At 71.8% G+C, this 56,098-nt stretch carries 50 protein-coding genes and 3 pseudogenes (2 of these 53 only partly in view); 24 read left to right on the forward strand and 29 right to left on the reverse strand.

Translation table 11 applies throughout. The features are described 5' to 3' along the window. Both MQE23_RS31610 and MQE23_RS31615 read left to right on the forward strand, forming a co-directional pair. Positions 1-339, forward strand: the end of a protein-coding gene (locus MQE23_RS31610) for an aldo/keto reductase (RefSeq protein WP_243380903.1). Its footprint begins 648 nt before the window's first position; only the last 339 of its 987 coding nucleotides appear in the window; its start codon lies beyond the left edge, outside the window; the stop codon is at positions 337-339. Positions 340-413: 74 nt separating this feature from the next. Beyond that, positions 414-1,556 carry a serine hydrolase gene (locus tag MQE23_RS31615; protein WP_243380904.1) on the forward strand — a complete coding sequence of 381 codons (1,143 nt, stop codon included), beginning with the start codon at positions 414-416 and terminating at the stop codon, positions 1,554-1,556. A 279-nt stretch (positions 1,557-1,835) separates the two neighbouring features. On the opposite strand, the gene MQE23_RS31620 is transcribed toward MQE23_RS31615, so the two are convergent. Then, positions 1,836-2,624 carry an SDR family oxidoreductase gene (locus MQE23_RS31620; protein WP_243380905.1) on the reverse strand — a complete coding sequence of 263 codons (789 nt, stop codon included), beginning with the start codon at positions 2,622-2,624 and terminating at the stop codon, positions 1,836-1,838. 79 nt (positions 2,625-2,703) lie between these two features. Then, entirely contained in the window at positions 2,704-3,738 is a 1,035-nt protein-coding gene (locus MQE23_RS31625) for a Gfo/Idh/MocA family oxidoreductase (RefSeq protein ID WP_020269666.1), read from the reverse strand. An 85-nt stretch (positions 3,739-3,823) separates the two neighbouring features. On the opposite strand from MQE23_RS31625, the gene MQE23_RS31630 reads away from it, so the two are divergent. Together MQE23_RS31630 and MQE23_RS31635 are read left to right on the forward strand one after the other, a co-directional pair. Beyond that, positions 3,824-5,215, forward strand: coding sequence for a multidrug effflux MFS transporter (locus MQE23_RS31630; RefSeq protein WP_243380906.1), 1,392 nt, complete (start codon positions 3,824-3,826; stop codon positions 5,213-5,215). A gap of 11 nt (positions 5,216-5,226) precedes the next feature. Further along, the gene (locus tag MQE23_RS31635; protein WP_051185457.1) at positions 5,227-6,342 is read left to right on the forward strand and encodes a serine hydrolase domain-containing protein; all 1,116 of its coding nucleotides are present in this window, start codon (positions 5,227-5,229) and stop codon (positions 6,340-6,342) included. A 38-nt stretch (positions 6,343-6,380) separates the two neighbouring features. Here the strand turns inward: MQE23_RS31635 and MQE23_RS31640 are convergent, their stop codons facing one another. Together MQE23_RS31640 and MQE23_RS31645 are read right to left on the reverse strand one after the other, a co-directional pair. Beyond that, entirely contained in the window at positions 6,381-7,619 is a 1,239-nt protein-coding gene (locus tag MQE23_RS31640; RefSeq protein ID WP_243380907.1) for a sugar ABC transporter substrate-binding protein, read from the reverse strand. 40 nt (positions 7,620-7,659) lie between these two features. Next, complete coding sequence (locus MQE23_RS31645; RefSeq protein WP_243380908.1) at positions 7,660-8,142, reverse strand: SRPBCC family protein; 483 nt, start codon at positions 8,140-8,142, stop codon at positions 7,660-7,662. 134 nt (positions 8,143-8,276) lie between these two features. On the opposite strand from MQE23_RS31645, the gene MQE23_RS31650 reads away from it, so the two are divergent. After that, the gene (locus tag MQE23_RS31650; RefSeq protein WP_243380909.1) at positions 8,277-9,263 is read left to right on the forward strand and encodes a small ribosomal subunit Rsm22 family protein; all 987 of its coding nucleotides are present in this window, start codon (positions 8,277-8,279) and stop codon (positions 9,261-9,263) included. 10 nt (positions 9,264-9,273) lie between these two features. Here the strand turns inward: MQE23_RS31650 and MQE23_RS31655 are convergent, their stop codons facing one another. Both MQE23_RS31655 and MQE23_RS31660 read right to left on the reverse strand, forming a co-directional pair. Beyond that, positions 9,274-10,620 (reverse strand): S28 family serine protease, encoded by a 1,347-nt coding sequence (locus MQE23_RS31655; protein ID WP_243380910.1) that lies wholly within the window; start codon positions 10,618-10,620, stop codon positions 9,274-9,276. Between the two features lie 117 nt (positions 10,621-10,737). Further along, on the reverse strand, positions 10,738-10,947 hold the full coding sequence (locus MQE23_RS31660; protein WP_020269673.1) for a DUF6243 family protein: 210 nt from the start codon (positions 10,945-10,947) through the stop codon (positions 10,738-10,740). A gap of 107 nt (positions 10,948-11,054) precedes the next feature. Between MQE23_RS31660 and MQE23_RS31665 the strand changes: the two genes are divergently transcribed. Then, the gene (locus MQE23_RS31665; RefSeq protein WP_020269674.1) at positions 11,055-11,681 is read left to right on the forward strand and encodes a TetR/AcrR family transcriptional regulator; all 627 of its coding nucleotides are present in this window, start codon (positions 11,055-11,057) and stop codon (positions 11,679-11,681) included. Here MQE23_RS31665 and MQE23_RS31670 read toward each other — a convergent pair. Next, entirely contained in the window at positions 11,660-12,556 is an 897-nt protein-coding gene (locus MQE23_RS31670; RefSeq protein ID WP_037666810.1) for a glycerophosphodiester phosphodiesterase, read from the reverse strand. The genes MQE23_RS31665 and MQE23_RS31670 overlap by 22 nt on opposite strands. Positions 12,557-12,766: 210 nt before the next feature. Here MQE23_RS31670 and MQE23_RS31675 point away from each other — a divergent pair, with 210 nt between their 5' ends. Beyond that, entirely contained in the window at positions 12,767-13,501 is a 735-nt protein-coding gene (locus tag MQE23_RS31675) for a bifunctional DNA primase/polymerase (RefSeq protein WP_020269676.1), read from the forward strand. A 24-nt stretch (positions 13,502-13,525) separates the two neighbouring features. On the opposite strand, the gene MQE23_RS31680 is transcribed toward MQE23_RS31675, so the two are convergent. The 4 genes from MQE23_RS31680 to efeO form a co-directional block, all read right to left on the reverse strand. Continuing rightward, positions 13,526-14,527 (reverse strand): hypothetical protein, encoded by a 1,002-nt coding sequence (locus tag MQE23_RS31680; RefSeq protein ID WP_243380911.1) that lies wholly within the window; start codon positions 14,525-14,527, stop codon positions 13,526-13,528. 355 nt (positions 14,528-14,882) lie between these two features. After that, on the reverse strand, positions 14,883-15,728 hold the full coding sequence (efeU, locus tag MQE23_RS31685; RefSeq protein ID WP_020269678.1) for an iron uptake transporter permease EfeU: 846 nt from the start codon (positions 15,726-15,728) through the stop codon (positions 14,883-14,885). A gap of 5 nt (positions 15,729-15,733) precedes the next feature. Next, the gene (gene efeB / locus MQE23_RS31690; protein WP_020269679.1) at positions 15,734-16,972 is read right to left on the reverse strand and encodes an iron uptake transporter deferrochelatase/peroxidase subunit; all 1,239 of its coding nucleotides are present in this window, start codon (positions 16,970-16,972) and stop codon (positions 15,734-15,736) included. Between the two features lie 14 nt (positions 16,973-16,986). Then, positions 16,987-18,135, reverse strand: a complete 1,149-nt coding sequence (gene efeO / locus MQE23_RS31695) for an iron uptake system protein EfeO (RefSeq protein WP_243380912.1) — start codon at positions 18,133-18,135, stop codon at positions 16,987-16,989. A gap of 179 nt (positions 18,136-18,314) precedes the next feature. Between efeO and MQE23_RS31700 the strand changes: the two genes are divergently transcribed. Further along, the gene (locus MQE23_RS31700) at positions 18,315-18,959 is read left to right on the forward strand and encodes a PhzF family phenazine biosynthesis protein (protein WP_020269681.1); all 645 of its coding nucleotides are present in this window, start codon (positions 18,315-18,317) and stop codon (positions 18,957-18,959) included. Between the two features lie 3 nt (positions 18,960-18,962). On the opposite strand, the gene MQE23_RS31705 is transcribed toward MQE23_RS31700, so the two are convergent. Together MQE23_RS31705 and map are read right to left on the reverse strand one after the other, a co-directional pair. Continuing rightward, on the reverse strand, positions 18,963-19,610 hold the full coding sequence (locus MQE23_RS31705) for a biliverdin-producing heme oxygenase (protein ID WP_020269682.1): 648 nt from the start codon (positions 19,608-19,610) through the stop codon (positions 18,963-18,965). A gap of 110 nt (positions 19,611-19,720) precedes the next feature. Continuing rightward, a complete protein-coding gene (gene map / locus MQE23_RS31710) occupies positions 19,721-20,578 on the reverse strand; it encodes a type I methionyl aminopeptidase (RefSeq protein ID WP_243380913.1) in 858 nt (285 codons plus the stop codon). Between the two features lie 58 nt (positions 20,579-20,636). On the opposite strand from map, the gene MQE23_RS31715 reads away from it, so the two are divergent. Next, positions 20,637-20,867, forward strand: a complete 231-nt coding sequence (locus MQE23_RS31715) for a hypothetical protein (protein WP_020269684.1) — start codon at positions 20,637-20,639, stop codon at positions 20,865-20,867. Between the two features lie 78 nt (positions 20,868-20,945). Here MQE23_RS31715 and MQE23_RS31720 read toward each other — a convergent pair whose 3' ends face one another. Further along, the gene (locus MQE23_RS31720; RefSeq protein ID WP_243380914.1) at positions 20,946-21,548 is read right to left on the reverse strand and encodes a hypothetical protein; all 603 of its coding nucleotides are present in this window, start codon (positions 21,546-21,548) and stop codon (positions 20,946-20,948) included. 118 nt (positions 21,549-21,666) lie between these two features. Here MQE23_RS31720 and MQE23_RS31725 point away from each other — a divergent pair, with 118 nt between their 5' ends. The 3 genes and pseudogenes from MQE23_RS31725 to MQE23_RS31735 all read left to right on the forward strand — a co-directional run bounded on the left by MQE23_RS31725 (position 21,667) and on the right by MQE23_RS31735 (position 23,783). Then, on the forward strand, positions 21,667-22,776 hold the full coding sequence (locus tag MQE23_RS31725; RefSeq protein WP_020269686.1) for a sialidase family protein: 1,110 nt from the start codon (positions 21,667-21,669) through the stop codon (positions 22,774-22,776). A 33-nt stretch (positions 22,777-22,809) separates the two neighbouring features. Continuing rightward, positions 22,810-23,529: an NADPH-dependent F420 reductase gene (npdG, locus tag MQE23_RS31730; RefSeq protein WP_020269687.1), complete on the forward strand. Its 720-nt coding sequence runs from the start codon at positions 22,810-22,812 to the stop codon at positions 23,527-23,529. A 13-nt stretch (positions 23,530-23,542) separates the two neighbouring features. Continuing rightward, positions 23,543-23,783, forward strand: a pseudogene (locus MQE23_RS31735) (hypothetical protein). A 4-nt stretch (positions 23,784-23,787) separates the two neighbouring features. On the opposite strand, the gene MQE23_RS31740 reads toward MQE23_RS31735, so the two are convergent. After that, positions 23,788-24,588, reverse strand: a complete 801-nt coding sequence (locus MQE23_RS31740; protein WP_243380915.1) for a site-2 protease family protein — start codon at positions 24,586-24,588, stop codon at positions 23,788-23,790. A 102-nt stretch (positions 24,589-24,690) separates the two neighbouring features. Here MQE23_RS31740 and MQE23_RS31745 point away from each other — a divergent pair, with 102 nt between their 5' ends. Both MQE23_RS31745 and MQE23_RS31750 read left to right on the forward strand, forming a co-directional pair. Beyond that, complete coding sequence (locus MQE23_RS31745; protein ID WP_243380916.1) at positions 24,691-25,425, forward strand: DUF6578 domain-containing protein; 735 nt, start codon at positions 24,691-24,693, stop codon at positions 25,423-25,425. Between the two features lie 286 nt (positions 25,426-25,711). Beyond that, the gene (locus tag MQE23_RS31750) at positions 25,712-28,996 is read left to right on the forward strand and encodes a BTAD domain-containing putative transcriptional regulator (protein WP_243380917.1); all 3,285 of its coding nucleotides are present in this window, start codon (positions 25,712-25,714) and stop codon (positions 28,994-28,996) included. A gap of 21 nt (positions 28,997-29,017) precedes the next feature. Here MQE23_RS31750 and MQE23_RS31755 read toward each other — a convergent pair whose 3' ends face one another. The 3 genes from MQE23_RS31755 to panB all read right to left on the reverse strand — a co-directional run bounded on the left by MQE23_RS31755 (position 29,018) and on the right by panB (position 31,857). Beyond that, complete coding sequence (locus MQE23_RS31755) at positions 29,018-29,833, reverse strand: ABC transporter permease (protein WP_020277850.1); 816 nt, start codon at positions 29,831-29,833, stop codon at positions 29,018-29,020. Further along, a complete protein-coding gene (locus MQE23_RS31760) occupies positions 29,830-30,849 on the reverse strand; it encodes an ATP-binding cassette domain-containing protein (protein ID WP_020277849.1) in 1,020 nt (339 codons plus the stop codon). The genes MQE23_RS31755 and MQE23_RS31760 overlap by 4 nt, the downstream gene beginning before the upstream one ends. Before the next feature lie 132 nt (positions 30,850-30,981). Further along, a complete protein-coding gene (panB, locus tag MQE23_RS31765) occupies positions 30,982-31,857 on the reverse strand; it encodes a 3-methyl-2-oxobutanoate hydroxymethyltransferase (protein ID WP_020277848.1) in 876 nt (291 codons plus the stop codon). A gap of 200 nt (positions 31,858-32,057) precedes the next feature. On the opposite strand from panB, the gene MQE23_RS31770 reads away from it, so the two are divergent. The 5 genes from MQE23_RS31770 to MQE23_RS31790 all read left to right on the forward strand — a co-directional run bounded on the left by MQE23_RS31770 (position 32,058) and on the right by MQE23_RS31790 (position 38,108). After that, complete coding sequence (locus tag MQE23_RS31770) at positions 32,058-33,659, forward strand: MFS transporter (RefSeq protein WP_082320124.1); 1,602 nt, start codon at positions 32,058-32,060, stop codon at positions 33,657-33,659. Between the two features lie 47 nt (positions 33,660-33,706). Continuing rightward, positions 33,707-34,342: a TetR/AcrR family transcriptional regulator gene (locus MQE23_RS31775; protein ID WP_020277845.1), complete on the forward strand. Its 636-nt coding sequence runs from the start codon at positions 33,707-33,709 to the stop codon at positions 34,340-34,342. 176 nt (positions 34,343-34,518) lie between these two features. Then, on the forward strand, positions 34,519-35,580 hold the full coding sequence (locus tag MQE23_RS31780; protein WP_020277844.1) for an endonuclease/exonuclease/phosphatase family protein: 1,062 nt from the start codon (positions 34,519-34,521) through the stop codon (positions 35,578-35,580). 156 nt (positions 35,581-35,736) lie between these two features. After that, positions 35,737-36,954, forward strand: coding sequence for an MFS transporter (locus tag MQE23_RS31785; protein WP_020277843.1), 1,218 nt, complete (start codon positions 35,737-35,739; stop codon positions 36,952-36,954). Positions 36,955-37,184: 230 nt separating this feature from the next. Continuing rightward, entirely contained in the window at positions 37,185-38,108 is a 924-nt protein-coding gene (locus MQE23_RS31790; protein WP_243380918.1) for an NADP-dependent oxidoreductase, read from the forward strand. 17 nt (positions 38,109-38,125) lie between these two features. Here the strand turns inward: MQE23_RS31790 and MQE23_RS31795 are convergent, their stop codons facing one another. From MQE23_RS31795 to MQE23_RS31820, 6 genes are all read right to left on the reverse strand, one after another. Beyond that, on the reverse strand, positions 38,126-38,698 hold the full coding sequence (locus MQE23_RS31795; RefSeq protein ID WP_243382830.1) for a class I SAM-dependent methyltransferase: 573 nt from the start codon (positions 38,696-38,698) through the stop codon (positions 38,126-38,128). A gap of 13 nt (positions 38,699-38,711) precedes the next feature. Then, positions 38,712-39,419, reverse strand: coding sequence for a haloacid dehalogenase type II (locus MQE23_RS31800; protein ID WP_243380919.1), 708 nt, complete (start codon positions 39,417-39,419; stop codon positions 38,712-38,714). A 127-nt stretch (positions 39,420-39,546) separates the two neighbouring features. Continuing rightward, positions 39,547-41,301, reverse strand: coding sequence for an NAD+ synthase (locus MQE23_RS31805; protein ID WP_020277838.1), 1,755 nt, complete (start codon positions 41,299-41,301; stop codon positions 39,547-39,549). A 90-nt stretch (positions 41,302-41,391) separates the two neighbouring features. After that, positions 41,392-43,335 (reverse strand): S53 family peptidase, encoded by a 1,944-nt coding sequence (locus MQE23_RS31810; RefSeq protein WP_243380920.1) that lies wholly within the window; start codon positions 43,333-43,335, stop codon positions 41,392-41,394. Between the two features lie 174 nt (positions 43,336-43,509). Continuing rightward, the gene (locus tag MQE23_RS31815) at positions 43,510-44,130 is read right to left on the reverse strand and encodes a DUF305 domain-containing protein (RefSeq protein ID WP_020277836.1); all 621 of its coding nucleotides are present in this window, start codon (positions 44,128-44,130) and stop codon (positions 43,510-43,512) included. Then, on the reverse strand, positions 44,127-44,792 hold the full coding sequence (locus MQE23_RS31820; RefSeq protein ID WP_243380921.1) for a DUF3105 domain-containing protein: 666 nt from the start codon (positions 44,790-44,792) through the stop codon (positions 44,127-44,129). The genes MQE23_RS31815 and MQE23_RS31820 overlap by 4 nt, the downstream gene beginning before the upstream one ends. A 172-nt stretch (positions 44,793-44,964) precedes the next feature. Between MQE23_RS31820 and MQE23_RS31825 the strand changes: the two genes are divergently transcribed. Then, positions 44,965-45,414, forward strand: a complete 450-nt coding sequence (locus MQE23_RS31825; protein WP_037674665.1) for an Rrf2 family transcriptional regulator — start codon at positions 44,965-44,967, stop codon at positions 45,412-45,414. On the opposite strand, the pseudogene MQE23_RS31830 reads toward MQE23_RS31825, so the two are convergent. Further along, positions 45,411-45,968, reverse strand: a pseudogene (locus MQE23_RS31830) (hemin transporter); the annotation flags it as partial. The gene MQE23_RS31825 and the pseudogene MQE23_RS31830 overlap by 4 nt on opposite strands. Before the next feature lie 185 nt (positions 45,969-46,153). Between MQE23_RS31830 and MQE23_RS31835 the strand changes: the two are divergent. Next, positions 46,154-48,136, forward strand: a complete 1,983-nt coding sequence (locus tag MQE23_RS31835) for a transposase (protein WP_243380922.1) — start codon at positions 46,154-46,156, stop codon at positions 48,134-48,136. A gap of 37 nt (positions 48,137-48,173) precedes the next feature. Here MQE23_RS31835 and MQE23_RS31840 read toward each other — a convergent pair. Continuing rightward, positions 48,174-48,452, reverse strand: a pseudogene (locus MQE23_RS31840) (hemin transporter); the annotation flags it as partial. Between the two features lie 295 nt (positions 48,453-48,747). On the opposite strand from MQE23_RS31840, the gene glnA reads away from it, so the two are divergent. Beyond that, complete coding sequence (gene glnA, locus MQE23_RS31845) at positions 48,748-50,109, forward strand: type I glutamate--ammonia ligase (RefSeq protein WP_010037011.1); 1,362 nt, start codon at positions 48,748-48,750, stop codon at positions 50,107-50,109. Positions 50,110-50,193: 84 nt separating this feature from the next. On the opposite strand, the gene MQE23_RS31850 is transcribed toward glnA, so the two are convergent. Beyond that, positions 50,194-50,640, reverse strand: coding sequence for a VOC family protein (locus tag MQE23_RS31850; RefSeq protein ID WP_059420767.1), 447 nt, complete (start codon positions 50,638-50,640; stop codon positions 50,194-50,196). 22 nt (positions 50,641-50,662) lie between these two features. Beyond that, positions 50,663-51,178, reverse strand: coding sequence for a pyridoxamine 5'-phosphate oxidase family protein (locus MQE23_RS31855; RefSeq protein WP_020277831.1), 516 nt, complete (start codon positions 51,176-51,178; stop codon positions 50,663-50,665). Between the two features lie 147 nt (positions 51,179-51,325). Here MQE23_RS31855 and MQE23_RS31860 point away from each other — a divergent pair, with 147 nt between their 5' ends. After that, the gene (locus tag MQE23_RS31860; protein WP_020277830.1) at positions 51,326-54,334 is read left to right on the forward strand and encodes a bifunctional [glutamine synthetase] adenylyltransferase/[glutamine synthetase]-adenylyl-L-tyrosine phosphorylase; all 3,009 of its coding nucleotides are present in this window, start codon (positions 51,326-51,328) and stop codon (positions 54,332-54,334) included. 18 nt (positions 54,335-54,352) lie between these two features. Here MQE23_RS31860 and MQE23_RS31865 read toward each other — a convergent pair whose 3' ends face one another. Further along, entirely contained in the window at positions 54,353-54,973 is a 621-nt protein-coding gene (locus MQE23_RS31865) for a TetR/AcrR family transcriptional regulator C-terminal domain-containing protein (RefSeq protein WP_243380923.1), read from the reverse strand. Positions 54,974-55,126: 153 nt separating this feature from the next. Between MQE23_RS31865 and MQE23_RS31870 the strand changes: the two genes are divergently transcribed. Next, positions 55,127-56,098: the 5' portion of an APC family permease gene (locus MQE23_RS31870; RefSeq protein WP_243380924.1), read on the forward strand. 480 nt of this gene lie beyond the right edge of the window; 972 of the gene's 1,452 nt are visible here — the first part of the coding sequence; the start codon lies at positions 55,127-55,129; its stop codon lies beyond the right edge, outside the window.

Below are 56,098 nucleotides of genomic sequence, written 5' to 3' on the forward strand. Positions count from 1 at the left end.
GCCATGGGGCTGCTCACCGGGAAACGCCGGGCCCGGCAGCCGCTGGAGGCCGGTGACATCCGCAGCAGGCCCCCGGCGTGGCTCCAGGGTTTCGGCGACGGATCCGGCGCCGACCCTGAGTGGCTCGCCCGCATCGACGCCCTCAGGGACGTCCTCACCAGCGAGGGCCGCACGCTCGGCCAGGGCGCCCTGGCCTGGTTGTGGGCGCGCAGCCCGCGCACGATTCCGATCCCGGGCTTCCGTTCGGTCGCCCAGGCGGAGGAGAACGCGGGAGCGCTGGAGAAGGGGGCACTGACCGGCGAGCAGCTGGCCGAGGTCGACCGGCTGCTCGGGCGGTGAGCATTGCGGGACCTTGGGCGAGTCTTTGAACGTTCCGGGCACGCCGAGGTGGCTCCGCTTCGTAACGTCGCGGGATGTGCGACTCCGCCCGGCTGTCCAGACGTTCCGTGCTCGCCCTGGCCGCGGCCGCCCCGGTGGCCGCCGCGGCACCGGCCCGGGCTTCCCGGCCCGTGCTCGGCGGTGACCGCCTCGGCGACGACGCGGTGCAGGTGGGCAGCACCACCGGACTGCCCGGCAGGCTCACCGCCCGTTCCTGGCTGGTCGCCGACCAGGACAGCGGCGAGGTGCTGGCCGCCTACCGGGCGCACCGGCGGCTGCCGCCCGCGTCCACGCTGAAGATGCTGTTCGCCGACACGGTGCTCGACCGGTTCCCGCCCGGCAGCCGGCACACCGTCACCGCCGCCGACCTCGCCGGAATCCCGGCGGGCTCCAGCCTCGTCGGCATCCAGGCCGGGACCACGTACACCGTCGGCCGGCTCTGGCAGGGCGTCTTCCTGCGCTCGGGGAACGACGCCGTGCACGTCCTCGCCCACATGAACGGCGGTGTGGCGAAGACCGTCGCCGAGATGCGGGCCAAGGCGCGGGAACTCCAGGCCCTGGACACGCACGTGGTCAGCCCGGACGGCTTCGACCACCCGGGGCAGCTGTCCTCGGCGTACGACCTGACGCTCTTCGCCCGGTACGGGCTGCGCGACCCCGGCTTCCGCGCCTACTGCCGTACGAGAACGGCCGACTTCCCGGCCGGGGGCGGGAAGACGTTCCAGATCCAGAACACCGACCGGCTGCTGGACGGGGCGTGGGGCCTGCGGGCGTATCCGGGGCTGATCGGGGTGAAGAACGGCTACACGACCCACGCCGGCAACACCTTCACCGGCGCCGCCAAGCGTGCCGGGCGCACCCTGCTCGTCACCGTCATGCATCCCGCCGACAGCGCCGACGCCGTCTACGAGGAGGCCGCCGCCCTGCTCGACTGGGGTTTCGCGCACGGTGCGTCGGCACGGGCGGTGGGCACGCTGGTCGAGCCGGTGAGCGCGGGGCAGGGAGCGGAGCCGGCGCCCGGGCGCGGGGGAGCCGCCGCCGGTACCGTCGTGCACGGACCCTCGGCGGGGCGGCTGGTGGAAGGCGCCGGTACGGCGGTAGCGCTCCTGGCGGGCGGGGCCTGGGCGCTGCGCTGGCGCGTGGCGCGCCGGCCCGCGAAGGGACGGCACCGCGAATGACGCCCAACGGCCCTACGGCACACCGCCCTTGACGTCAGCGGCAGCCGTTCCACGCATACCGGTGCGTACCCCGCGGTCCCACGCGGGGTCCACCCCCACCCGGTGTCGTGGAACGACTGCCGCCCACCCCCCCTGGATGTGGCCGACGGAAGCCCTCTGCTCCAACTGTGAAGCTTTCGTGTAGGAGATTTGAGCATAAGTGCCCGACCGGCCGCAATGGTGCGGACGTTCATATTCCGTTTGTGCAAGTTGACGAGTTGACGAATGCCCGCCCCGGGGTCAGCCGCGCCCGACGTACGGCATCGCCGTGGCCAGTACGGTCGCGAACTGCACATTCGCCTCCAGCGGCAGCTCCGCCATGTGCCGCACCGTGCGGGCCACGTCGGCGACGTCCATCACCGGTTCCGGGGCGACCTCGCCGTTCGCCTGGAGCGCTCCCGTCTGCATACGGGCCGTCATGTCCGTCGCTGCGTTGCCGATGTCGATCTGCCCGACGGCGATGCGGTACGGCCGCCCGTCCAGCGACAGCGACTTGGTCAGACCGGTCAGCGCGTGCTTGGTCGCGGTGTAGGCCGCCGAGTGCGGACGCGGCGTGTGCGCGGAGATCGAGCCGTTGTTGATGATCCGCCCGCCCTGCGGCTCCTGCTCCTTCATCTGCCGGTATGCCGCCTGCGCGCACAGGAACGCCCCGTTGAGGTTGGTGTCCACCACGTGCCGCCACGCGTCGTAGGGCAGCTCCTCGACCGGCACGCCGCCCGGCCCGAACGTGCCCGCGTTGTTGAACAGCAGGTCGACCCGCCCGAAGTGCTCGACGGTGGTGCTGAACAGGGTGCTCACGTGCTCGGGCCGGGCGACGTCCGTCCGGACGGCGAGCGCGGCGCCCTCGGGCACCAGGGCCGCCGTCTCCTCCAAGGTCTCGACGCGCCGTCCCGCCAGCGCCACCGACCAGCCGGCGCGGAGCAGTTCCACGGCGACCGCGCGGCCGATACCGGAGCCCGCCCCGGTCACCACCGCGATACCCGTTTGCTTGGCACCGGTTTGCTTCGCACCAGTTTGCTTCGCATTCATGGGCCCGCAGCGTACGGGAGGGCCTGCCCTGCGGAATGGGTCCGTCCGTCGGCGAGTGCCGGGTACGGGCCGGTCGGGCTCAGGCCGGCGTGAGCTCGGCCGTGAGGTCCTCGTCCGGGGTCTCGCCCGGGTAGCGGACGCCGACGCGGTCCCGGATGGCGTCGAGCGTCCGCATCACGGCGAGCGTGCCGTCGAGCGGGACGAGCGGGGACTCGGTCTCGCCGGCGCGCACGGCGCGCATCACCTCGGCCGCCTCGTGACGGAGGCTGTTGCGGGGCCCGTCCGCCGGGTCGGCCGTGAACTCCTCGGGGTCGCGGCCGTCCCGGTGCAGCACGAAGCGGTCCGGGAAGAAGAAGCCGTGCGGGATGTCGATACGGCCCTGCGAGCCGGTGACCGAGGCGGAGGTCGCCGTGCCGCCCACGATGGAGCAGTGCACCGAGCCGAGAGCGCCGCTCTCCCAGGAGAGCAGTGCTCCCGTCTGGAGATCGACGCCCTCCTCGGAGAGCACCGCTCTCGCCGCGATGTCCGACGGCTCCCCGAGCAGCAGCTGCGCGAACGACACCGGATACACGCCCAGATCGAGCAGCGCGCCCCCGCCCAGCTCCGGGTTGCGCAGCCGGTGCGAGGGCGGGAACGGCCCGGCCAGCCCGAAATCGGCCTGGACCGTGCGCACTTCGCCGATCGCGCCGTCGTCGACCAGCGACTTCAGCCGCCGCACCAGCGGATTGCAGTACATCCACATCGCCTCCATCAGGAAGCGCCCGTGCTCCCGCGCCAGCGCGACGAGTTCCGCCGCCTCGCGCACGTTCAGCGTGAACGGCTTCTCGCACAGCACGTTCCGCCCGGCCGCCAGACACAGACCGGCGGCGGTCCGGTGCGCCGTGTGCGGGGTGGCGACGTAGACGACATCGATGTCCTCGTCCCGGGCGAGCGCGTCCCAGTCGCCGTAAGCCCGCGGAATCCCGAACCGCTCCGCGAACGTCTTCGCCGACGCCTCCGACCGGGACGCCACCGCCACGACCTCCGCGTCCGGCAGGTCGATCAGGTCCGCGGTGAACGCGCCCGCGATCCCCCCGGTCGCCAGGATCCCCCACCGCACCGTGTCCGCCGTCATTCCCGCCCCGCCTTCACCACGTAACCCGAGCAGTACGTACGAGCTGAGAGCATAGGTGGCGATCGACTCGAAAAGGGAGGGACTCATGCCCGAGGGTGGGGCGTCCATATCGAACACCGCGCAGGGGGCCGCGACCGGGACGGAACCCCCCGACCTCACAGCGCACCGCCGCACCGGGCTCCTGGTCACCTTCCTCCTCGGGAGCCTGACCGCCGTACCCCCGCTGGCGATGGACATGTACCTCCCGGCGCTGCCGGAGGTCACCCGCGCCCTGCACGCGCCCGCCGCGACCGTCCAGCTCACCCTCACCACCTGCCTGGCCGGCATGGCGCTCGGCCAGCTCGTCGTGGGCCCGATGAGCGACCGCTGGGGACGCCGCCGCCCTCTCCTCGCCGGACTCGGCGTCTTCGTCGTCGCCACCGTCCTGTGCGCCCTCGCGCCCACCGTCGAACTCCTCGTCGCCTTCCGGCTGGCGCAGGGCCTGGCGGGCGCCGCCGCGATCGTCATCGCCCGGGCCGTCGTCCGCGACCTGTACGACGGCATGGCCATGGCCCGGTTCTTCTCCACCCTCATGCTGATCTCCGGCGTCGCCCCGATCGTGGCGCCGCTGATCGGCGGGCAGGTCCTGCGCGTGACGGACTGGCGGGGCGTGTTCGTCGTCCTCACGGCCATCGGCGTCCTGATCGGAGTCCTGGTCTGGACGAGGCTGCCCGAGACCCTGCCGCCCGCCCAGCGCCACAGCGGCGGCGTCGGCGAGGCCCTGCGCGCGATGCGCGGCCTGCTCGCCGACCGCTCCTTCGCCGGCTACACCCTCACCGGCGGCTTCGCCTTCGCCGCCCTGTTCGCCTACATCTCGGCGTCCCCGTTCGTCATCCAGGAGATCTACGGCGCCTCCCCGCAGACGTTCAGCCTGCTGTTCGGCGTCAACTCGGTCGGGCTGGTCCTCGTCGGCCAGATCAACGGCAAGGTGCTCGTCGGCCGGGTCAGCCTCGACCGCGTCCTGGGGATCGGCCTGACCGTCGTCATCACCGCTGCGACCGCGCTGCTGCTGATGTCCCTGGGCGTGTTCGGCGAGGTCGGTCTAGCGCCCGTCGCCGCCGCGCTCTTCGTTCTGATGTCCGCGATGGGCATCACCCTGCCCAACACCCAGGCCCTCGCCCTGATGCGCACCAAGCACGCCGCCGGCTCCGCCTCCGCCCTGCTCGGCACCTCGTCGTTCCTCATCGGCGCGGTCGCCTCCCCGCTCGTCGGTGTCGCCGGGGAGGACACGGCCGTCCCGATGGCCGTCGTCCAACTGGCCGCCGCGCTGGTGGCACTGGCCTGCTTCGTGGGAATGTGCCGCCCCTGGAAGACGGACGGAGAGACGGTCCGGAATACGGACGGAGAGACGGACCGGAATACGGACGGGAAGACCGACCGGAACACGGACGGGGATACGGACGGCAGGCGCGCGAGCGTGGAGGGAGCAGGGAGCTGAGCGCACCACGACTGCGCAACGGCACGCCGGAACGGGCCGGGCTCGACCCCGGGGAACTGCGTCACCTGGTCCGGGAGGTCCACGTCCTGACCACCGGGCAGCGCCCCTGGGCGCCGGGCGCGGTCGTGGTCGTCGGACGCGGTCCGGTGATCGCCGTGGAGGAGGCGGCGGGCTGGGCCGTGCGGTACTCGGCCTACGACGAGGACACCGACACCGGTGTGGAACTGCCCGTCGAGGACCGGGTCCCGATGACCGTCGGCACGCCCTTCGACCTCGCGTCCCTGACCAAACTGTTCACAGCCGTGGCCACCGTGCAGCAGATCGAGCGCGGCACCCTGGGCATCGACGCCAGGGTGGGCGCGTACCTGCCCGACTTCACGGCAGCCGCCCGGCACGGCATCACCGTACGGCAGCTGCTCACCCACACCTCCGGTCTGCGGCCCGACCTCCCGCTGTACGACTGCGCCGACGACGCCGGGCGGCTGGCCGCGCTGCGGACGGAGGCACCGGTCGGGGCACCGGGCGCGTACCGCTACTCCGACCTGAACATGCTGCTCCTCCAGCACCTCCTGGAACGCATCACCGGCCGCACGCTCGACGTCCTCTTCCGCGACGGCATCACCCGGCCGCTGGGCATGACGGCGACGGAGTTCGGGCCGTGCCCCGGGGCGGCGGCGACGGAGGACCAGCGGCGGCCGTGGGCCAAGGCGGACCGGGGGATGCTGCGGGGCGAGGTGCACGACGAGAACGCCTGGGCGCTGGGCGGCGTGGCGGGCCACGCGGGTCTGTTCTCCACCGGCCGCGACCTCGCGGTGTTCTGCCGCACCCTCCTCGCCGGCGGCTCCTACGGCCCCGCCCGCATCCTCGGCCCCGACTTCGTCGACCTCCTCTTCACACCCCCCGGCCTGGGCTTCTCCCTCGACCAGCCGTGGTTCATGGGGGACCTGGCGGGCCGCGGCGCGGCGGGCCACACGGGCTTCACGGGCACGTCCCTCGTCCTCGACCCGGCGACGGACACGTTCCTGATCCTCCTCACCAACGCGGTCCATCCCCGACGCCGCCGCCCGGACAGCGCGCCCAGGGCGGCGGCGGGGTCGCGGGTGGCGCGGGCGTTGCGGGGGATGTGAGATCTGTCCGCTCGCCCGTCAGCCCGCTCAGGCACCGATCAACCCTGCCCGGCCTGTCTTTGCACCTGCTCCAGGACCTGTTTCGCGGAGCTCGCCCCGTTGAAGAGTTGGGCCCCGTACTGGTTGAGCAGGTGGTTGACCTGCTCCCAGTGTTTCGTCGTACGCAGCGGAATCGACGTGGCGTTGGCGGCTTCGAGAACTTCTCGGGCGCCGGCGAGGCGGGCGCCCTCGTACCACGCGTGCTGTGCGGACTCACGTGACGGATAGGCACGTCCCACCCCGCCGAGCCACTCCAGTTGCTTCTTGGCCGTCATCAGCGTGATCGCCTTGAACGCCAGCTCCGGGTCCGGGCAGGACTTGGAGATGCCGAATCCGGAACCGGCCGAGTACGTCCTGCTGCCGTCCGGGCCGGCGGGAATCGTGGTCAGGCCCACCTGGAAGCCGGCCTGGTTCTTCAGGTTCAGCAGCGCCCATGGCCCGCTGGCACTCATGGCCACGTCACCGCTGAGGAACATCCTCTCGGCGAAAAATGCGGGATCGGACCCGGGTACGCGGGGGGCGACCTTCTTCCTGCCGGCCAGGTCGGCGTACCACTGCACGCCACTGGTCATGGCCGGGGTGGTCAGTCGCAGTCTGCCCGCCTCGTCGGTGGGTTGCGCACCGGTCTTGGTCAGCACCATGGGAAACATCCACAGATCCTGAGGCGCCGCCACGAACCCGTACTTCCGGTCTCCGGTCAGCTTGCGGGCGGCCGACTCGAACTCGGCCAGAGTCCATCCCGGCTTGGGCTCCGGCACCCCCGCGTTCCGGAAGATGCCCTTGTTGTACGTGAGGATCACCGGGCCGAAGTCGTACGGCAGCGCGTACTGCTTCCCGTCGGCACTCAGCCCCTCCATGATGGACTTGTCGAAATCCGTCACGTCGAAGTCGTTCTTGGCGATCAGCTCGTCGAGCGGCAGCATGCCCTGGGTGTAGCCCGCGGTGCGGAGCGACTGCATCGAGACGATGCAGGGCGCGTCGCCGCTGCCGAAACGGGTGCCGAGCTTGGCGAAGTAGTCGTTGAAGGACGAGGTCTCAAGCTTGATCGCGATCTGCGGGTCTTCGCGGGACACACGTTCCGCGAGTGCGCGCCAGACCTGATGTTCCTCACCACCGTCGGCCCACATCGACCAGGTCAACGTCTTCGAGTCGCCACCGCCGGCGCCGCACGCCGTGACCAGCGTCCCGGCCAGCGCCAGGGCGACGGCTGCCCGCACTGCGATGCGCGGCCCTTTCATAACACGTCCGCATTTCCCTTTTTTGTGGCATTTATGCGCACTATGGTATGTCCCACACTTGTACGCCTGTCTTCTGAGCCGTGCCCACGGCGTGCTCACGTACAGCGATCCGGGCCAGCTTCGTCAGCATCATCCCGTTGCGGACCGCGACGACGTAATCCACGGGGAGTCCGTGCATCCGGGTGCCGGGGCCCCGCAGGGGGTGCCAATCGAGGGTGAAGAGGGTGTGCTCGCCCCAGGGGAGCAACCTCATGGCGATGCGGGCCGCGCCGAAGGGATCCGCCTTCGCCTCCAGTTCCAGGCGGTGGGGCGGTTCGCAGGCGCGGACGACGCAGGTGTCGTCGAGGGTGAGAGGGCCGGCGCCGACGCGGACCTTCAGTCGGGCGCCCACCTCCGGCCAGTGCGGGTCCGCGGCGAGGACCTGCTGGGTTCCTGTCACCCACTCCCCGTAGCGGTGGCCGTCGCACAGCAGGCGCCAGACTTCGGAGGGCGAGCTCAGGATCAGACGGCGGTTCCGGGCCATGATCACGCTCCTGGACAGCTGTGAGCTCGACGCGAGAACTCGGCTTCCAGCGTCATGCCGACCGCACCACGTGCACAGTCCGACCGGTCCGGACGGGTGAGTCCCCGGGCTCGGGTCCCTCGTAGAATCGCCGGGTGAACGCCCCCGCACCCCCGGCCGAAACCCTCCGCGCCGCCCTCGCCGGTCTGCTCGACGGGCTGCCGCCCCGGCAGGCCGCGCAGGCGGTCGAGCGGCTGATCGCCAGTTACCGCGGGGCCACCCCGACCGACGCGCCGATCCTGCGGGACCGGGCGGATGTGGCCGCCTACGCGGCTTACCGGATGCCCGCGACCTTCGAGGCGGTCCGCTCCGCGCTGGAGGCGTTCGCGCAGGCCGTGCCCGGGTGGGCGCCCGGATCGCACACCGACGTCGGCGGCGGCACGGGTGCCGCGGCCTGGGCCGTGAGCGCGACCTGGGGCGGGGAGCGGCCCGTCACCGTGCTGGACTGGGCCGAGCCCGCGCTCGCCCTGGGGCGGGAGATCGCCGCGGCCGACCCGGCCCTGCGGGACGTACGGTGGCAGCGCTCTCGGATCGGAGCGGCGCTCACCCTTGAGAGCACTGATCTCGTCACGGTCTCCTACGTCCTCAACGAGCTGACCGTCCCCGACCGCACGGCCCTCGTCGACGCCGCCGCGGCCGCCGCCCAGGCCGTCGTGATCGTCGAGCCCGGCACCCCCGACGGCTACGCCCGCGTCATCGAGGCCCGCGACCGGCTGGTCGGCGCCGGCTTCCACGTCGCCGCGCCCTGCCCGCACAGCGCCGCCTGCCCCATCGCCCCGGGCACGGACTGGTGCCACTTCTCCGCCCGGGTCAGCCGGTCCTCCCTGCACCGCCAGATCAAGGGCGGCTCCCTCGCCTACGAGGACGAGAAGTTCAGCTACGTCGCCGCCGCCCGGTTCCCCGTCGCCCCGGCACCCTCCCGTGTCGTGCGGCGCCCGCAGATCCGCAAGGGCCAGGTCCTCCTCGACCTGTGCGAGACCGAACCGTCCCTGCACCGCACCACCGTCACCAAGCGCCACGGCGACCTCTACAAGGCGGCCCGGGACGCGGACTGGGGCGACGCCTGGCCTCCGGCACCTTGACCGGAGCCGGTCAACCCTGACCGGCCCAGCGAGACAGCGCTTCCTCCGCCGACGCCCGGTCGGCGGGGGACAGGTCGGCGATGTCGGCGCCGTGATTGCCGCCCCGTACCCACAGGACCCGTGAGCCGGCCCCGCCCGGCTGGAAGTGCTCGGCCACCGAGGGGTCCTGGGTGCCGTAGACGAACAGCAGCCGGCTGCCGCGGCGGCGGACCCAGCGGTCGATGTCCGGCATGGCCTCCGGGTCGAAGCGCATCGGGATGTCCCGGGGGACGAAGCTGCGCGCCTCGATGGCGTCCGGGTGCCGCAACAGATCCGCCAGGTGGGCCGTGGGGACGCTGCCGTACCCCAGCTGCGTGCCGATCTGGTACCAGTACGGGACGTAGTGCTGCGCCGTCCTGTCGGCGTACAGGGACAGGCCGGCGGTGTCGTCGAGCCACGCGTACAGCTCGTCGGCCGTCGCCTCCGGGCCCGGAATCGCGGCGATGTCGGCCGCCGTCCCGCGCTGCCAGAACATGAACGGCGCGCGCAGCACGGCGATTTCGAGCGCCTTGTCGGCGCCGCCGACGATACGGAAGGTGTCTTTGGCGGCAGCCGCCCAGGCCTCGTAGCGGGCGACCATCTCCGCCCGGTTCAGCAGGATGCGCCGCTGGACGGCCTCGATGGCCTCGCGGGCGGCGGGGGTGCCGACCGTCTCCAGGAAGCGGACGTAGGCGGAGTCCTCGCGGTCGTCGACGTTGTTCGGCGCTCCGTAGACCACCGTGCCGTCCACGTCGTGGGGATGGAAGCGACGGTGGTAGACGCTCGCCAAACCGCCCTTGCTGCCGCCGGTGGAGATCCACGCGCCGGGGTAGAGTCGGCGGAAGAGCCGGACGACGCGGTGGTGGTCGTCGGCGGCCTGGCGGATCGTGAGGTGCGCGTAGCCGGGGCCGGCCGGGCGTGAGGTGCCGAAGTAGCGGTGTTCGACCTGGAGTTGGTTGGCGCCCAGCAGGACCGTCGCTTCCGTGCGCCGGGGTGTGAGGACCGCCTGGTAGCCCGTGCTGAACAGCACCGTGGGCCGGTCGGTGGCGGTGTGCAGCAGGGTGAGGCGCTGCTCGAAGACGCCGGCCGAGGGGTTCGTGTGGTCGACCGGCTGGCGCAGGCCCAGGACGAAGTGCCGGTAGCCCGGTTCGGCGTCCTGCCGCTCCTCGATCAGCCGCAGTCCGGGAAGGGCCCGCAGCGCGTCCGCGATGTCGCCGGTGCCGGGACGGGCCGCTCCGGCCGCCGCCCGGGCGGGCAGGGCCGTCGTCGCGGCGAGACCCGCCGCCGAGACGGCCGTCGCCGCCGAGGTGAGCAGTCGTCGTCTCGTCCACACGCGCATCGTGAGTCCTCCCGGGTGTCCGTCGGCCGCGGTTTTCTCGGCCGCTTCAGTACATCCGCCGGACGTCCCGGGAGGATCCCGCGCGCGAGGGGACCGTCTCCCCCGGGCGGGGGAGGCTCACGACGATGTGTCGGTCGTACGGTCCTCCTGTCGTGCCTGCTGCTGTCGTTTCTCCTGAAGCTTGCGCAGCAACTCGCGCTTCTGGGCCTGCGGGTCGAGACCGCCGCCGATCCGGCCGCCCCGGCCGCCGCCGCGCAGCTCCTTGCGGCCGAGCTTCTGGCGCGATCCGCCGACACCCAGCAGGTTTCCGGCTCCGCCTCGGGTCATGTGGGGCTCCTTTTCCGATGCTGCTCCGCGACGAGACGGTTCGTCTCGCTCGTGTTGCTCCACTGTCCGCGAGACGCTCCGTCTTGTCAACCTGATAAGTTCGAGCCATGGCCGCACAGAAGTCCGCCCAGTCCGCCCCCGACTCCACTCGCCGCAGTGAGAAGTCCCGCCGCGCCATCTACGACGCCGCCCTCTCGCTCGTCGTGGAGGTCGGGTATCCGAAGACCACCATCGAGGGCATCGCCGCCCGCGCCGGCGTCGGCAAGCAGACGATCTACCGCTGGTGGTCGTCGAAGGCGGACGTGCTGATGGAGGCGTTCCTCGACCTGGGCGAGCAGTCCCTGCGGGAAGCGGGTCCGGAGCCGTACGCCTTCCCCGACACCGGCGACGTCGCCGCCGATGTCAAGGGCGTCCTGCGCGCCACCGTCGACCAGTTGCGCGACCCGAGGTTCGAGGCGCCGTCCCGCGCGCTGGCCGCCGAAGGCGTCGTCAACGAGCAACTCGGGCGCGAGCTGGTCGCCAAGCTGATGCAGCCCTCACTCGACCTGTACATGGAGCGGCTGCGCGCCGCACAGGACGCCGGGCAGGTGCGGCCCGACGTCGACCCGCGCATCGCCCTGGAGTTCTTCGTCTCCCCGCTCGCCCAGCGCTGGCTCCAGCACACGGGCCCGATCTCCTACGAGTACACCGACACGCTCGTCGACTACGCCCTTCACGGCCTCGCGCCCCGCTGAGCGGCCCGCGCGAGGCGCCCCGGCGCGTCCGTGATCACCCCGTCGCAGCCCAGCGCCAGCACCCGGTCCCGCTGCGCGTCCGTCACCACGGTGTGCGCCCACACTCGCCGGATCCCCGACTTCACCGCCCGCGCGAGATCCGCGTCACGCGCCCGGTGGTCCACGTCCAGCAGATCCACGTACGACCGCCAGCGCTCCGGGCGGTCCGTGCGCAGTTGCCGCGCCGAGCGCCACAACTGCGTGAGCAGGCCGAGGCGGTGGACGCGCCGGGCGACCTCGGGGTCGTTGGAGTTCACGAACACCGAGCGGGTCAGGCCGCGGGCCCGGATCAGTCCGGCCAGCCGGCCGAGGCTCCGCGGGTCCTTGGCCTCCAGCATCAGCACGATCCGCCCGCCGAAACGATCCAGTACCTCGGCGACCGTCGGCGGCCGTTCCGACCGCCAGCTGCCGGGCAGCGCGTCCTCAGGGCGCAGCCGGACGCCCCGCCACTCCCGGGCGTCGAGGCCGCGCACCTCGCCGCCCAGGTAGGTGGTGCGGTTCAGGGTCTCGTCGTGGAACACCACGGGCGTCCCGTCGCGCAGCAGCCGCGTGTCGAAGTCCAGCACCTGCGCCGTACCGCGCTCGTAGGCGGCCACCAGCCCCGTCATGCTGTTCTCGGGCACCTCGCGGGCGCCGCCGCGGTGGGCGACGTACGTGATCCGGGGGAGCGCCGCCACGGTCAGGGGGCCGGTGCCCCACTCCAGCGGGCGGGCGCGTCCCTCCAGCGGGCGGATGCCCGTCGGCAGGGCCGGGGCGGCGCCGGCCGGTCCCGTGAGGGTCAGCGAGACCACGGAAACCGCGGAGGCGAGGCCCGTCAGCGCGATCCTTGTGACCATGGCGACCACGGTAGGGCGCCATGTCATGGCAAAGCGGGCAATGACACCCGATCGCGGTGCGGAGTACCTCTCGCCCCACGGGCATATGCCTCGCCCCACCAGTACATGTCTCGGCCCTCCTGCCCCGGATGTGGGCACTGGCCCCCCGGCGCGCGGCAAGATGGGACCATGAGGCATGCTGTTCCGCACGACAGCGAGGCGAGGGGATAGATGAGCGCGGAGTACGGCGGCAGGACCGGCCTACAGGGCAAACTCACCCAGTGGCTGCGCGCCGGGCGCCGGCCGAAGGAGACCGCCGGTGACGGCGGCCGTGAGGCCCTGCTGCTCGCCGCCGCCGGAGCGGGACTGCCGCTCGCGCCCGCCGCACACCCGGCCGGCTACCGCTGCTCCTGCGAGCGCGTCGGCTGTCCCACCCCGGCCCGGCACCCGGTGTCCTTCGCCTGGCAGACGCAGTCGACCACCGACCGCGCCCAGATCGAACGCTGGGCCCGCCATCAGCCGCAGGCCAACTTCATCACCGCGACCGGCATGGTGCACGACGTCCTCGACGTGCCCCTGGATGCCGGTCGCAGTGCGTTGGAGCGGCTGCTCGCCGCAGATGTCGAGGTCGGGCCCGTCGCCGAGAGCGACGACGGCCGGATGCTGTTCTTCACGCTCACCCGCGGGACACCCGAGGACGAGGACGAGTGGTGGCCGTGCGAACTGGACTGCCACCCCGAGACGATGGACGAGCACCCCGGGCTGCGGTGGCACTGCCGTGGTTCCTACGTACTCGTCCCGCCGGCCCGGCTGCCCGGCGAGCACCAGACGGTGCACTGGGTGCGCGGACCCGAGCACCCGCTGCCGGATCCGCTGAGCCTGCTGGAGACGCTGACCGAGGCCTGCGCCCGGTACGCCGGTGAGGAAGCCGACCAGGCCGGGGCGGCCTGGCCGCTGCGGCACTGAGCCGACCCGGGCTTCGTTCTGCCTTTACGAGCCCTCTGCCGAGGTCATTCCCTGGATCCGGCCGAGGATCGTCACCTTTGGGCTGCCGCTGCCCTTCGGCGGGTCCAGCGCCACCTCGTTGGAGACGAACTCCATCAGGAGGGACTGCTTGACCTCGCCGTTCGTCAGCGCGAGGACGTCCTTGTTGGGGATGGGGAACGTCGTGCCCGCGTAGGCCGTCTGCTTCTCGTAGTGCCGTGTGGTGAAGAACACCAGTGCACCGCCGTCCGCCGTGCGCAGGGCGAGGGGCTGGTAGTCGCCGTTCGTCAGCGGTTCGTCGATGTACTGGGTGACCAGGCCCGGCCTCTTGGCGTTCTTCTCGCGCAGGGTGCGCCACTGGCTGGTGTGGGAGCCGTCGGCGAAGGTGTCTCCGCCGTTCTTGAGGTAGGCCGTGTAGTCCTGGCTCAGGTCGCCGGGGGTGGCGGCCAGGCCGGTCGAGTTCACGGGGACGGACTCGGCCCAGCCGTCCGCGTCCTTCTTGAACTGCGGGACCTTGCCCGGTGCGACGAGGGTGAGATAGGCGACCTGGAAGGGGTCGTCCAGGCTGCTGCGGGTGAACACGAGCAGCCAGCGGGCGGTGCCGCCCTTGTTGCCGGCCGCGTCGACGAGGAACCAGCGGGGCCAGCCGGCCTTCTTGGGGATCGTGTACTTCGCGTCCGTCAGCTTCAGGGGTGTGTGGTTCGGGTTGCCGTCCGGGTTGTTCGTCTTGCCGGCCTTCAGGCGTGCCGAGTCGATGTCGGCCAGGGCGCCGGTGGTGTGGTCGGCGTCCAGGGAGGCGTCGTAGGCCTCGTCGGCCTCGTTGTACGCGGTCGTGAACTCCTGGAGGGCCTTGGCGGCTTCGGCGCGGGTGGTGGACGGGAGGATCTCCCGTTCGCCGTGCACCACCACGCATCCGCTCGCCGTCAACGACAAAGCGGTCACCGAGGCTGCTATGAGGGCGCTCCGGGCGGACCTGCGGAGCGTTCGAGGGTCGCGATCCCTGCTCATCGGGTTCCTTCACCTTCCCCTTTCCGGAGGCGAACCCTACCGGGTGCCTCCGGCGGTTGGGCGGGGGGTGCCTGCGGGGGCGCGGGCCGCGGGCGCCTGACGCCGGGTGGTGGGTCGGGGCCGCGCCGGGGGGTGTCCGTCCTCGGAACGGCGCGATGGGCTTGCGTACCGACTGACTGTCCGTCGACGCGCCGACCGCTGCGGGCGGACAACCCCCGACACGTCCCCTTCTCGCCGTCGGCGGGTGCGGGCGCGTCGTGGTCGCCCCAGCTGCGGGCAGTCGTGCCGCTTGGGGGAGGGTGGGCGCGGCGGCACCTCGTCGCGTCGAGTTGCGCAGCGCCCCGCCTCAGCGGCGTCAGACCTTGTCGCGCACCGGTGTCGTGGTGGTCCGGCCGCGTCCGAAACCCGTCGGCGCAAGGAACAGGGCCAGCGTCGGGAGCAGGTACAGCAGCCACACCGCGACTTGGAGCACTGTCGGGTCCGGCTGGAAGTTGAACACGCCCTTGAGCAACGTGCCGTACCAACTGTCCGGCGGAATCGTGCCGGAGATGTCGAAGGCCTTGTCGTTGAGGCCGGGCAGGAAGCGGGCCTCCTGCAAGTCGTGGAAGCCGTACGCCAGTACGCCCGCGGCCACGACGACGAGCATGCCGCCGGTCCAGGTGAAGAACCGGGCGAGGTTGATGCGCAGGGCGCCCCGGTAGAACAGCCAGCCCAGCAGGACCGCCGTCAACAGGCCCAGGGCGACACCGAGAAGAGGACGCGGGCTGCCGTCGCTCGCCGCGTGGACCGAGGCCCAGACGAACAGGGCCGTTTCCAGGCCCTCCCGGCCCACCGCCAGGAACGCCGTGGCGACCAGCGCGCCCGTACCCATGGCGAGGGCCGCGTCCAGCTTGCCGTGGAGTTCGGACTTCAGGTGCCGGGCGGTGCGCCGCATCCAGAACACCATCCACGTCACCAGAGCGACCGCGAGGATCGACAGGGACCCACCGAGCGCCTCCTGCGCCTCGAACGTCAGCTCCTGCGAGCCGAATTCGAGGGCGCAGCCGAAGCCGAGCGCGAGGGCGACCGCGATGCCGATGCCGATCCAGATCGGGCGCAGCGCGTCCCTGCGGTCCGTCTTGACCAGGTAGGCGATGAGGATGCAGACGACGAGGCTGGCCTCCAGGCCCTCGCGCAGACCGATCAGGTAGTTGGAGAACAACGGGCTCAGGCCTCCTTGGAGAACAGCGTCCGGCCCCACCAGTCGTCCTTGTCACGGACGCCCGGCGGGATGGCGAAGAGCGCCGAACCCACGTGCTGGATGTACTCGTTGAGCGCGTCCGTGGCCAGGTTGCGCTGGATCGGGATGAAGCCCTCGCGGACGTCCCGCTGGTAGGCCAGGAAGAACAGGCCCGCGTCCAGGCGGCCCAGTCCGTCCGTGCCGTCGGTGAAGGAGTAGCCGCGGCGCAGGATCGTCGCCCCGTGGTTGGCGTCGGGGTGCGCCAGCCGGACGTGCGCGTCGGGCTTCATGGCCTTCAGGAACGGCTCGTCGCGCTCCTTCGCCTTGCCGACCGGGGCGCCCTCGCCCTTGTCCCGGCCGAAGATGTCCTCCTGCTCCTGGAGCGAGGTGCGGTCCCAGGTCTCGATGTGCATGCGGATGCGGCGGGCGACCAGGTAGGAGCCGTTCGTCATCCAGGACGGGTCGTCGTTCTCGGATACCCACACGAACTTCTTCAGCCGGTCCGTCTCCGTGCCCGCGATGTTGCGGGTTCCGTCCTTGAAGCCCATCAGGTTGCGCGGGGTCTGTGCCTCGGGTGTCGTCGACGACGTCTTGCCGAAGCCGAGCTGCGACCAGCGGATGACGACCTTGCCGAAGCCGATGCGGGCCAGGTTGCGGACGGCGTGCACGGCGACCTGCGGGTCGTCCGCGCAGGCCTGGACGCACAGGTCGCCGTCGCTGCGGTTCTTGTCCAGGTTGTCGCCCGCGAACTTCGGCAGGTCCACGAGGGCGTCCGGTCGTTGCTCGGCCAGGCCGAACTTCTCGAACAGACTCGGGCCGAAGCCGATCGTGAGGGTCAGGCGGGAGGGCTTGAGGTCCAGGGCCTCGCCGGTGTCGTCCGGGGGCGCCTCGGGGAGGCCGCCGAAGCCGCCCTCGCCCACCGGGTGCCCGGCCGTCATGCGGCGGGCGGCCTCCGTCCAGTCCTTCAGCAGCTGGACGAACTCCGCCCGGTCGTCGGTCGTCACGTCGAACGCGGCGAAGTGCAGCCGGTCCTGCACCGGGGTGGCGATGCCCGCCTGGTGCGCGCCGTGGAAGGGGATGGCGGTGTCCGGGGCGGGATCGTCGTCGGTGCGGGCCATCGCCACCGCTCCGCCCGCCGCGGCGGCGCCGAGGGCCAGGCCCGCGCCGCCCCAGCCGAGCAGGGCGCGCCGGGAGGGGGAGTGGGAGGGGGTGTCGTTGTCCGTCATGGCGGGCGGCCCCCCTACTTCGCGACTGCGGCGGCAAGCTTCGACAGCGGCTCCGCCAGCGCGTTGACCGCGTCCGAGAGCTCCTTGCGGTCGGCCTTGCCGACCTTGTCGTAGGAGGTGAAGTCGTACGACGCCGTGTCCGGGCGGTAATTGTCGAGCAGCTTGTTCAGGGTGGCGAACTGCTTGTCCAGTTCCGTGGTGAGGGCCTTGTCGTTCTCCTGCGCGACCGGCTTCAGCAGCTCGTACGACTTCTGCGCGCCCTCGACGTTGGCCTTGAAGTCGACCAGGTCGGTGTGCGAGTAGCGCTCCTCCTCGCCGGTGACCTTGCCGGTGGCGACCTCGTCGAGCAGTTCCTTGGCGCCGTTGGCCATCGAGGTCGGGGTGATCTCGGCCTTGCCGACCCGGTCCTGCCAGTCCTTCAGGTCGGTGATGAGCCGGTCGGCGAGCTCCTTCTCCCGGTCGCCGATCTTCTTGTCCTGCCAGAGGGCCTTCTCCAGGCGGTGCCAGCCGGTCCAGTCCGTGGCGGGGTCCTGGCCGTCCTCCAGGCCGTCCTCGCGGACGTCGACCTTGGGGTCGATGTCACCGAAGGACTCGGCGACCGGCTCGGTGCGCTCCCAGCCGATGCGGGACGGGGCGTACGCCTTCTTCGCGGCTTCCAGGTCGCCGTCCTTGACGGCGCGGGCGAAGGTCTCGGCCTTGGGCAGGGTCTCGTCGGCCTGCTCTTGCGTGTAGGCGCGGTAGGCCGCCACGGCCTTGTCCAGGCGCGGGTCGCGCTGGACCGCCTTGCCGCCGGTGGCCTTGACGGCCTGGCGGATGCCCTTGCCCTTCATGCCGGGCTTGCAGGCGATCTGGTAGTCGCCGGCCTTCACCTCGGCGGTGACCCGCTGCTTGGTGCCGGGGCCTATGTTCTCCCGCTCGGTGACCACACGGTCGTCGGGGAAGAGCACGTAGACCTCGGTGACCTTGGAGCCCTTGTTCTCGACGGCCAGTTCGACGTGTCCGGCGGGGAACTCCTTCTTCGACACCTCGCACTTGTCGTCCGTGGCCGTCACCTGCACCACGTGGTCGCCGTCCTCGGCGTTGCTCTTCTCCGTACAGCCGGTGACGGCGGTCAGAGCCGCCGCGGCGGCGATCACGACGGATACGGGGCTGGCGGGTCGCATGAAAGCTCCAGGAGGACGGGGAAGGTGAGGCTCACCTAAGCCAGATAAGGATTACTTAAGTGGCTCAAAATCGCTGTCATGGAGTGGTCAAGGGAAGGTCAAAGGTGGCGCTTCGGGATGATCAGGGGCGCCGGATGCCCGGGACGACCTGGACGCCGGGGCGGTGTTTGAATGCCCCCGTGACTGACTACGACGTGCTCCGCGTCTTCTGCGGGCCGAACGGTGGATACGGCAACGAACTCGGTGTCGTGCGCGAGGGTTCGGTGATGCCCGAGCGCAGTGAGCGGCAGGCCTTCGCCGCGAAGCTCGGGTTCAGTGAGACCGTGTTCGTCGACGACCCCGAGCGCGGGGTGATCGACATCTACACGCCCACCCTGCGCCTGCCCTTCGCCGGGCACCCGTGTGTCGGGACGGCCTGGCTGCTCGACGTGCCCGAACTGGTCACGCCCGCCGGGGTGGTCGGTGCCCGGCAGGACGGGGAGTTCTGCTGGATCGAGGCGCGGGCGGAGTGGGTGCCGCAGCGCACCCTGCGGCAGTACGGCAGCGCCGCGGAGGTCGACGACCTGGCCGTGCCCGCGCCGGGGGAGTGGGTGTACGCCTGGGCGTGGGAGGACGAGCCCGCCGGACGGGTCCGGGCCCGGGCCTTCCCCGGGCGCGGCGACGGGATCGACGAGGACGAGGCGACCGGGGCGGCGGCCCTGCTGCTCACCGACCGGCTCGGCCGGGCCCTCAACATCACCCAGGGCGCGGGCTCCCAGATCCTGACCGCACCCCAGCCGGGCGGCTGGACCGAGGTCGGCGGCCGGGTGCACCTCGAACGCTGACGCTCACGCCGACAGCGGGAACTCCTCGCCCAGCGCCTGGAACACCGCGTTGTTCAGCGCGTACGCCTGCTTGCACTCGGACACGACCCGCTGCCGCTCCAGCTGGTCTCCGGGCAGCGCGTCCAGCAGCTCCCAGTAACCCCGCTTGAAGGCGGCCGGGTTGGGGATCGCCTCGAACACATAGAAGCGGACCCCGTCGCCCTTCTTCGGCAGACCCCACGCCCTCTCGGCCGTGTCGCGGATGATCTGCCCGCCGGAGAGGTCGCCGAGGTAGCGGGTGTAGTGGTGGGCGACGTAACCGGCCGGCCAGGTGCGGGCGCAGTCGGAGATCCGCCGCGCGTACACCAGGGTGGCGGGCAGCGCGCTGATGCCCGCTCGCCAGCCGGGGCCGCGCAGGTACTCCAGGTCCTGCTCCAGTGCGGCCGTCCGGAACAGTTCCGGGCGGACGAAGGGGCCGGCCACCGGGTCCCCGGCCAGGCGCTCGGCGCCGGACTCCAGCGCCCCGTACACGAACCACAGCTGCTCCGTGTAGCGGGCGAACGCGTCGACCCCCAGCCTGTTCCCCAGCAGGTCGCTCATGAACGTCGAGCCCCTGACCTCCTCGTGCTGCTCTCGGGAAGCGGTCCGGATGAGGGTCGAGAAGGATTCCATGGGCCCACTCCCTGTTCCCGACACTGTGTCGGTAAAAACGATACCCCGGTGCCATGGAAAAAGCCCGCCCTCCGAGGAGAGCGGGCCATCAGCGGCGGGGCGTGGGGGTGCTACGGCAGTGTGAGGATCTCCGCGCCCGACTCCGTCACCACCAGCGTGTGCTCGAACTGGGCCGTCCGCTTGCGGTCCTTCGTCACGACCGTCCAGCCGTCGTCCCACATGTCGTACTCGTGCGTCCCGAGCGTCAGCATCGGCTCGATCGTGAACGTCATTCCGGGCTGGATCACCGTCGTCGCGTGCGGGCTGTCGTAGTGCGGGATGATCAGGCCCGAGTGGAACGAGCTGTTGATGCCGTGGCCGGTGAAGTCCCGGACCACGCCGTAGCCGAAGCGCTTGGCGTACGACTCGATGACCCGGCCGATGATGTTGATCTGCCGGCCCGGCTTGACCGCCTTGATCGCCCGGTCGAGGGACTCCCGGGTCCGCTCCACCAGCAGCCGCGACTCCTCGTCGACGTCACCGACCAGGTAGGTCGCGTTGTTGTCGCCGTGCACACCGCCGATGTACGCCGTCACATCCAGGTTGACGATGTCGCCGTCGCGCAGGACGGTGGAGTCCGGGATGCCGTGGCAGATGACCTCGTTGACCGAGGTGCACAGCGACTTCGGGAAGCCCCGGTAGCCGAGCGTGGAGGGGTAGGCGCCGTGGTCGCACATGTACTCGTGCGCCACCCTGTCCAGCTCGTCGGTGGTCACCCCGGGGGCGATCAGCTTCGCGGCCTCCGCCATCGCCCGGGCGGCGATCCGGCCGGCGAGCCGCATCGCCTCGATCGTCTCGGGCGTCTGCACCTCCGGTCCGGTGTACGGCGTCGGCGCGGGCTTGCCGACGTACTCGGGGCGGCGGATGTTTCCGGGCACGGGACGGGTGGGGGACAGCTCCCCCGGTACGAGCAGCGACTGGCCAGACATGCCAGCGAGTCTAACCAGCGGCCATGGGGGAACATGACGGTGGCGAGAGGAGCTGGTCATGGCCCTGTTCAAGAAGCGGACGGTCGGCAAGCCGGGTGAGTGGTACTACTGCCTGGAGCACAAGAAGGTCGAGGAGGGGCCGGAGTGCCCCAACAAGGACCGGTTCGGACCGTACGCCTCCCGTCCGGAAGCCGAGCACGCGATGGAGACCGCCCGCGCGCGCAACCTCCAGTGGGAGAACGACCCCAAGTGGCACGACGCCCCGGCGGGCGGCCGCAACGACGAGTAGGCGCACCCCGGCGGCTGCGCGCGACTCGCGCAGCCGCACCACCGGCGCAAGCACCGTGCCGGGACGGCCCCACCGCTCCTACCAGCGAGCCGGCGGCGGGGCCGTCAGGTGTTCCGCCAGTCTCGCCACCCTGTCCCGGAAGCGGCGGCGGCCGCGTGGCGTCGGCAGCGCGTTCTCCCCGGCCGCCGCGCTGACCAGGTGCTGGACCGTGTCCAGGTCCAGCTCCGAGCCGTCGGGGACGGCCAGGGCCTCGTGGGCCATCGCCGGCAGCTCGCCCCCACCCGGGCCGAGGGACAGCACCGTCGCCCCGGCGCGTCGGGCGTCGGACACCCGTTCGAGGAGGGGTGAGGCAGGGACCTCGGGGGACACCACCAGCAGCGTCTCGCCCCGCCGGGCCGCCTCCAGCCGCCCGAGGCCGACCGCCAGATGCGATGGATCCGAGGGGCGCGCGTCATGCCGAACCAGGGTCGGGGCCAGCTCAGGCGTGCCCGACCACGCCGCCTCGTCCACCAGGTGGGCCGCCAGGTGCCACGGCTCGTACTCCGGCGTGCCGACGAGCAGCAGCCCGCCGCCGTGCGACACCACCGACCCCCGCAGCGCACCGGCGAACCGCCGCGTGGCGCCCAGCCACTCCGTCCCGACGAGCACTTCCCGCAACAGCGCGACCCGTACGGCATCCATACGACCGCATCCTGCCCCAACCGGTCACTCGTGAGGTGGAATTCACCCCGCATTAGCCCGGCTTGGGCAGGGGGACCGGTCATCCGTACCCTCGTCGAACGTCCGGAGGAACCCGCCGATGACCGAGACCAGCGTCCCCTTCCGCGCCGGCCGGGAGGGATACGCCAGCTTCCGCATCCCCGCACTCGTCGCCACCGTCCCCCACACTCAGCCCCGCTCGAGCGGGGGCACCCCCATCGGCACCCTGCTCGCCTTCTGCGAGGGCCGCGTCGGCTCCCGGGACGACTTCGGGAACATCGACATCGTCCTCAAACGCTCCACGGACGGCGGCCGCACCTGGAGCCCGCTCCAGGTCGCCGCGGAGAACGGCGACGCCCTCGCGGGCAACCCGGCCCCCGTCGTCCTCGACACCGGCCGCGTCCTCCTCGTGCACGTACGCAACGCCGCCCTCGCCACCGAGGACGCCATCCGGCGCGGCAAGGTGAGCGCGGCCGACGGGCGCCGGGTCTGGGTGCAGCACAGCGACGACGACGGACTCACCTGGTCCGCGCCCAGGGAGATCACCCAGGAGACCAAGGAGCCGCACTGGCGCTGGTACGCCACCACGCCCGGCCACGCCCTCCAGTTGAGCACCGGGCGGATCGTCGTCCCCGCCAACCACTCCCTGCCGCCCACCGGCACGGACAACGGCACGGAGGGCAGGTACAACGGCGGCCACTGCCTGCTCAGCGACGACCGGGGCGCGACCTGGCGGATCGGCTACGTCGACGACAACACCGACGGCTACATCAACGCCAACGAGACCACCGCCGCCGAACTCCCCGACGGCCGCGTCTACTTCAACACCCGCAACGACTCCCCGTCGCCCGGCACCCGCGCGGACGCCCACTCCGCCGACGGCGGCCGGACCCTGGTGAAACCCTTCCGACCCCAGGCGGGCCTGTCCGCTCCCGTGTGCCAGGCGAGCGTGCTCCAACTCCGCGACCCCGACGTGCTGCTCTACTCCGGCCCCGCCGACCCGGGCTTCCGCGCGCTGATGACGATCCGCGCCTCCACCGACGGCGGCACCACCTGGCGCCCGGCCCACACCGTGGACGGCCTGCCCGCCGCGTACTCCGACCTCGTGCGCGTCGACGCGGACACCGTGGGCCTGCTGTACGAGACCGGCGACTTCGGTGCCTACGAGACCATCACCTTCCGCCGGGTGCCCGTGACGGAGCTGACCTGAGCCGATGACAGCGGCGGACGTAGAGTCTGGGCCATGACCTCTACCGACAGTGCTGCCACCGACAACGCCCAGAAGGCCCCCGCCAAGGACCCCTGGGACCTGCCCGACGTCTCCGGACTGGTCGTCGGGGTGCTCGGCGGGACCGGGCCGCAGGGCAAGGGCCTCGCCTACCGGCTCGCCAAGGCCGGGCAGAAGGTGATCATCGGCTCGCGGGCGGCCGACCGTGCCCAGGCCGCCGCGGAGGAACTCGGACACGGCGTCGAGGGCGCCGACAACGCCGAGACCGCGCGCCGCAGCGACATCGTGATCGTCGCCGTGCCCTGGGACGGCCACGGCAAGACCCTCGAATCCCTGCGCGAGGAGCTGGCCGGCAAGCTCGTCGTCGACTGCGTCAACCCGCTCGGCTTCGACAAGAAGGGCGCCTACGCGCTCAAGCCCGAGGAGGGCAGCGCCGCCGAGCAGGCCGCCGCCCTGCTGCCGGACTCCCGGGTCACGGCCGCCTTCCACCACCTGTCGGCCGTGCTGCTCCAGGACCCGGAGATCGACGAGATCGACACCGACGTGATGGTGCTCGGCGAGGTCCGTGCCGACGTCGAGATCGTGCAGGCCCTCGCCGGGCGCATCCCCGGCATGCGCGGCATCTTCGCGGGGCGGCTGCGCAACGCCCACCAGGTGGAGTCGCTGGTGGCGAACCTGATCTCCGTGAACCGCCGGTACAAGGCGCACGCGGGGCTCCGCGTCACCGACGTGTGAGCCGGTGAGGTCCATGGGGGACACTGGACGGCAGCAGCAGTGCCCACAGTGTCCCCCGACAGGAGCCGACCCACATGCCCCGCCTCGCCCTCTACGCCCTGATCGTCTGCGCCCTCGCCGTGGCCGCCGCCGTGGTCTCCTTCACGCGGGGCAGCTGGCTGGGGATCGTCTGGGTACTGCTGGCGGGTCTGTCGTCCAACATGTGCTGGTACTACGTGAAGCGCGGCAAGCAGGAGAGGTCCGTCACGGGCTGACGCCTCAGGGAGCGGCCGAGCAGAACTCGTTCGAGCCCTGCCAGAAGCGGTACAGCTCCTGACCGCAGTACGTCTCGAAGTCGCTGATCCCGAGCGACTTCAGGAGCGAGTCGACCACGTCGAAGAACACGCCGTTCACCGCCGGCAGCCACAGCAGCGCGAACACGAACAGCAGGCCGAACGGCGCGAACGGCTCCACCTGCCGCCGGATGTTGTACGACAGCCAGGGCTCGATGACGCCGTAGCCGTCCAGGCCCGGCACCGGCAGGAAGTTCAGCAGCGCGGCCGTCACCTGGAGCAGTGCGAGGAAGGCCAGGGCGAACCGGAAGTCGCTCGGCACGCCGTCCAGCGCGTCCAGCCAGAACGGGGCCGTGCACACGACCGCGAACAGCACGTTCGTCAGCGGGCCGGCAGCCGAGATCAGACTGTGCTTCCAGCGGCCCCGGATCCGCCCCCGCTCGATGAACACGGCACCGCCGGGCAGCCCGATCCCGCCCATGATCACGAAGATCACCGGGAGGACGATGCTGAGCAGCGCGTGCGTGTACTTCAGCGGGTTCAGCGTGAGGTACCCCTTCTCGCCGACCGAGATGTCGCCGCTGTGCAGGGCGGTGCGCGCGTGCGCGTACTCGTGCAGACAGAGCGAGACGATCCACGCCGCCGTCACGAAGAGGAACACGGCGACCCCGGGCTGCTGCGCGAACCCGGTCCAGGTCGCCCACCCCGTGACCGCCGTCACGGCCAGAATCCCGACGAAGACGGGACTGATCCGCCGCTCACTGTGGCGGCTGGTGGCGGTGGTCATGGGACTCCCTGCACTCTCGGACACGCGATGGGACGCCCGACGGTACCGGGCGCAGGGGGAAAACGTCTCGCGCGGGGCAGTCGGTTCCGGGAGGGTGGGGACATGGGGCTCTGGCACGTGATCTACGAGGACTGGCAGATGGAGTGCTGCGGCACACCGTTCTCGGTGGGGGACGAGGTGAGCTGGCCGCTGCTGCTCCAGGACGCGGACCGTGTGGTCGGCGGCGGCTGGCACGACCAGCTCACGAAGGTCGCGGGACCGGTCGAGGACGTGGGCGGCGTCCGGGTCGTGCGCGAGGAGACGGGCCTCACGGTCGCCCTGGGCGCGGACCCCGACGACGAGGAGGACCGGCGGCCGAAACCGGGGGACCGGGCCCGGTCGGTCGGGCTGCTGTCCGTCGAGCGGCACGGGGCGAAGTGGCCCCGGGCCAGCGGGCGGGTGCGGGCCGTGCAGGTGCTGGTCCAGACGTACGCCGAGAGCGCGCCCGGCTCGCGCTCCTGGGAGCCGGTCGCGCGCGGGCGGCGGCTGCGGAGGGTGGAGCGGTGCCCCAAGTGGTTCGCCGACGGCGAGGTGGAGCAGGACTCCGACGGCCGGGCACTGCGGCGCAGGGAGTCGGGAGTGGTGGTGACCCTGGAAGTCCCGGGCACGGACTCGTGGCTCTCGCACGCCGTCCGTGAGGCCCGGGGCATCCCACAGCGGGGTGCCGAGCCGGGCGCGGAGACGGCGGGCATCACGGCGGCCGCCCTGACGGACCTGCTGGAGACGCTGAGCACCGTCGCGGCCCCGCCGGGGAGCCACGGCCGGTCCGGCACCACCGGGCCCCGTCGGCACGCCTGAGCACCGTCCTGCCGGACCGCACTGCCGGAAGACCGTGCCCGTCGGCGCCTGCCGCCTGCGGCTCCCCTGCCCGGCGGTTCCCTCACGACCGGCCGCCGGAGTCACCTACCCCGGTGCCGGGCGCCATGAACGGTCACCGGCCCTCATGAACGGTCACCGGCCCTCACGACTCGGCACAGGCCCGCATGACCTGTCGCCCGGCCGTCCGTGGCCACACACCGGCCCCGGCGCCCGCCGCCCGCCGCGCCGCCGAATGCCGTGCCCCGCCCTCGTACCACCGGAGACAATGGACCCCGTGCGCTACCGCATCCTCGGCACGACGCAGGCGCTCCGCACCGACGGCACGGTCGTTCCGGTGGGCGGGGCGCGGCTTCGTGCGCTGCTGACCGTGCTGGCCCTGCGGGCCGGCCGTACCGTGCCCGTGGGGCTGCTGGTCGAGGAGGTGTGGGGCGGTGATCCGCCCGCCGACGCCCCGGGGGCGCTCCAGGCGCTGGTCGGGCGGCTGCGGCGGGCGCTCGGGGCGGACGCGGTCGCCTCCGACGAGGGCGGGTACCGGCTCACGGCCGCGCCCGACGACGTCGACCTGCACCGGTTCGAGCGGCTGGCCGGTGAAGGGCTGCGGGCCCTGGCCGACGGAGACCCCGACAAGGCGGCCGTGGTCCTGGACGACGCCCTCGCCCTGTGGCACGGCCCGGCCCTCGCCGACCTCCCCGACCGCGCCGCCGAGGCGGCCCGCCGGGACACCCGCCGCCTGGACGTGCTGCGCGCCCGCCACAGCGCCGCCCTCGCCCTCGGCCGGGCCGAACAGTCCCTGCCCGAACTGACCGCCCTGTGCGACAGCCACCCGCTGGACGAGCCCCTCCAGACCCTGCGCCTGCGCGCCCTGCGCGACGCCGGCCGCACGGCGGAGGCGCTGGACGCGTACGAGGACGTGCGGCGGCTGCTCGCCGACCGGCTCGGGGCCGACCCGGGGGCGGAACTGCGCTCCCTGCACGCGCAGTTGCTGCGGCTGGGAGACGACAGCGCCGGGTCCGCGCCCGTCGCGGACGCCCCGGCCGTCGGCAACCTGCGCGCCCGCCTCACCTCCTTCATCGGCCGCGAGGGCGACATCGAGACCATCCGCGGCGATCTCACCGCGGCCCGCCTGGTCACGCTGCTCGGGCCCGGCGGGGCCGGCAAGACCCGGCTGTCGCAGGAGGCCGCCGAGACCCTGCGGCACGCCATGCCGGGCGGCGTGTGGCTGGCCGAGCTCGCCCCGGTCGATGACCCCGCCGCCGTACCGGAGGCCGTGCTCACAGCCGTCGGCGCCCGCGAGACCGTGCTGTACGGTGCCGGCGCCGAGGGCATCCGGGCCGCCGTGGCCGACCGGCTCGACGACCCCGTCGCACGGCTCGCCGAGCACTGCTCCCGATCCCGCATGCTGCTGATCCTCGACAACTGCGAGCACGTCGCCGACGCCGCCGCCCGGCTCACCGAGGAACTGCTGGAGCGCTGCCCCGGCCTGACCGTCCTGGCCACCAGCCGCGAACCCCTCGGCGTGCCCGGGGAGTTGCTGCGGCCCGTGGAGCCGCTGCCCGAGCCGGTCGCGCTGCGGCTGCTCGCCGACCGGGGCGCGGCGGCCCGGCCCGGCTTCCGCACCGAGGACGACCCCGAGGCGTGCGCGGAGATCTGCCGGCGCCTCGACGGCCTGCCGCTGGCCATCGAACTGGCCGCCGCCCGGCTGCGGATGCTGACGCCACGCCAGATCGCCGACCGGCTCGACGACCGCTTCCGTCTCCTCACCTCCGGCAGCCGGACCGTCCTGCCCCGCCAGCAGACCCTCAGAGCCGTCGTCGACTGGTCCTGGGACCTCCTCGACGAGGACGAACGGGACGTCCTGCGACGGCTGTCGGTGTTCGCGGGCGGCTGTGACCTGCCCGCCGCCGAGGCCGTGTGCGGGCCGGTCGCCCTGGAGACGCTCGGCTCGCTCGTCGACCGCTCCCTGGTCGTCGCCACACCGCCCGGCGAGTCGGCCGACGGCGAGATGCGCTACCGGCTGCTGGAGACCGTCGCCGAGTACGCCGCCGAGCGGCTGGACGAGTCCGGGCAGCGCGCCCAGGCCGAGCGCGCCCACCTGACGTACTTCCGCGAACTCGCCCGCACCACCGACCCGTTGCTGCGCGGCCCGGGCCAGCTCACCGCGATCCGCCGGCTGGAGCGGGAGTACGAGAACCTGCGCACCGCCCTGCGCCACGCCGTCGCCCTGCGCGACGAACAGGAGGCGCTGTGCCTTGCGCTGTCCCTCGTCTGGTACTGGCAGATGCGCGACCTGCGCATCGAGGCCCGCAATTGGTGCCGCGAGGTCATGGCGCTGGGACCCGACCCCTTCACCGAGCCCGTCCGCCGCGCCGCCCCGGTCTGGCAGCGCTGCACCGACGCCCCGCCCCCGATGACCGGCGAGGTCCTCCAGGAGGCCCGGCGCGGTATCCACCTGGCCCATCTCGCCTGCATGGACACCGAACTGGACGCCTGGCAGAGCCCGCGCTCCCAGCAGAAGCTGCGGGCCATCTCCCTGACGTACGAGCCCGGCCTGCCGCAGAACTGCCGGCTCCCCGGTCTGCTCTGGTTCTTCGCCGTGATGCTGACCGGCGACATGGAACGGCTGCGCGTCATCATCGACGAATCCATCCGCACCTGCCGGGAGACCCCCGGCTTCGACTGGGAGCTGGCCGCCGGCCTCCAGATGCGGGCCAACTTCCTCGCCAACCGCACCGACTGGGCGGGCGACGCAGCCCGCGACGCCGACGAGTCGCTGGAGATCTACCAGCGACTCGGTGACGCCTGGGGCACCGCCGATGCCCTCTCCGCGCGCGCCGAGGCCCGCGAACGCAAGGGCGACTACGCGAGGGCCGCCGCCGACTACGAGGCGGCCATCGGGCACGCCGAACGGCTCGGAGCCCGCGCCCAGGCGGCCGTCCTCAGCGCCCGGCTGGCCAGCGCGCTGCTGGAGGCGGGCGAGGGCGAACGCGGCGAGCGGCTGCTGCGCGAGGTGATCGCCCACCACGAGGACTCGCACAGCGAGGCCATGCCCGCCGCCCGCCTCTTCCTGGCCGGCTGGCTCGGCATGACGGGCCGCGCCCCCGAGGCACGCGAACAACTGCGGCGGCTGCGCCAGGACTTCCGCATCGCCCACTTCATCGTCTTCGACGCGTTCATCCTCGGCGCGGAGGCGTGGCTGGACGCCACGGAGGGACGGTACGAGGAGTGCCTGGACCGGATCCGCAAGGCGATGGAGCGGGCCGCCGACCCGCTGACCGAGGCCATCGCGCCCCATATGCGCTCGGGCTACCTGATCATCGGTGCCTCGGCCCTGGCAGCCCTCGACGGCGGGCGGCGCGCCGTGGACGCGGCCCGCTGCCTGGGCGCCTTCGACGCCCTGCTGCCGTCCGGCCACGTCGCCCAGCGGCAGGAGCGCCAGACCCGCGAGTGGGCGGAGCGGCAGGCCCGTGCGCTGCTCGGCGACCAGGCGTACGAGACCGCGTACGCGGAGGGCGGCGGCCTCTCCCTGGAGGAGGCCACCGCCCTGCTCTGACGCGGACCAGGGCGCGCCCGGTCAGCTCTTCGTGCGGAACTTGTGGATCGCGACCGGCGCCATCACCGCGGTGATCGCCACCGACCAGCCGAGCGTCACCCACAGGTCGTGCGCGACCGGCCCGCCCACCATGAGACCGCGCGCGGCGTCCGCCAGCGTGGACAGCGGGTTGTAGTCGGTGAACGCCTGCAGCCAGCCCGGCATCGACGTCGTCGGCGCGAAGATCGACGAGCCGAACTGGAGCGGGAACAGCACCAGGAAGCCCATCGCCTGAACGGACTGCGCGTTCTTCAGGATCACGCCCAGGGTGAGGAACACCCACATGATCGACGAGGCGAACGCCGTGGACAGCGCCACGGTCGCGAACAGCCCCGGCCAGTTGGTGATCTCGAACCCGACCGCGACGGCGACGATCATCAGTACGGCGGTCGCGAACAGCATCCGCAGCAGTTCCACCGAGATCTTCGCGAACAGCACCGAGCCGCGCCCGATCGGCAGGGACCGGAAGCGGTCCATGACACCGGAGTTGAAGTCCTGGCTGAAGCCGGTGCCGACGCCCTGGGACAGCGTCATGCTCATCATCGCGATCATGCCGGGGATCACGTACTGCACATATCGGTCCTGCCCGCCGCCCAGCGCCTGCCCGATCGAGCCGCCGAAGACGAACACGAACAGCAGGGTGAAGATGACCGGCATCAGCAGCGCGTCGGCCATCGACTCCGGGTCCTTGCGGATCCACAGCAGGTTGCGGCGGATCAGGGCTCCGGTGTGGCGCAGGTGGCCGCGCAGCGAGATACGGGCGTCCGCCTCGGCGTCGTGGACGGTGACGGCGCTCATACGGCGGCCTCCTGAAGGTCTTCGGCGGGCATGGCGTCCTGCGGGGCACTGGCGCGGTGGCCGGTGAGGGACAGGAACACCTCGTCCAGGCTGGGCAGTTCGGTGGTGATGGAGGAGAGCGTGATGCCGCGCGCGGTGACCGCGCCGACCACGGCCGTCAGCTGCTCGTCGCTGAGGATCGGCACGAGGACGTCGCCCCGGTCGGTGTCCACGGTCGTGGTGGCGAGCCCGGTGATTCCCAGCTCGTCCAGCGCGCCGGCGAGGGGCCGCAGCTGCGCCGGATCGGCCGGGCGGACCCGCAGCGCCCGGCCGCCGACCTTCGCCTTCAGCTCCTCGATGGCGCCGCCGGCGATGACCTGGCCGCGGTCGACGACCGTCAGCTCGGAGGCGAGCTGCTCGGCCTCCTCCATGTACTGGGTGGTGAGCAGCACGGTGACCCCGTCGCCGACCATGCGCTTCACCTCGTCCCACACCTCGTTGCGGGTGCGCGGGTCGAGCCCGGTGGTCGGCTCGTCCAGGAAGAGCACGGCCGGCCGTCCGATCATGGACGCGGCCAGGTCCAGCCGGCGCCGCATGCCCCCGGAGTACGTCGCCGCGGGCCGCTTGGCCGCCTCGGTCAGCGAGAAGCGCTCCAGCAGCGCGTCGGCCCGGTTGCGGGCGTCCTTGCGGGGCAGGTCGAGCAGCCGCCCGATCATGTACAGGTTCTCCCAGCCGGAGAGCTTCTCGTCCACGGAGGCGTACTGTCCCGTGAGCCCGATCACCCGCCGCAGCTGCCGGGGCTGCCGCACGACGTCGTAGCCGGCCACGGTGGCCTGGCCCGTGTCGGGGGCGAGCAGGGTGGACAGGATCCGTACGAGGGTCGTCTTCCCGGCCCCGTTCGGCCCGAGCACCCCCATCACGGTGCCCTCTCGCACATCCAGGTCGACCCCGTCCAGCGCCTTGGTCTCGCCGTAGTGCTTCACCAGCCCCCGCACGGTCACAGCGGCGCCGCTGGTGTTCTTGTCGATTCGCGTCATGCCCCTGACGGTGTCAGCTCCCACCGACAAACCGCCGACAGACCGCCGACAGGGGCCCTGGAGCCACCGACAGAACGCGGCAGCCCGCCGACGGGGGAAGATCGGCGGGCTGCCCGTGGTACCGCAGTGGCTCTAGTGGACGGAGTGCTCCTCCTGCGGGAACGTTCCGCCGACGACCTCCTCGGCGAACGCCTTCACCGCGTTCCCCATGACCTCACGCAGGTTCGCGTACTGCTTCACGAACTTCGGCATCCGCCCGCCGGTCAGACCCAGCATGTCGGTCCACACCAGCACCTGGGCGTCCGTCTCGGCCCCCGCCCCGATCCCGACGGTCGGGATGTGCAGCACCCGCGTCACCTCGGCCGCCAGCTCCGCCGGAACCAGCTCCAGCACCACGGCGAACGCGCCCGCGTCCTGCACGGCCTTGGCGTCCCGCAGCAACTGCTGGGCCGCCTCCTCGCCCCGCCCCTGCACGCGATAGCCCATCGCGTTGACGGACTGCGGGGTCAGGCCGATGTGCGCCATGACCGGGATGCCGGACTCGACGAGCAGCCGGATCTGCTCGTGCGACCGCTCGCCCCCCTCCAGCTTCACGGCCTGCACGCCCGCCTCCTTCACCAGCCGGGTCGCCGAGCGCAGCGCCTGCACCGGACCCTCCTGGTAGGAGCCGAAGGGCAGGTCGCCGACGATCAGGGCACGCGAGGTGCCCCGTACGACCGCCGCCGACAGCATGGTCATCTCGTCGAGGGTGACGGGCACGGTCGTCTCGTACCCGAGGTGGCAGTTGCCCGCCGAGTCGCCGACGAGCATGACCGGGATCCCGGCCTCGTCGAAGACGGAGGCGGTCATCGCGTCGTAGGCGGTGAGCATGGGCCACTTCTCGCCGCGCTCCTTGGCGGCGGCGATGTCCCGCACGGTGATGCGGCGGGTGCCCTTGCCTCCGTACAGCGTCTTGCCGCCGTCGGAGGTCTTCGTCTGAGCAGTCTGGGCAGCCGGAAGCTGCGTCATTGCACGGCTCCTAACACGTCATCTCGAGGCGCCCTGACGGCGTCCCCGGACCACGTCCATGGTGGCACCTCGTGCCGGCAAGGGCTAGGGGAGGCCCTGTGAGTTCCCCTGGCGGCCTGAAGCACAGCGTGCGTAAGGGCTCGGTAAAAGCATTCCAATACGAGACGGTCTCGTATCGAAACGGTTCTAGGGTCCACGGCATGACTACTCCTGCCGACCGTGCCGCCCCCACCGGCCCCCGCATACCGGAAGCGGTGCACCGGCGCCGCTGGGCGATCCTCGGCGTGCTGATGCTCAGCCTGCTGATCGTCGTCCTCGACAACTCGATCCTGAACGTCGCCATCAAGACGATCTCCACCCCCGCCCCGACCGGCCTGGGGGCCACGCAGAGCGAGCTGGAGTGGGCGATCAACGCCTACACCCTCGTCTTCGCCGGCCTGCTGTTCAGCGCCGGCCTGCTGGGTGACCGGCTGGGCCGCAAGAAGGTGCTGCTCGGCGGTCTGGCCGTGTTCGGGGCCGGCTCCGCGCTCGCCGCCTTCTCCGGCTCGCCGGGGGAGCTGATCGCCTTCCGCGCCGTGATGGGCCTGGGCGCCGCGTTCGTCATGCCGGCCACCCTCGCCGTCCTCATGAACGTCTTCGAGCGCGAGGAACAGCCGAAGGCCATCGGCATCTGGGCGGGCGGCGTCGGCCTCGCCATCGCCATCGGCCCGATCACCGGCGGGGTGCTCCTCGACCACTTCTGGTGGGGCTCGGTCTTCCTCATCAACGTGCCGATCGTGCTGCTCGCGCTCGCGCTGATGCTGTGGCTGGTGCCCGACTCCCGCGACCCGCACCCCGGCCGCCTCGACCCCGTCGGCGTCGTGCTCTCCGTCGTCGGCCTGGTGCTGCTCGTCTACGGCATCATCAAGGGCGGCCAGCTCGCCGACTTCACCGACGCCACCGTACTGTCGACGATCGGCGCCGGGCTCGCGGTCCTCGTCGCCTTCGTGGTGTTCGAGAAGCGCAGCGACCACCCGTCCATCGACGTCACGTACTTCAAGAACAAGGTCTTCTCGGCCGCCATCGCCGCCATCGCGCTGGTCTTCTTCGCGCTGATGGGCGTGACCTTCTTCTCGGTCTTCTACACGCAGAGCGTGCGCGGCTACTCGCCGCTGCAGACCGGTCTGCTGATGCTGCCGCTGGCCGCCGCCCAGATGATCTTCGCGCCGCGCGCCCGGCTGCTGGTCGACCGCTTCGGCAACAAGGCCACCACGACCGCCGGAATGCTGGTCATCGCCGCGATGCTGGCCGCCTTCGCCACGCTGGACGCCGACACCCCCATCTGGATCCTGGAAGTGATCTTCTTCCTGATGGGCACCGGCATGGCGCACATCATGACGCCGGTCAGCGTCGTCATCATGCAGGCCCTGCCCCGCGAGAAGGCCGGCTCGGCCTCCGCCCTCAGCAACACCTTCCGGCAGGTCGGCGGCGCCCTCGGCATCGCCGTCCTCGGCTCGGTGCTGTCCACGGCCTACCGCACGGGCATCGAGGACAAGCTCGGCCAACTGCCGCCGGCCGCCCGGCACACCGCGGGGGAGTCCATCGAGGCCACCCTCGGCGTCGCCGCGAAGCTGGGCCCGCAGGGCAAGGCCCTGGTCACCCCGGCCCACGACGCGTTCCTGCACGCGATGCACATCACCGCCCTGTGGGGAGCGGGCGTCGCACTGATCGGCACGGTCGTCGTGGCGCTGTTCCTGCCCGGCAGGCAGCCGGCGCCCCAGGAGGGGGAGGAGGAGCGGGCGTTGTCGGACGCGCGGTCGTAGGGCTGCGCGAGAATCATCCCCGACTGCTCAGGAAAGGACGGAGCGACGTGAGCCTCGCCGAACGGCAACCCCGGCACGACGGCCCTGCGAGGGGCCGCCCCAGAAGCGAGGCCGTCGAGCGCGCCATCATCGAGGGCCTGATGAGGCTCCTGGAGGAGGGCGTGTCCCTCGCGGAGCTGTCCATCGAGCGGGTCGCCCGGACCGCCGGCGTCGGCAAGGCCACCATCTACCGCCGCTGGAGTGGCAAGGAGGAACTCTTCGTCGACGTCCTGCGCGCCGTCGAACCCCCCGAACCCCCGCTCCCCGGCACCTCCATGCGCGACGACCTGGTGGCCCTGCTGGAACAGGCGCGGCTGCGCGGCCTGGCCAAGCGCTCGTCGGCGATCCTGACCAATGTGCACGCCCAGATGAAGAGCAGCCCCAAGATCTGGGCTGCGTACGAGGCCACCGTCCTCGCACCGCGCCGCCGGCTCGGCCTGGAGATCCTGCGCCGGGGACAGGAGAACGGCGAACTGCGCACGGACGTCGACCTCGAACTGCTGGGCGACATGTTCATCGCCCCCGTGCTCGTGCGCTCCGTCCTGCGCCCGGACGCCGAACTCCCCGACGACCTCGCCGCCCAGGTCGTCGACACACTCCTCGAAGGCCTACGCCCCGTCACTTCCGCAGCTCACGGCTCCTAGTGTGCGCGTTTCGTCACAGACGGCGCTTACCTGGGGCCCGGTCGGAACTCGTCGCGCGGGCTCGAACGTCATCGCCCCCGTACGGCCGTCGAAGGACGGCGGGAACGGAACGGATCATCCCCTAGGGTCGTAGACACGGGGGCGATGGTGTGCACGGCAGGCAGTGAGGCGACGGTATGGCGCAGCAGGCGTACATGACGGAGACGGACAACGGCGGCTCGGGGCCCGAGCCCCGGGGAGACCGGCTTCGGCGCCTGTTCGACCGGCTGCTCGGCGGCCGGCTCGGCGGCCGGCTCCGCGACCGGCGGATCTGGCGGCGCGGCGTCGTCCTGGCCGCCTGCGCGGTGCTGCTGGCCGTGGTCATGATGCTGCACTCGCGCATCCCGAACACGATCGGGAACCTGGGCAGTCTCGTCGAGACGTTCCTGCCCTGGCTCGGTCTCCTCATCCCGGTGCTGCTCCTGCTCGCCGTGGTCCGCAAGTCCGCGACCGCGCTGATCGCGGTGCTGCTGCCGGCGCTGGTCTGGCTGAACCTCTTCGGCGGCCAGGTCAGCGACAAGACCGCCACCGGCGGCGACCTCACCGTGGCCACGCACAACGTCAACGCGGACAACCCCGACCCGGCGGGCACCGCCCGTGACGTGGCCGCCTCCGGCGCGGACGTGGTGGCCCTCGAGGAGCTGACGGCGTCCGCGGTCCCGACGTACGAGAAGGCGCTGGACTCGACGTACCCGTACCACTCGGTGCAGGGCACCGTCGGGGTGTGGAGCAAGTACCCGCTGACCGGCGTGCGGGCCGTCGACATCGACCTGGGCTGGACGCGGGCGATGCGCGCCACCGTGACCGCCCCGTCCGGGCAGGTCGCGGTCTACGTCGCCCATCTGCCCTCGGTGCGCGTGAAGATGGAGGCCGGGTTCACGGCCCGGCAGCGCGACCGGAGCGCCGACTTCCTGGGCGAGGCCATCGCCCACGAACCGCTGCAGAACGTCGTCCTGCTCGGCGACCTGAACGGCACCATGAACGACCGCGCGCTCAACGCCGTCACCTCCCAGATGCGCTCCACGCAGGGCGCCGCCGGCAACGGATTCGGGTTCAGCTGGCCGGCGTCGTTCCCGATGGCGCGCATCGACCAGATCATGGTCAGGGGCCTGAAGCCGGAGAGCTCGTGGACCCTCCCGCAGACGGGCAGCGACCATCTGCCCATCGCGGCCCGTGTGAGTGTCACCACAGGCGGCTGAGGAAAACCGCAGCTCAGGGCCTGTTCGGCAGGTTCCGGCAACCGAGGCTTCACCTCTCGGCGACCTCGCGGAATAGTGGGCCTGCGAGACTTTGTTCCGTACTTGAACATACGAAGTCGCAAGTACGAACCCCCGTAAGTCTCGAAAGGCTCCCTCATGCCCCTGGCCCTGCTCGCCCTCGCCGTGGGCGCCTTCGGCATCGGTACCACCGAGTTCGTGATGATGGGGCTGCTGCCCGACGTCGCGAACGACCTGAACATCTCGATACCCAGCGCCGGTCACCTGGTGTCGGCGTACGCGCTGGGCGTCGTCATCGGCGCCCCGCTGCTGGCCGCGGTCACCGCCCGGATGTCCCGCCGTACGGTCCTGATGGGGCTGATGGGGCTGTTCGTCGCGGGCAACGCGCTGTCGGCCCTCGCCCCCGACAACGGCTGGCTGCTGGCGGCCCGCTTCCTGAGCGGTCTGCCGCACGGCGCCTTCTTCGGCGTGGGCGCCGTCGTCGCGACGAACATGGTCGCGCCCGAACGCAAGGCGCGCTCGGTCTCCCTGATGTTCCTCGGCCTGACGGTCGCGAACGTCGTGGGTGTGCCCGTCGCGACCCTCATGGGCCAGCAGCTCGGCTGGCGGGCGACCTTCCTCGGCGTCAGCGCCATCGGCCTGGCGGCGATCGCCGCGCTCGCCTTCCTGATCCCGCACGACCACGAGCACGCCACCGCCAAGGGCCTGCGCGGCGAACTGGCCGCCCTGCGCTCCGTCCCGGTCTGGCTGTCGCTCGGCACCACGGTCGCGGGCTTCGGAGCCCTCTTCGCGGCCTACAGCTACATCACGCCCATGCTCACGGACGCCGCCGGCTACACCGACGCCAGCGTGACCCTGCTGCTGGCCCTGTTCGGCGTCGGCGCGACCGCGGGCAACCTGCTGGGCGGCCGCCTGGCCGACCACTCCCTGCGGGGCACGCTGTTCGGCGGCCTCGGCGCCCTGATGGCGGTGCTGGCACTGTTCCCGCTGCTGATGCGCACGGAGGTCACCGCCGCCGTCGCCGTGATCCTGCTCGGCATGGCGGCCTTCGCCACCGGCTCCCCGCTCCAGCTGATGGTCATGGACAAGGCGGCCTCGGCCCCGTCCCTGGCCTCCTCCGCCAACCAGGCGGCCTTCAACCTGGCCAACGCCGGCGGCGCCTGGATCGGCGGCCTCGCCCTGGCCGCGGGCTTCGGGGTCACCTCCCCGGCCCTGGCCGGCGCGGCCCTGGCCGTGCTCGGCCTCGGCGTGGCGTCGCTGGCGTACGCGGTGGACCGGCGCAGTGCGCCGGCCGGCGGGCGCGAGCGGGTCGTGGCGAGCCATGTCCCGCAGGAGGCGGAAGCGGTACGCCGCTGACGAAAGGCCGGTGCACCGGCACTGTGACTCGGGCGGCAGCCCGCGGGTGTGTTCCGCGGGCTGCCGCTCTGCAGGTACGGGACCGTCGCGCCTGCTTCTCGCTCAGGGATGGCCGCGTACGGCAACCGAGAGGGCGCGGCCGGTCGGTCTCTCACTTCGGCGCACGGGGAACACCCCACCGGTGCCGGGAGGTTCTCCGTGAACCACTCCCGGACATACGGAGGTTGCCAGTGCTGGCTGCGCGCTACCACCGCTACGGCGGTTCAGAGGTCCTCTCCGTGGAGGAGGCCGAGGAACCCCACGCCGGCCCGGGGCAGGTCCGCATCTCGGTGCGTGCCACGGGCGTCACACCCGCCGACTGGTACCTGCGCTCGGGGATGCTGAAGGAGATGGCCTTCCTGCGGTTCCCCCACATCCCCGGGATGGACGCCGCCGGAGTCGTCGACGAGGTGGGCGAAGGCGTGACCGGCACCGCCGTGGGAGACGCCGTGTTCGGCCTCGTCCCCCTGGCCCGGCTGGGCGGGGCCTGCGCTCAGTACGCGGTGCTGGAGGCATGGGCTCACAAGCCCCGGGCCTGGTCCTTCGAAGCGGCGGGCGGTGCCGCGGGCAACGTCGAGACGGCCACCCGTGTGCTGGACGCCCTCGGGGCCGCCGAGGGCATGACCCTCCTCATCGAGGGTGCGGCCGGCGGCGTCGGCACGATGACCGCGCAGCTGGCCAGGGCCCGCGGGCTGACCGTGATCGGCACCGCGAGCGAACGCAACCACGACTTCCTCGACGGACTCGGCGTCACCCCGGTCACCTACGGTCCCGGCCTGGCCGCTCGCCTGGCCCCGCTCGCTCCGCAGGGCGTCGACGTGGTGCTGGACGCGGCGGGCAAGGGCTCCCTCGCCGACCTGGTGGCCATCGCCGGTGACCCCCACCGCGTGGTGACGATCGCCGACTTCGACGCCGCCCGCCACGGGGTACGGCTCTCCCGTTCCGGGGTGGGGGAGCCCGGCTGGTCAGGGCTGCCGTACGCCGCGTCCCTCGCCGAGGAAGGCCGCCTCACCTTGCCGGTGCACAGGGTGTTCCCGCTGGGGGACATCGCCGCGGCGCACGAGGAGAGCGCAACCGGTCACGCGCGCGGCAAGATCGTCGTCACCGTGCCCTGAGGCACAGAACCTCGCGGTCAGACGCGACGTGCCGCGACGACCGCCGAACTGGACGGTGTGGTGAGGACTTCGGTGGCGTCCAGGGCCGGGTGGGTGAGGTAGAAGAGGCGGAGCTCGTCCACCTCGCCCTCGAACCGGGGCGGCCAGTCGGCCGAGGGGGTGAAGTCGTCCAGGACGAGGATGCCGCCGGGTGCCAGCAGCTCGACGACCCGTTCGGGGGCGTCCCGCTTGCCGCCGCCGTCGCAGAAGAAGACGTCGAACGGGGCGTGTTGCTCAAGGAGCCGCCAGTCGCCGGTCAGCACGCTGACGCGGTCGTCGTCCGCGAAGACGCCCGCCGCTCGCCGGGCCAGCTCCTCGTCACGCTCGACGGTGACGAGACGCGCCCCGGCCCCCAGACCGCTGTGCAGCCAGGCGGTGCCCACCCCCGAGCCGGTGCCGCTCTCGGCGACGACCCCACCGGGCTTGGCTGCGGCGGCCAGCCTGAGCAGCCTGCCCACTTCGGGGATGCAGCTCTTCTCGAATCCCGCCTCCGCGGCGATCCGCTCGGCGATCATCACGCGGTCCGGAACCACACGCTCTGCCATCATCAGCCCCCTGCCCGTGTCAGCCAGACGCTACCTGACCCTTCGTCAGCGAGCCGACCAGCTGGTCGAGTCCGTCGAACCGCCAGTCGAAGGCGTCGTCGCTCGCCGGCGGATCCCCGACCGGCCGCCGGACGTAGGCGGTCCGCATGCCGACCGCCTGAGCCCCGCGGAGGTCCCAGGCATGGGCGGCCACCATCAGTACGCGTTCCGGTGGGCAGCCGGCGGCGTCGAGAGCGAGCCGGTAGACCTCCGGCGCAGGCTTGTACGCCTGGACGGCTTCGGCGGACAGGGCCTGGTGCCAGCGCAGCCCGGCGTGCGCGTTGAGGCGCAGCAGTGCCGTACGGCCGGCGTCGGAGAGCCCGATCAGGGGGAAGTGCCGCGCGAGCTGTTCGAGACCGGCGACGGAGTCGGGCCAGGGCGGCAGCCGCCGGCCCGCTGTGGCCAGCCGGGCGATGGCCGCGGGGTCGGAGAGCCCGGCCCGCCCGGCGACGAGTCGCGCGGCCTCCGCGTCGAGGGCCTCGGTGCCGACGTACGGGCGGAGCCCCTGCCGGATGCGTCGCTGTTCGGCCTCGCAGTGCTGTTGCCGCAAGGCGAGCAGGTGGTCGACAGCCGCCTCGTCGGACGCGGGTACGGCTTCGCGCATCGCCGCTCGAAGCCCTCGGGGCTCATCGACGAGTGTGCCGAGGACGTCGAAGACGACGACCTCGATGTCACGGATCCCGGTCACGTGCCCCGCCTTTCGCGCTGCTGCCGTCACCACCTGAGGCGGTGACGATGCTGCCACCGCCTCCGTCACCGGTCAAGGCGGTGACGGAGGCGTCGCGTGGTGAGCGGCAAAGCGGCGCGAAGGGCTGTCAGACCGACTCCCGCCAGCCGTTCGTGATCGGCAGGCGGCGGTCCTTCCCGAAGCCCTTCGCCGAGATCTTCGTGCCCGGCGGGTACTGGCGCCGCTTGTACTCCGCCGTGTCGACCATGCGCAGGGTCTTCGTGACCAGCTCCCGGTCGAAACCGGCCGCGACGATCTCGTCGGCGCCCCGGTCCTGGTCGACGTAGAGGTCGAGGATCGCGTCCAGCACCGGGTAGTCGGGGAGCGAGTCCGTGTCGACCTGGCCCGGACGGAGTTCCGCGCTGGGGGGCTTGGTGATGGAGTTCTCGGGGATCGGCGGGGTCTGGCCGCGTTCCCGGGCGGCCCGGTTGCGCCACTCGGCCAGGCGGAAGATCGACGTCTTGTAGACGTCCTTGATGGGGCCGTAGGCGCCGACCGAGTCGCCGTAGAGCGTGGAGTAGCCCACCGCCAGTTCCGACTTGTTGCCCGGGGCCAGCACGATGTGGCCCTCCTGGTTGGAGATGGCCATGAGCAGCGTGCCGCGCAGGCGGGACTGGAGGTTCTCCTCGGCCAGGCCCGTCAGGCCCAGCGCACCCATGTACGCGTCGAACATCGGCTCGATCGCGACCGTGCGGTAGTTCAGGCCGGTCCGCCGGGCCATTTCCGCCGCGTCGTCCTTGGAGTGGTCCGAGGAGTACTTCGACGGCATCGACACGCCGTACACGTTCTGCGCGCCCACCGCGTCGCACGCGATCGCCGCCACCAGCGACGAGTCGATGCCGCCCGACAGACCGATCAGGACGGACTTGAAGCCGTTCTTCGCGACGTACGCCCGCAGGCCCACGACCAGCGCCGAGTAGACCTCCTCGTCGTCGTCCAGGCGGTCCGCGTAACCCCCGGTGAGCTCGGGCTCGTACGGCGCCAGAGGCTTCTCCGACAGGACCACCCGGTCGATGCGCAGCCCGTCGTCCACCACGCCTGTCGGCGCGTCCTCCGACGCCGCCGGCAGGTCCAGGTCCAGGACGATGCAGCCCTCGGCGAACTGCGGCGCCCGGGCCACGACCTCGCCGTCCTTGTCCACGACGATCGAGTCGCCGTCGAACACCAGCTCGTCCTGGCCGCCGATCATGGCGAGGTACGCCGTGGTGCAGCCGGCCTCCTGGGCCCGCTTGCGGACCAGCTCCAGGCGCGTGTCGTCCTTGTTGCGCTCGTAGGGCGAGGCGTTGATCGAGACCAGCAGGCCCGCCTGCGCCGAGCGTGCCGCGGGGACCCGGCCGCCGTCCTGCCAGAGGTCCTCGCAGATGGCCAGGGCGACATCCACGCCGTGGACGCGCAGGACCGGCATGCTGTCGCCGGGCACGAAGTAGCGGAACTCGTCGAAGACGCCGTAGTTCGGCAGGTGGTGCTTGGCGAAGTTCAGCACCACCTCGCCGCCGTACAGAACCGCTCCCGCGTTCTGCGGCGCGCCGGCCGGCTGGCCGTACTTCGGCTGGGCGGTCGCGCAGCGGTCGAGGTAGCCGACGATCACCGGCAGCTCGCCGAAGCCCTCGTCGGCCAGGCGGACGGCGAGGCTGCGCAGCGCCGCCCGGGAGGCCTCCACGAAGGACGACCTGAGGGCCAGGTCCTCGACGGGATACCCGGTCAGCGCCATCTCGGGGAACGCCACGAGATGCGCTCCCTGCTCGGCGGAGTGCCGGGTCCAGCGGACGATCGACTCGGCGTTCTGGGCGAGGTCGCCGACGCTCGAGTCGATCTGGTTCAGGGCGAGACGTAGTTGAGGCACGGGCCCAGTGTAATCGTCAGAGCGACGCAATGGGGTGGTGTGGGTCACCCACACCACCCCGTTCCCCTTGCGGAGGTCAGCCGGCGGAAGTCAGCGGCGCCGGTACGACTCCACGTAACCGCTCGCGGGCGTGCCCACGCCGGTGACGTCGTCGTAGCCCTTCACGGCGGACAGCGAGCTGTCCTTGCCCAGGCTGCGCACGGACGTGGCCAGGCCGCCCGTGGCGTCGTAGCCGTTCACGAAGTCCACGCGGGCCACGGCCAGGCCGGAGCCCGTCGGGTTGTCGGTGACGTCGTGGTAGGCCTTCGAGCCGGCCTTCGCATAGATCGCCGGGTTGGCGAAGCCGATCGCCTTGCCGCCGCGGGCCTCCTGGGCCAGGGCCTGGATGGCCGCGATGGTCGGTGCGGCGAGCGAGGTGCCACCGATGCGGTACTCGCTGTACGCCTGCGTCTTCCCGTCGGGCATCGTCTGGGTCTGGCCGACCAGGAAGCCGGTGTTCGGGTCGGCGATCGCCGCGATGTCCGGGACGACGCGGTTGCCCGCCGCGCTGTTGGCCTTCGCCAGCGCGGACGGCACGACGCCCTTCTGGTACGAGGGTTCCGCCACCGTCCTGCTGGTGCCGCCGCCCGCGCCGGAGGTGAAGGCGCCGGGGAAGTCCGTCCAGCTCTTGCCGTCGGCCGACAGGTTCGCCTTGTCGGTGCCCCAGCCGGTCTCCCACAGGTACGTGTCGCCCTTGCCGACGGCCAGCGAGGTGCCGCCGACGGCGGTGACCCACGCAGAGTTGGCCGGCGAGTCGACCTGCTTCGTCCCGGAGCTGGCGACCTCGTCCCCGTTGTCGCCGGAGGAGTAGTAGAAGCCGATGCCCTCGACCGCGCCCAGCTGGAAGACCTGGTCGTAGGCGGCCGCGAGGTCGGGCGTCTGCGCGGCCTCGATCTCGCCCCACGAGTTGGAGACGATGTCGGCCAGGTGGTGGTCGACGACCTTGCCGAGCGCGTCGAGCAGGTCGCTGTCGTTGCAGGAGGCGGCGCCCACGTAGGTGACGTCCGAGGCCGGCGCGACCGCGTGCACGGCCTCGACGTCCAGGGTCTCCTCGCCGTACCAGCCGGAGGCCGAGCACGCCTTGGTGTCCGTGTACTTCTTCGGCAGCACCTGGTGCAGCTGGCCGGTCTTCCAGGCCGCGTCGCCGTGCTTGCCGGCGTAGGTGGCCGCGTCGTAGGCGATCGTCGGCGAGGCGTACGCGTCCGTGATGGCGACCCGCACGCCCTTGCCGGTGCGCGTGCCCGCGCCGTAGGCGGCCCGCAGCTGCTTGCCCGTGTAGCCCTTGACCGCGTACGGGATCTTCGTGCCGTACGCGTCCGGCAGCGTGCTCGCGGTGTTCGAGCCGTAGTACGAGGAGAACGGCCCGGCGTTGCGGAACACGGTGTCCGGCGGCGGCAGTGCGTCGTCGTGCGTGACCATGTGCGGGGCGTTGTCCAGGCCGGTGACGGTCAGCACGGCGCCGGCCAGGCTCGCCGGCACGGAGGCGGTGCTCGCCGGGGCGCGGTAGGTCTTCGAGCCCTTGGCGAAGTTGTGCAGCTGGGCGCCGAACGCCTTCTCGGCGGCGGCCACGTCACCGGTGACGGAGACGTAGTGCGCCGTGACGCCCGTGACCTTCAGGCCGGCCGCCGTCAGCCAGGCCTTCACGGCCGCCACCTGAGCCTTGGTCGCGCCGAAGCGGGCCTGCGCCTGCTGGGCGGTCAGGTACTTGCCGTACGAGGCCGACGCCGGGTCGGAGACGGCCTTGGCGTACGCCGCGAGGCCGGCCGCGTCGCGCCCCCGGAGATAGACCCGGGCCGACACCCCGGCGCCGTCGGAGGCGGCACCCTTGTCGGCCTTGGGCGTGGCCCACGCGGGCTTGGTCCCGGCGAGCAGGTCGCGGAGCGGGTGGTCGGCGGCGTGCGCCGCGGGTATGCCGAGCGCCAGCGCGCCGGCGAGCATCGGCAGTGTCGCTGCCATGCTCAGCCCGGCACGCACCGTGGCGCGGTTGGATCTCATGGAACCCCCTGTGCGGTTCGTCGCGAGTGGATCACTCGACCGTCGCCACTCTCGCGACGAACCGTTCATGCCAGGGGAATGCGCACCCCAAGAAGCGCCCTACGGAGGCCAAGAAGAGCCCAAGAAGCAGCAACGGAGGGCGATTTGAGGCTTAAGCCCGTTGAGGCTTGCGCCCTACGAGCGCGGCGCGGCGCCCCGCTCCTTCAGCAGGTCCGCCATCAGCCCGATCTCCGACTGCTGCGCGTCCACCATGCCCTGGGCGAGCCGCTTCTCCACGCCGACCGTGCACTTCTCGACACAGCCCTCGGCCATGTGGATGCCGCCCTTGTGATGGTCCGTCATCAACTGGAGGTAGAAGATCTCCGCCTGCTTGCCGCTGAGTTCGCCGAGCTTCTTCAGCTCGGTGTTGGTCGCCATGCCCGGCATCAGCGCGCCGTCCTTGCCGGAGGCCATGCCGCCCATGTCCATCCAGGTCATCGGCGGCTCGGAGGACACCTTGGGCAGCCCCCACAGGTCGAGCCAGCCGAGCATCATGCCGCGCTGGTTGGCCTGCGTCTGCGCGATGTCGTACGCGAGGCGCCGCACCTCCTCGTCCTTGGTGCGGTCGCGCACGATGTACGACATCTCCACGGCCTGCTGGTGGTGCACCGCCATGTCCCGCGCGAACCCGGCGTCCGCGGACTCCGCGGAGGGGGTCCGGCCGCTGCCGTCGTCCCCGGCGACGGCGTAGGTGATCGCGCCGGCCGCGACGAGCGCCGTCGCCGCGGCCCCCGCGATCAGAGCGGCCTGCCTCACTGCGACAGCCCGTTCGTGCAGGCGGCGCCCGGCTCGGGGGTCTGCTCGCCCTGGACGAACTTCTCGAAGAACTTGTCGACGTTCGGGTCGCTCGCGCCCGTCACCGTGCGCTGGTGCCCCCACGCCGAGAGCATGATCGGGTCCTTCTGGTCGTCCATCGGGCTCATCAGCGTGTACGGCGTCTTCTTCACCTTCGCCGCGAGCGCGTCGACGTCGGCCTTCTTCGCGTCGGCGTTGTACGTCACCCACACCGCGCCGTGCTCCAGCGAGTGCACGGCGTTGGTGTTGTTGATCTTCTTGGTGTAGACGTCGCCGTTGCAGTTCATCCAGACCTGGTTGTGGTCGCCGCCGACCGGAGGCTCGGAGGCGTACTTCACGGCCTTGGTGACGTGGTTGCGGGACAGCTTGCCCTCCCAGGTCTTCACGCCGTCCTTGCCCGTGACGAACTTGCCCTTGCCCGAGGTGTCGGTGGCCGCCGTGTCGCTGCCGTCGTCGGACTGGGACCGCACGAGCACGACACCGCCGGCGACGAGACCGCAGACGATCACGACACTGGCCGTGATGGTGAGGATCCGGTTGCGGCGCTCACGGGCCTGCTCGGCGCGCCGCATCTCCTCTATCCGCGCCTTGCGATCCGTGTTGCTCTTCTTGGCGGAGCCCATGGGGTGTCCTTGGTGGGGAAAGTGGGACGGTCGGGTGAGCTGATCGTAATGGGGGAGACCGGGCCCCTCGTAGGGCGGCCGCGGGAATGGGCTGAATCGATACGGCACCGACAGGTGCCCGACAGCTTCCGCATTATTTGAACCTCAGATACCGATTACCTAGGCTGCGGGTATGCGGCTGCTGCGCTCCACCGACCTGGCCCTGCGGGTCCTGATGCGGCTCGCCGTCGCCGGCGAGTCGACTCCGACGACCCGGGACGTCGCCACCGGCATGGACGTGCCGTACACCCACCTGGCGAAGGTCGTCGCCGAGCTCCAGCACATGGGCCTGCTGGCCGCCCGGCGCGGCCGCGGCGGCGGCCTCACGCTCACCGAGCGGGGCCGCACCGCGTCGGTGGGCGACGTGGTCCGTGCCTTCGAGGGCGACGGCGACGTCGTCGACTGCGAGGGCCCCACCCCCTGCCCCCTGAACTCCGCCTGCCGCCTGCGCGGCGCCCTGAGCCGGGCCCAGGAGGCGTTCTTCGCCTCACTGGACCCGGTCACGGTGGCGGACATCGTGGCGGAGCCGACCGGGGCCCTGCTGCTGGGGATCTCGCGGGGCGCTGATCCCCGCGACCTCTAGGCCGTCCGCCCCGCCAGCCACAGGTCCGGCCCGAACACCTCGTAGTGGATGTCGGCCGGCGCCACGCCCTTGCCGATCAGCTGGGCCCGTACCGCCCGCATGAAGGGCAGCGGCCCGCACAGGTACGCGCGCGTGCCCGGCTCGACCGGGACGCCGGCGAGGTCGACCAGGCCGGAGCGGGCGCCCGCCGGGGCGTCCTGCTCGTACCAGAAGTGGACGGCCGCCTCGGGCAGCTTGGCGGCGTAGGCCTCGTGGTCGGCGCGCAGGGCGTGGGTGGCGGGGGAGCGGTCGCCGTGCACGACGGTGACCGGGGCGCGGTGCCCCGAGCCGGCCAGGTGGGCCAGCATCGCGGTCATGGGGGTCACGCCGATGCCCGCCGAGGCCAGCAGCAGCGGGGTGTCGGGGCCGGCGTCCAGGACGAGGTCGCCGTAGGGCTCGGACAGCTCCAGGACGTCACCCACCGCCACGCGCGCGTGGAGGTGGTTCGAGACCTCGCCGTCGGGGGTGCCCTCGCCGCGCACGCGCTTCACGCTGATCTGCCGGAGAGCTGGGCCGGACGCCCGGAGAGGAGCATGTGTTTCTTTTGCCGTCCGTAGCGATGCATCGTCGTGGGTTTAGTGCCGTGTGTCCGGTACCGGTCTCGGTGTCGTATGTCAGCGCGTGTGTCGAATGCGTGACCTTTCCTCGGGAGTGTCGTTGATCGGATGACCGCACCACGGGCAAGAAGGGGGGAGTGCCGATGAGCCGGAAGGTGCCGCTGGGCGAGGGCGAAACGGCCCGGACTGCCTGTGCTCGTGGAGTGCTGCGTAAGGGCGTGGTGGAGAAGACGGGTGAGGTGCTGTCGGCCGCTGTGCTGATGCAGCGGGTTGGCTGGGCGGCTGATCTGGTGTCCGGCATGGTTGCCGAATTGTTGGCCGAGCACTGGAACGCCGCCGATGTGGATGTCCTGGCCTCGGGTGAGGGTGGGGGCGGGCGGAAGCTGCCGTCGAATGCGTGGATGGCGCTGCGTCGACTGGGCTGGGCGGCCGTCCCGGCCGAGGGTGTGAGGGTCAACGACCGGATCGTGCGTATGGCCCAGGAACAGGCCGGGCGCGCTCTGCGCTCGGCTCGCTGGCGGGCCGAACTCACGGACGCAGTCCTTGGGACCTGGCCGTGCGATCCGGGCAAGCGCACGCCTGAGGAGTGGGACCGGGTCCGGGAGGCGGTGCCCGGCGGCCGGCATCTCCCGTCGAGTGTGATCCGCTCCCGCACCCGTCAGGTCACTACCTTCGCCGACAAGCACGGCCGTCTGCCAGTTGATCTGTTCGAGCTGGAGGCCCCGCCCCGGGCGGCACGGACGCTGCTGCTGTCAGCGTGCGACGGCCAGCAGGCCACCATCGAACGAGGCGAGGACGACCCACAACGTGCGCTGCTGCGCCTGCAGCTGCCCACTCGGCCCGACCCGCGTTCCTATGGCGACTGGACCTGGGTAGCCTGCTCCATCACGCTGCCGCCCATCATCCCGCCCGGCGCGGTGCTGCACCTGCCCACCCTCCGCCTCGCGGGCACAAAGGTGCGCGCCGATCTGGCCTACACCCACGCCGTGCCGAAGACGTCCCGTACCGGCCACACCGTGGCGCTCGGTGTGGACTGGGGTCTGAACACCCTGCTGTCCGCGGGTGCGGCCCGGCTGCACGATGACGGGCACATCACTGCTCTCGGGCACGGCGCCCAGTTCCGGGCCGCGGGAGTTCTGGCCAAGCAGCACCGCCTGCGGCGCCTGTCGGAACACCTGCACACCAAGGCCGGCCAGTATCAGCGGCTCATCGGCGCTGATACGCAGCATGAACTGTCCGGCAGACACCAGGTTCTGCACGAGGAGATCCGCTGCGTGTCCGACCGCAGGTCGAACCTCAACGACGCCCTCGCCTGGGCCGCCGCCCGCTGGGCCGTCGACCAGGCCATCACCGCCCACGCCACGGTCATCTACCTGGAAGACCTGCGCTCGATGGAAGCGGGCGGCATGGGCCGCACTCACAACACGCGCATGTCCCAGACGGTGCGCGGACAGATCGCCGACCGCATCCGGCATCTGGCCGCCGAGGCCGGGATCGCCGTCGTCACCGTCCCACCGCGCAACACCTCCAGGCACTGCCCCCGGTGCCTGACCCCGCTGCGGCACCGAAAGGCCCCCGATCGCCCCACCGAACCGGGCTGGAAATGGGCCCTCTGCCCCGACCGGGACGGATGCGGCTGGCAGGGCGACCGCGACCACGGCGCCTGGCAACGCATCACCGCACGCGGCCTCACGCACCAGGACAGGACCGTCACCGACCGGGCCACCGGGAGCATGGTGATCCGTACGGTGGTGAACACGGTTGAGACACAAGCGGTCATCACCCCGACCGCCCAGACCAGCCGGGCCGACCGGTCCAAGACCGGCCCCACCGGGCGGAAAACCACACGCCCCGCGCCCAGGCGACGCAGGGCACCCTCCCCCACCGGCCCCTCGGGTCCGGCGGGCAAGCGTCCGGAGGGACGCGCACCAACGGGCCGGAGGACGCTGCCCCGCGCAGCGCACCGGCACCAGGGCGTGGCAACGATCAGCACACCCACCACCCGCCGACACCGGCCACGAGGAGCAGCACTGGGTGCAGGTTTCCACCTGCACGCCCACGCCACTCCTCCACAGTGGGCACAACCCACGCCAGACGCTACGTCTTGCATGGGATCCCTAAGCTGATCAGAGACGCTGTACTGCCGTATCGATGCTCGGGCCTGATGCCGAGGGAGGCGTGCTTGTGGGCGATGCGGTGCAGCATCGCGTCCGGCCGCTGCTCCGGGTGGTCCAGCAGGTGCGTCGCGAAGGCGGCGACGGATCCGGCGAGCGCCTGCCGCTGGGTGCCGGCGGCCTGGTTGCCCCGGTTGAACAGGTCGTTCAACAGCTCGGGGCGGGCCGCGAACAGCCCGGCGTAGAAGCGCTCGGTGATCGTGCCCAGGGCCGCGCCGACGGCGGGGAGGGTGGCGCGGACGGTGGCGGCGGACTGCTCGGACAGCATCGGGACTCCTCAGGACTCGACTGCCGAGCACGGTATTTAAAGTTGCATCTGAAATGCAAATTAAGTGGGCGGGGTTGCGGAGCGGACCGGCCGTTACGGATGTCGGTGCGAGCAGGCACTATGGGCGGAAGAGCAGTTCACCCGCCGTACGTGAGGCGTTCGGTCCCGGGCCGGCCGGGCGATCATGGTGCGCAACGCGTACGAAATGCTCGTGTGGTGGGATGCTCAGGTGCCCGACCGCCTCCCGTGGTACGGAAGACAGGCGGCCTGACCAGCAAGGATGGGGAAGCGGAAGATGGACAAGCAGCAGGAGTTCGTGCTCCGGACGTTGGAGGAGCGCGACATCCGGTTCGTACGCCTGTGGTTCACGGACGTGCTGGGCTTCCTCAAGTCCGTCGCCGTGGCCCCGGCCGAGCTGGAACAGGCCTTCGACGAGGGCATCGGCTTCGACGGCTCCGCCATCGAGGGCTTCGCCCGGGTCTACGAGTCCGACATGATCGCCAAGCCGGACCCGTCGACCTTCCAGATCCTGCCCTGGCGCGCGGAGGCCCCGGGCACGGCCCGGATGTTCTGCGACATCCTCATGCCGGACGGCTCCCCGTCCTTCGCGGACCCGCGCTACGTGCTCAAGCGCGCCCTGGCCCGCGCCTCCGACCTGGGCTTCACGTTCTACACGCACCCGGAGATCGAGTTCTTCCTGCTGAAGGACCGGCCGCTGGACGGCAGCCGTCCGACGCCCGCCGACAACTCCGGCTACTTCGACCACACCCCGACCAACGTCGGCATGGACTTCCGCCGCCAGGCGATCACCATGCTGGAGTCGATGGGCATCTCCGTCGAGTTCTCCCACCACGAGGGCGCGCCGGGCCAGCAGGAGATCGACCTGCGCTACGCCGACGCGCTCTCCACGGCCGACAACGTCATGACGTTCCGCCTGGTCATGAAGCAGGTGGCACTGGAGCAGGGCGTCCAGGCGACCTTCATGCCGAAGCCGTTCTCCGAGCACCCCGGCAGCGGCATGCACACCCACCTCTCCCTCTTCGAGGGCGACCGCAACGCCTTCTACGAGTCGGGCTCGGAGTACCAGCTCTCCAAGGTGGGCCGCTCCTTCATCGCCGGCCTGCTGCGGCACGCGGCGGAGATCTCCGCGGTCACCAACCAGTGGGTCAACTCCTACAAGCGCATCTGGGGCGGCGCGGAGCGCACGGCGGGCGCGGGCGGCGAGGCCCCGTCGTACATCTGCTGGGGCCACAACAACCGCTCGGCGCTCGTCCGCGTCCCGATGTACAAGCCCGGCAAGACGGGCTCGGCCCGTGTCGAGGTCCGCTCCCTGGACTCCGGCGCGAACCCGTACCTGTCCTACGCCGTCCTCCTCGCCGCCGGCCTGAAGGGCATCGAGGAGGGCTACGAGCTCCCGCCGGGCGCCGAGGACGACGTCTGGGCCCTCTCCGACGCGGAGCGCCGCGCGATGGGCATCGAGCCGCTCCCGCAGAACCTCGGCGAGGCCCTGACCCTGATGGAGCGCAGCGACCTGGTCGCCGAAACCCTCGGCGAGCACGTCTTCGACTTCTTCCTGCGCAACAAGCGGCAGGAGTGGGAGGAGTACCGCAGCGAGGTCACGGCGTTCGAGCTGCGGAAGAACCTTCCGGCGCTGTAAAGACGGTGCCGTCTCCTGGACGGCAAGGGGCTAGGGGGCCGGCGGTCGGTGATCGCCGGCCCCCACGAGTACCGGTACGCGCGGTCAGCCCCCCTGCCGCTTCAGGTCCGCCAGCAACTGGTGCAGCGGCTCCGTCGCCCGGCGGCGGTACTCCTGGATCGCCCAGCCGTTGCCGTCCGGGTCCTGGAAGTGCATGAACGTGGCGCCGTCGTCGGGGGCGTACTGGACCGGCTCCGAGACGTCGAGACCGCGTTCGACGAGCTCCGCGTGGGCGGCCTTGATGTCGGCGACGCACAGTTGCAGGCCCTGGTAGGAGCCGGGTGCCGGGGTGGGGCCGGGGGTCATCTCCCAGATCGAGTCGCCGAGGGCGATCGAACAGCCGGAGCCGGGAGGCGTCAGCTGGACGATCCGCATGCCGGGCATGACCTCCTGGTCGATGTCCACGTGGAAGCCGACCTTGTCCCGGTAGAAGTCCCGGGCACGGTCGATGTCGGTGACGGGCAGCGGGATGACTTCGAGCGTGAAGTCCATGGCGTGACTCCTTCGTCAGGCATCAGGCGAACCGCCACCTCGTCTGGCTGAACGGCTCCCCCTTACCGAAGCCGAAAACTGTGCGCGGCGCCACCGCGTAGACGGCCGCGTGTCCCGCGCCGTGGCGGAAATAGCCCTCCCGTACCTCGAAGTGCCAGAAACTGCCGTACTTCGCCTCCCACGCGGCGGCCAGTTCGCGTAGCCGCCCGTCGTCCGTCACGCGCGTCGCCTCGCCCTCGACCACCAGGTCGTAGCCCTTGTTCCAGGTGTTCGTGCCGGTGGTCAGCACGACGTGCGGGTTCTCCGCGAGGTTCCGCGCCTTGCGCTCCTCCGGGCCCGTGCAGAAGTGCAGGGCGCCGTCCGACCAGACCGCCGGCAGCGGGGTCACGTGCGGACGGCCGTCGGGGCGCACCGTCGTGATCCAGAACAGTTCGGCGGCCGCGAGCCGCGCCTCGGCCTCCCGCCAGTCGGTCGCGGTGGCCGTCTCGTCGCTGTAGCGGCGGTCCAGGCGGGTCTCCTCGGGGTGCGTGGTGGTCATGAGCGTCCTCCCGGTCCGTGGTCTCACAAGTGCAGACCCTGTTCGTCCACCGAACTCATCGGAGCTTCCCCAGGGCTCTGCGGTTAGGCTCAAAGCCGTAGACCTTGATCCGATGCAAGTCCGAGGAAGAGTGCGAGGGAGGCCCGGATGACGGCGGCGCCGGGGCGCAGGAGCAGTACCTTCACGCGGCTGCTGCGGCACGGCTTCACCGACGCCTCCGCCGCCGAGCGGCTCCTGGACAGCGCCGAGCTCGCGCCCCTGCGCGACGACCCGGTGCTGCTGGACGCGCTGGGCGCGACCGCCGACCCCGATCTGGCGCTGCTCGGACTGGTCCGGCTGCTGGAGGCGCAGCCCGAGCCCGGCGCCCGCCGGGAGCTGCTCGACACGCTGATCTCGTCCAAGCCGCTGCGCGACCGGCTGCTCGGGGTGCTCGGCGCCTCCACCGCCCTCGCCGACCACCTCGTCCGGCACCCGGACGACTGGCAGGCGCTCGTCATGTACGAGGCGCACGACCTGCACCCCGGGGTGGAGGAGTTCGAGGCCGGTCTCGCGGAGGCCACCGACCCCGTCTCCCTGCGCGTCGCCTACCGGCGCTGCCTGCTGTCGATCGCCGCCCGCGACGTGTGCGGCACGACCGGCGTCGCCGAGTCCGCCGCCGAGCTCGCCGACCTCGCCACCGCCACCCTGCGCGCCGCCCTCGGTCTCGCCGGGGCGGCCGCGCCCGAGGACGCCGCCCTGTGCCGGCTCGCGGTCGTCGCGATGGGCAAGTGCGGCGGCCACGAGCTGAACTACGTCTCCGACGTGGACGTCATCTTCGTGGGGGAGGCCGCCGAGGGCGCCGACGAGACCAAGGCCGTCCGGGCCGCGACCCGGCTCGCCTCGCACATGATGCGGATCTGCTCCGAGACGACGGTCGAGGGGTCCATCTGGCCCGTGGACGCCAACCTCCGGCCCGAGGGCAGGAACGGCCCGCTCGTGCGGACCCTCTCCAGCCACCTCGCCTACTACCAGCGCTGGGCCAAGACCTGGGAGTTCCAGGCCCTGCTCAAGGCCCGGCCGGTGGCCGGTGACCTCGACCTCGGCGCGGAGTACGTCGCCGCGGTCCAGCCACTGGTGTGGAAGGCCGCCGAGCGCGAGAACTTCGTCCCCGACGTGCAGAAGATGCGCCGCCGGGTCGTGGAGAACATCCCCGTCGCCGAGGTCGACCGTCAGCTGAAGCTGGGCCCCGGCGGCCTCAGGGACGTCGAGTTCGCCGTGCAGCTCCTCCAGCTGGTGCACGGCCGGACCGACACCTCGCTGCGCAGCGGCACCACCCTCGACGCGCTGAAGGCCCTCGCCACCGGCGGGTACGTCGGCCGGGCCGACGCCGCCCAGCTCGACGAGGCCTACCGCTTCCTGCGCTCCATGGAGCACCGGATCCAGCTGTTCCGGCTGCGGCGCACCCACCTCGTGCCCGAGGACGAGGCCGAGCTGCGGCGCATCGGCCGCTCCCTCGGACTGCGCACCGACCCGGTCGCCGAGCTGCTGCGCGAGTGGAAGCGGCACGCCACCGTCGTACGCCGGCTGCACGAGAAGCTGTTCTACCGGCCGCTGCTCGACGCGGTCGCCCAACTCGCCACCGGCGAGGCCCGGTTGAGCGCCGAGGCGGCCCGGGAGCGCATGGTCGCCCTCGGCTACGCCGACCCGGCCTCCGCCCTGCGCCACCTGGAGGCACTGGCGTCCGGCGTCACCCGCAAGGCCGCCATCCAGCGCACCCTGCTGCCCGTGCTGCTGGGCTGGTTCGCCGACTCGGCCGACCCGGACGCGGGTCTGCTCAACTTCCGCAAGGTGTCGGACGCGCTCGGCAAGACGCCCTGGTACCTGCGGCTGCTGCGGGACGAGGGCGCCGCCGCGCAGAACCTCGCCCGCGTGCTGTCGGCCGGCCGGCTCGCGCCCGATCTGCTGATGCGCGCCCCGGAGGCGGTGGCGCTGCTCGGCGACGGGGACGGCGGCGGCCTCGAGCCGCGTTCTCGCACCCATCTGGAGCAGGAGATACTCGCCGCGGTGAACCGGGCCGACGGCGCCGCCCAGGCGGTCACGGCCGCCCGCGGTGTGCGCCGCCGCGAGCTGTTCCGTACGGCCGCCGCGGACATCGTCGGCTCCTACGGCACCGAGGAGCAGGCCGCCGAGGCCGACCAGGGCGCCCTGGTGGACCGGGTCGGCGGCGCGGTGTCGGACCTGACGGCAGCGACCCTGGCCGGCACGCTCCGCGCGGTCGTGCGCGACGGATGGGGGGACAGCCTGCCCACCCGGTTCGCGATCATAGGCATGGGACGCTTCGGCGGACACGAACTGGGCTACGGCTCCGACGCGGACGTGCTGTTCGTACACGAGCCGCGCGACGGCGTCGACGAGCGGGAGGCCTCCCAGGCCGCCAACAAGGTCGTCTCGGAGATGCGCCGGCTGCTCCAGATCCCCAGCGCCGACCCGCCCCTGCTCATCGACGCCGACCTGCGCCCGGAGGGCAAGTCCGGCCCGCTCGTGCGGACCCTCACCTCGTACGCGGCCTATTACCGCCGGTGGGCCCTGACCTGGGAGTCGCACGCGCTGCTGCGGGCCGAACCCGTGGCCGGGGACGAGGATCTGGGCCGCCGGTTCATCGAGCTGATCGACCCGTTGCGCTACCCGGCGGACGGGCTCGCCGACGAGGCCGTGCGCGAGATCCGGCGGCTGAAGGCCCGTATGGAGTCCGAGCGGCTGCCGCGGGGCGCCGACCCCAAGCTGCACGCCAAGCTGGGGCCGGGCGGTCTGTCCGACGTGGAGTGGACGGTGCAGCTGCTGCAACTGCGGCACGGCGCGGCCGAGCCGGGCCTGCGCACGACCCGGACGCGTCAGGCCCTGGCCGCCGCGCGTACGGCCGGTCTCATCACGGACGAGGACGCGGCGACCCTGGACGAGGCCTGGGTCCTCGCGACCCGCGTCCGCAACGCGGTCATGCTGGTACGCGGCCGGGCGGCCGACACGTTCCCCACGGAGCCCCGTGAACTCGCCGCCGTCGGCCGCTATTTGGGCTACGGACCCGGCCACGCCGGCGACATGCTCGACGCGTACCGGCGGACGGCCCGCCGGGCCCGGAGCGTGGTGGACGAGCTGTTCTACGGAGTGACGGAGCGTTAGGGACTCTCGCGGATCCCCCTAGGGGGTGTCGGCCCGCACCTCTCGCGCGTGCTTCATGAACGCCGTCAGGCCCATCTCGAACGCCCGGTCAGCCCGGTCCGCCCGGCCCTCGCTCGCCGCCGACAGTGCCTCGGCCAGCCGCGGGGTCGGTGACGAGGCGGTCAGTTCCCACATCGTCTCGGGGGCCGCGAGGTCGAGGGCCGAGCCGAGGACCAGGTTCTCCAGGGCGGTGAGCAGGGGCATCACATCGACCGGTGCGAAGCCCGCGTCGAGCAGCAGCGCCACCGCCCGCTCGTACTGCTCCAGCACGCGCGGTGCCCGCACGGGGGACGTCATCAGCAGCGGGATCGCCTTGGGGTGCGCGGCGAACGCGGCGCGGTAGGAGCGGGCCCAGGCCTCCAGGGCCGTGTCCCAGGGGCGCAGATCCAGGGTCGCCGGGTCGATCGCCGCCGCCACCCGCTCGCGCAGCAGCTCCACGATGCCGTCCCGGCCCTCCACGTGGTGGTACACCGAGCCGGTCTGCGCGCCCAGCCGCTTGGCCACCTGCGGCACGCTGAAGTCCCCGCGCTCGTCGACGATTTCGAGCGCCGTCGTCGCGATGCGTTCGCGGTCGAGGAGCGGTGTGCGCGGCCGTCCCATGGTCGGTGGTCCCCCTGAGGTCTTCCCGGATGCCGGGGTAGAGGCTACATTGCCAAAACCGAAAGCCTTTAGATTAACCCGCGGCGATCCCGCATGCCCGGATTCCCTCCACGCCCGGATTCCCTCCCCGTCCGCCGCTCGAAGGGCTTGCCCATGTCCGTCACCACCTCAGGGGAGCGCACCCCGCCCGCCACGGCGACCCTGCGCTCCGGCTCCCTCGGCACCGCCGACATCGCCTTCTTCGTCGTCTCCGCCGCCGCCCCGCTCACCGTCATGGCCGGCGTCGCCCCCCTCGCGATCCTGCTGGGCGGCGTCGGCGCCCCCGTCGGCTATCTCCTGGCCGGTCTCACGCTCGCCGTCTTCGCCGTCGGCTTCACCACCATGAGCCGCCACGTCCGCAGCGGCGGCGCCTTCTACGCGTTCATCACCCGCGGACTCGGCCGCTCCGTCGGCATCGGCGCCGCCCTGCTCGCCCTGGTCGGCTACAACGGCATGGAGATCGGCGTCTACGGCCTCCTCGGCTCCGCCGGCCAGGACACCGCACACGCCCTGTTCGGCACCGACGTCCCCTGGCTGCCGATCTCCCTCGCCGGTCTGCTGCTCATCGGCTACGGCGGCTACCGCTCCATCGACTTCGGCGCCAAGGTGCTCGGGGTCCTGCTCGTCGCCGAGACCGGCATCCTCGTCCTCCTCGCGGGCGGGGTCCTGATCAAGGGCGGCGCACACGGGCTGTCCCTCGCCTCCTTCGAGCCCGGCAACGTCCTGGTCCCGGGCACGGCGGCCGTCCTCGCCTTCGCCTTCGCCGCGTTCACCGGCTTCGAGTCGACCGTCATCTACCGCCGCGAGGCCCGCGACCCTCAGCGCACGGTGCCGCGCGCCACCTACGTGGCCGTCGGATTCCTCGGGCTGTTCTACGCCTTCATCGTCTGGACCGTCATCCAGGCCTTCGGCGACGCCGAGATCGCCGGAGCCGCCGGCAAGAACCCCGGCGAGCTGTTCTTCACCGCCATCACCACCTACGTGGGCGGCTGGGCGGCCGACCTGATGCACGTCTTCATCGTCACCAGCGTCCTCGCCTCGCTGCTCGCCTTCCACAACGCCATCAACCGGTACGCCCTCGCCCTC

The organism is Streptomyces sp. HP-A2021 (genome assembly GCF_022807935.1).
Lineage (GTDB): Bacteria > Actinomycetota > Actinomycetes > Streptomycetales > Streptomycetaceae > Streptomyces > Streptomyces afghaniensis.

Excerpts from the sequence above, each read along its gene's own strand:
- MQE23_RS31865 (WP_243380923.1), bottom strand. The coding sequence starts at position 54,973 with ATGGGACGGCCGCGCACACCGCTCCTCGACCGCGAACGCATCGCGACG.
- MQE23_RS31655 (WP_243380910.1), bottom strand. The coding sequence starts at position 10,620 with ATGCGCGTGTGGACGAGACGACGACTGCTCACCTCGGCGGCGACGGCC.
- MQE23_RS31660 (WP_020269673.1), bottom strand. The coding sequence starts at position 10,947 with ATGACCCGAGGCGGAGCCGGAAACCTGCTGGGTGTCGGCGGATCGCGC.
- MQE23_RS31780 (WP_020277844.1), top strand. The coding sequence starts at position 34,519 with ATGGCGCAGCAGGCGTACATGACGGAGACGGACAACGGCGGCTCGGGG.
- MQE23_RS31640 (WP_243380907.1), bottom strand. The coding sequence starts at position 7,619 with ATGAAAGGGCCGCGCATCGCAGTGCGGGCAGCCGTCGCCCTGGCGCTG.
- MQE23_RS31860 (WP_020277830.1), top strand. The coding sequence starts at position 51,326 with ATGACGGCGGCGCCGGGGCGCAGGAGCAGTACCTTCACGCGGCTGCTG.
- efeB (WP_020269679.1), bottom strand. The coding sequence starts at position 16,972 with ATGACGGACAACGACACCCCCTCCCACTCCCCCTCCCGGCGCGCCCTG.
- MQE23_RS31825 (WP_037674665.1), top strand. The coding sequence starts at position 44,965 with ATGCGGCTGCTGCGCTCCACCGACCTGGCCCTGCGGGTCCTGATGCGG.
- MQE23_RS31720 (WP_243380914.1), bottom strand. The coding sequence starts at position 21,548 with ATGGATGCCGTACGGGTCGCGCTGTTGCGGGAAGTGCTCGTCGGGACG.
- MQE23_RS31665 (WP_020269674.1), top strand. The coding sequence starts at position 11,055 with ATGGCCGCACAGAAGTCCGCCCAGTCCGCCCCCGACTCCACTCGCCGC.
- MQE23_RS31615 (WP_243380904.1), top strand. The coding sequence starts at position 414 with ATGTGCGACTCCGCCCGGCTGTCCAGACGTTCCGTGCTCGCCCTGGCC.
- MQE23_RS31620 (WP_243380905.1), bottom strand. The coding sequence starts at position 2,624 with ATGAATGCGAAGCAAACTGGTGCGAAGCAAACCGGTGCCAAGCAAACG.
- MQE23_RS31740 (WP_243380915.1), bottom strand. The coding sequence starts at position 24,588 with ATGACCACCGCCACCAGCCGCCACAGTGAGCGGCGGATCAGTCCCGTC.
- MQE23_RS31675 (WP_020269676.1), top strand. The coding sequence starts at position 12,767 with ATGAGCGCGGAGTACGGCGGCAGGACCGGCCTACAGGGCAAACTCACC.
- efeO (WP_243380912.1), bottom strand. The coding sequence starts at position 18,135 with ATGCGACCCGCCAGCCCCGTATCCGTCGTGATCGCCGCCGCGGCGGCT.
- MQE23_RS31625 (WP_020269666.1), bottom strand. The coding sequence starts at position 3,738 with ATGACGGCGGACACGGTGCGGTGGGGGATCCTGGCGACCGGGGGGATC.
- MQE23_RS31750 (WP_243380917.1), top strand. The coding sequence starts at position 25,712 with ATGGACCCCGTGCGCTACCGCATCCTCGGCACGACGCAGGCGCTCCGC.
- MQE23_RS31810 (WP_243380920.1), bottom strand. The coding sequence starts at position 43,335 with ATGAGATCCAACCGCGCCACGGTGCGTGCCGGGCTGAGCATGGCAGCG.
- MQE23_RS31680 (WP_243380911.1), bottom strand. The coding sequence starts at position 14,527 with ATGAGCAGGGATCGCGACCCTCGAACGCTCCGCAGGTCCGCCCGGAGC.
- MQE23_RS31630 (WP_243380906.1), top strand. The coding sequence starts at position 3,824 with ATGCCCGAGGGTGGGGCGTCCATATCGAACACCGCGCAGGGGGCCGCG.
- MQE23_RS31770 (WP_082320124.1), top strand. The coding sequence starts at position 32,058 with ATGACTACTCCTGCCGACCGTGCCGCCCCCACCGGCCCCCGCATACCG.
- glnA (WP_010037011.1), top strand. The coding sequence starts at position 48,748 with ATGGACAAGCAGCAGGAGTTCGTGCTCCGGACGTTGGAGGAGCGCGAC.
- MQE23_RS31785 (WP_020277843.1), top strand. The coding sequence starts at position 35,737 with ATGCCCCTGGCCCTGCTCGCCCTCGCCGTGGGCGCCTTCGGCATCGGT.
- MQE23_RS31855 (WP_020277831.1), bottom strand. The coding sequence starts at position 51,178 with ATGACCACCACGCACCCCGAGGAGACCCGCCTGGACCGCCGCTACAGC.
- MQE23_RS31835 (WP_243380922.1), top strand. The coding sequence starts at position 46,154 with ATGAGCCGGAAGGTGCCGCTGGGCGAGGGCGAAACGGCCCGGACTGCC.
- npdG (WP_020269687.1), top strand. The coding sequence starts at position 22,810 with ATGACCTCTACCGACAGTGCTGCCACCGACAACGCCCAGAAGGCCCCC.
- panB (WP_020277848.1), bottom strand. The coding sequence starts at position 31,857 with ATGACGCAGCTTCCGGCTGCCCAGACTGCTCAGACGAAGACCTCCGAC.
- MQE23_RS31705 (WP_020269682.1), bottom strand. The coding sequence starts at position 19,610 with ATGGAATCCTTCTCGACCCTCATCCGGACCGCTTCCCGAGAGCAGCAC.
- MQE23_RS31760 (WP_020277849.1), bottom strand. The coding sequence starts at position 30,849 with ATGACGCGAATCGACAAGAACACCAGCGGCGCCGCTGTGACCGTGCGG.
- MQE23_RS31755 (WP_020277850.1), bottom strand. The coding sequence starts at position 29,833 with ATGAGCGCCGTCACCGTCCACGACGCCGAGGCGGACGCCCGTATCTCG.
- MQE23_RS31820 (WP_243380921.1), bottom strand. The coding sequence starts at position 44,792 with ATGGGCTCCGCCAAGAAGAGCAACACGGATCGCAAGGCGCGGATAGAG.
- map (WP_243380913.1), bottom strand. The coding sequence starts at position 20,578 with ATGTCTGGCCAGTCGCTGCTCGTACCGGGGGAGCTGTCCCCCACCCGT.
- MQE23_RS31670 (WP_037666810.1), bottom strand. The coding sequence starts at position 12,556 with ATGGTCACAAGGATCGCGCTGACGGGCCTCGCCTCCGCGGTTTCCGTG.
- MQE23_RS31645 (WP_243380908.1), bottom strand. The coding sequence starts at position 8,142 with ATGGCCCGGAACCGCCGTCTGATCCTGAGCTCGCCCTCCGAAGTCTGG.
- MQE23_RS31725 (WP_020269686.1), top strand. The coding sequence starts at position 21,667 with ATGACCGAGACCAGCGTCCCCTTCCGCGCCGGCCGGGAGGGATACGCC.
- MQE23_RS31715 (WP_020269684.1), top strand. The coding sequence starts at position 20,637 with ATGGCCCTGTTCAAGAAGCGGACGGTCGGCAAGCCGGGTGAGTGGTAC.
- MQE23_RS31850 (WP_059420767.1), bottom strand. The coding sequence starts at position 50,640 with ATGGACTTCACGCTCGAAGTCATCCCGCTGCCCGTCACCGACATCGAC.
- MQE23_RS31745 (WP_243380916.1), top strand. The coding sequence starts at position 24,691 with ATGGGGCTCTGGCACGTGATCTACGAGGACTGGCAGATGGAGTGCTGC.